Source organism: Clostridium sp. CM039, from assembly GCF_055081075.1.
Genome location: NZ_CM143649.1, coordinates 1730141 through 1787811, shown reverse-complemented (window position 1 = coordinate 1787811; position 57671 = coordinate 1730141). Strand labels below are relative to the sequence as shown.

69 protein-coding genes and 1 riboswitch (2 of these 70 running past the window's edge) are annotated in these 57671 nt (G+C 31.6%); of the genes, 60 read left to right on the top strand and 9 right to left on the bottom strand.

Annotated elements, in window-relative coordinates; translation table 11 throughout:
* From gndA to ACWJJ2_RS08515, 4 genes are all read left to right on the top strand, one after another.
* Positions 1 to 918: the 3' portion of an NADP-dependent phosphogluconate dehydrogenase gene (gene gndA / locus ACWJJ2_RS08530; protein ID WP_216302891.1), read on the top strand. The gene continues 498 nt to the left of window position 1, outside the view; 918 of the gene's 1416 nt are visible here — the last part of the coding sequence; its start codon lies beyond the left edge, outside the window; the stop codon is at positions 916 to 918.
* Between the two features lie 361 nt (positions 919 to 1279).
* A complete protein-coding gene (locus tag ACWJJ2_RS08525; protein ID WP_462953126.1) occupies positions 1280 to 3703 on the top strand; it encodes a glycosyl hydrolase family 18 protein in 2424 nt (807 codons plus the stop codon).
* A gap of 203 nt (positions 3704 to 3906) precedes the next feature.
* The gene (locus ACWJJ2_RS08520) at positions 3907 to 5898 is read left to right on the top strand and encodes a glycosyl hydrolase family 18 protein (protein WP_462954246.1); all 1992 of its coding nucleotides are present in this window, start codon (positions 3907 to 3909) and stop codon (positions 5896 to 5898) included.
* A gap of 168 nt (positions 5899 to 6066) precedes the next feature.
* Positions 6067 to 7977: a family 20 glycosylhydrolase gene (locus ACWJJ2_RS08515; RefSeq protein ID WP_216302889.1), complete on the top strand. Its 1911-nt coding sequence runs from the start codon at positions 6067 to 6069 to the stop codon at positions 7975 to 7977.
* Between the two features lie 103 nt (positions 7978 to 8080).
* Here ACWJJ2_RS08515 and ACWJJ2_RS08510 read toward each other — a convergent pair whose 3' ends face one another.
* From ACWJJ2_RS08510 to ACWJJ2_RS08480, 7 genes are all read right to left on the bottom strand, one after another.
* Complete coding sequence (locus tag ACWJJ2_RS08510) at positions 8081 to 8851, bottom strand: ABC transporter permease (protein WP_216302888.1); 771 nt, start codon at positions 8849 to 8851, stop codon at positions 8081 to 8083.
* 2 nt (positions 8852 to 8853) lie between these two features.
* Entirely contained in the window at positions 8854 to 9483 is a 630-nt protein-coding gene (locus ACWJJ2_RS08505) for an ABC transporter ATP-binding protein (RefSeq protein WP_216302887.1), read from the bottom strand.
* A gap of 87 nt (positions 9484 to 9570) precedes the next feature.
* Positions 9571 to 10473 (bottom strand): ATP-binding cassette domain-containing protein, encoded by a 903-nt coding sequence (locus ACWJJ2_RS08500; RefSeq protein WP_216302886.1) that lies wholly within the window; start codon positions 10471 to 10473, stop codon positions 9571 to 9573.
* 6 nt (positions 10474 to 10479) lie between these two features.
* Positions 10480 to 11490: an ABC transporter ATP-binding protein gene (locus tag ACWJJ2_RS08495; protein WP_216302885.1), complete on the bottom strand. Its 1011-nt coding sequence runs from the start codon at positions 11488 to 11490 to the stop codon at positions 10480 to 10482.
* Positions 11491 to 11565: 75 nt separating this feature from the next.
* Complete coding sequence (locus ACWJJ2_RS08490) at positions 11566 to 13125, bottom strand: ABC transporter substrate-binding protein (RefSeq protein WP_216302884.1); 1560 nt, start codon at positions 13123 to 13125, stop codon at positions 11566 to 11568.
* Positions 13126 to 13200: 75 nt separating this feature from the next.
* Positions 13201 to 14106, bottom strand: coding sequence for an ABC transporter permease (locus ACWJJ2_RS08485; protein WP_216302883.1), 906 nt, complete (start codon positions 14104 to 14106; stop codon positions 13201 to 13203).
* Positions 14076 to 15083 carry an ABC transporter permease gene (locus ACWJJ2_RS08480; RefSeq protein WP_462954245.1) on the bottom strand — a complete coding sequence of 336 codons (1008 nt, stop codon included), beginning with the start codon at positions 15081 to 15083 and terminating at the stop codon, positions 14076 to 14078. Before ACWJJ2_RS08480 ends, ACWJJ2_RS08485 begins: the two co-directional genes overlap by 31 nt.
* A 375-nt stretch (positions 15084 to 15458) precedes the next feature.
* Here ACWJJ2_RS08480 and ACWJJ2_RS08475 point away from each other — a divergent pair, with 375 nt between their 5' ends.
* The 9 genes from ACWJJ2_RS08475 (at position 15459) to ACWJJ2_RS08435 (ending at position 26256) form a co-directional block, all read left to right on the top strand.
* Entirely contained in the window at positions 15459 to 16478 is a 1020-nt protein-coding gene (locus ACWJJ2_RS08475; protein WP_216302881.1) for an ABC transporter substrate-binding protein, read from the top strand.
* Positions 16479 to 16573: 95 nt separating this feature from the next.
* Positions 16574 to 17683: an ABC transporter ATP-binding protein gene (locus ACWJJ2_RS08470; RefSeq protein WP_216302880.1), complete on the top strand. Its 1110-nt coding sequence runs from the start codon at positions 16574 to 16576 to the stop codon at positions 17681 to 17683.
* On the top strand, positions 17673 to 19337 hold the full coding sequence (locus ACWJJ2_RS08465) for an ABC transporter permease (RefSeq protein WP_216302879.1): 1665 nt from the start codon (positions 17673 to 17675) through the stop codon (positions 19335 to 19337). The genes ACWJJ2_RS08470 and ACWJJ2_RS08465 overlap by 11 nt, the downstream gene beginning before the upstream one ends.
* Before the next feature lie 23 nt (positions 19338 to 19360).
* Positions 19361 to 21031 (top strand): sensor histidine kinase, encoded by a 1671-nt coding sequence (locus ACWJJ2_RS08460; protein WP_462954244.1) that lies wholly within the window; start codon positions 19361 to 19363, stop codon positions 21029 to 21031.
* A 3-nt stretch (positions 21032 to 21034) separates the two neighbouring features.
* Positions 21035 to 21853: a response regulator transcription factor gene (locus ACWJJ2_RS08455; protein ID WP_216302877.1), complete on the top strand. Its 819-nt coding sequence runs from the start codon at positions 21035 to 21037 to the stop codon at positions 21851 to 21853.
* Positions 21840 to 22658, top strand: a complete 819-nt coding sequence (locus ACWJJ2_RS08450) for a Cof-type HAD-IIB family hydrolase (RefSeq protein WP_462954243.1) — start codon at positions 21840 to 21842, stop codon at positions 22656 to 22658. Before ACWJJ2_RS08455 ends, ACWJJ2_RS08450 begins: the two co-directional genes overlap by 14 nt.
* A gap of 168 nt (positions 22659 to 22826) precedes the next feature.
* Entirely contained in the window at positions 22827 to 23933 is a 1107-nt protein-coding gene (locus ACWJJ2_RS08445; protein WP_216302875.1) for an alanine racemase, read from the top strand.
* A gap of 84 nt (positions 23934 to 24017) precedes the next feature.
* Positions 24018 to 24113: riboswitch (NiCo riboswitch) on the top strand.
* 80 nt (positions 24114 to 24193) lie between these two features.
* Positions 24194 to 25357: an AI-2E family transporter gene (locus ACWJJ2_RS08440; RefSeq protein ID WP_165414484.1), complete on the top strand. Its 1164-nt coding sequence runs from the start codon at positions 24194 to 24196 to the stop codon at positions 25355 to 25357.
* Positions 25358 to 25503: 146 nt separating this feature from the next.
* A complete protein-coding gene (locus ACWJJ2_RS08435) occupies positions 25504 to 26256 on the top strand; it encodes an NYN domain-containing protein (RefSeq protein WP_462954242.1) in 753 nt (250 codons plus the stop codon).
* 63 nt (positions 26257 to 26319) lie between these two features.
* On the opposite strand, the gene ACWJJ2_RS08430 is transcribed toward ACWJJ2_RS08435, so the two are convergent.
* Together ACWJJ2_RS08430 and ACWJJ2_RS08425 are read right to left on the bottom strand one after the other, a co-directional pair.
* Positions 26320 to 27438: a tyrosine-type recombinase/integrase gene (locus ACWJJ2_RS08430; protein WP_462954241.1), complete on the bottom strand. Its 1119-nt coding sequence runs from the start codon at positions 27436 to 27438 to the stop codon at positions 26320 to 26322.
* A gap of 42 nt (positions 27439 to 27480) precedes the next feature.
* Positions 27481 to 27879, bottom strand: coding sequence for a helix-turn-helix domain-containing protein (locus ACWJJ2_RS08425; RefSeq protein ID WP_462954240.1), 399 nt, complete (start codon positions 27877 to 27879; stop codon positions 27481 to 27483).
* Positions 27880 to 28096: 217 nt separating this feature from the next.
* On the opposite strand from ACWJJ2_RS08425, the gene ACWJJ2_RS08420 reads away from it, so the two are divergent.
* The 47 genes from ACWJJ2_RS08420 to ACWJJ2_RS08190 form a co-directional block, all read left to right on the top strand.
* Complete coding sequence (locus ACWJJ2_RS08420) at positions 28097 to 28321, top strand: helix-turn-helix domain-containing protein (protein ID WP_462954239.1); 225 nt, start codon at positions 28097 to 28099, stop codon at positions 28319 to 28321.
* A gap of 18 nt (positions 28322 to 28339) precedes the next feature.
* Positions 28340 to 28648: a histidine kinase gene (locus tag ACWJJ2_RS08415; protein ID WP_462954238.1), complete on the top strand. Its 309-nt coding sequence runs from the start codon at positions 28340 to 28342 to the stop codon at positions 28646 to 28648.
* Between the two features lie 163 nt (positions 28649 to 28811).
* Positions 28812 to 29399, top strand: a complete 588-nt coding sequence (locus tag ACWJJ2_RS08410) for a sigma-70 family RNA polymerase sigma factor (RefSeq protein ID WP_462954237.1) — start codon at positions 28812 to 28814, stop codon at positions 29397 to 29399.
* A complete protein-coding gene (locus ACWJJ2_RS08405) occupies positions 29400 to 29555 on the top strand; it encodes a hypothetical protein (RefSeq protein ID WP_462954236.1) in 156 nt (51 codons plus the stop codon).
* Between the two features lie 4 nt (positions 29556 to 29559).
* Positions 29560 to 29703, top strand: coding sequence for a hypothetical protein (locus ACWJJ2_RS08400; protein ID WP_462954235.1), 144 nt, complete (start codon positions 29560 to 29562; stop codon positions 29701 to 29703).
* Positions 29704 to 29766: 63 nt separating this feature from the next.
* Positions 29767 to 31002, top strand: coding sequence for an SNF2-related protein (locus tag ACWJJ2_RS08395; protein WP_462954234.1), 1236 nt, complete (start codon positions 29767 to 29769; stop codon positions 31000 to 31002).
* Positions 31003 to 31064: 62 nt separating this feature from the next.
* Positions 31065 to 31238, top strand: coding sequence for a hypothetical protein (locus ACWJJ2_RS08390; RefSeq protein WP_462954233.1), 174 nt, complete (start codon positions 31065 to 31067; stop codon positions 31236 to 31238).
* Between the two features lie 123 nt (positions 31239 to 31361).
* Positions 31362 to 32387 carry a DUF1351 domain-containing protein gene (locus ACWJJ2_RS08385; protein WP_462954232.1) on the top strand — a complete coding sequence of 342 codons (1026 nt, stop codon included), beginning with the start codon at positions 31362 to 31364 and terminating at the stop codon, positions 32385 to 32387.
* Positions 32387 to 32533 carry a hypothetical protein gene (locus tag ACWJJ2_RS08380; RefSeq protein WP_462954231.1) on the top strand — a complete coding sequence of 49 codons (147 nt, stop codon included), beginning with the start codon at positions 32387 to 32389 and terminating at the stop codon, positions 32531 to 32533. Before ACWJJ2_RS08385 ends, ACWJJ2_RS08380 begins: the two co-directional genes overlap by 1 nt.
* Entirely contained in the window at positions 32526 to 32699 is a 174-nt protein-coding gene (locus tag ACWJJ2_RS08375; protein WP_462954230.1) for a hypothetical protein, read from the top strand. Before ACWJJ2_RS08380 ends, ACWJJ2_RS08375 begins: the two co-directional genes overlap by 8 nt.
* Before the next feature lie 18 nt (positions 32700 to 32717).
* Positions 32718 to 33128, top strand: a complete 411-nt coding sequence (locus tag ACWJJ2_RS08370) for a hypothetical protein (protein WP_462954229.1) — start codon at positions 32718 to 32720, stop codon at positions 33126 to 33128.
* Positions 33125 to 33343, top strand: a complete 219-nt coding sequence (locus ACWJJ2_RS08365) for a hypothetical protein (RefSeq protein WP_462954228.1) — start codon at positions 33125 to 33127, stop codon at positions 33341 to 33343. Before ACWJJ2_RS08370 ends, ACWJJ2_RS08365 begins: the two co-directional genes overlap by 4 nt.
* Positions 33321 to 33686, top strand: coding sequence for a VRR-NUC domain-containing protein (locus ACWJJ2_RS08360; protein WP_462954227.1), 366 nt, complete (start codon positions 33321 to 33323; stop codon positions 33684 to 33686). The genes ACWJJ2_RS08365 and ACWJJ2_RS08360 overlap by 23 nt, the downstream gene beginning before the upstream one ends.
* 14 nt (positions 33687 to 33700) lie before the next feature.
* A complete protein-coding gene (locus ACWJJ2_RS08355; RefSeq protein WP_462954226.1) occupies positions 33701 to 35503 on the top strand; it encodes an AAA family ATPase in 1803 nt (600 codons plus the stop codon).
* A 10-nt stretch (positions 35504 to 35513) separates the two neighbouring features.
* On the top strand, positions 35514 to 35663 hold the full coding sequence (locus tag ACWJJ2_RS08350; protein WP_462954225.1) for a hypothetical protein: 150 nt from the start codon (positions 35514 to 35516) through the stop codon (positions 35661 to 35663).
* Positions 35664 to 35715: 52 nt separating this feature from the next.
* Positions 35716 to 36162 (top strand): DUF669 domain-containing protein, encoded by a 447-nt coding sequence (locus ACWJJ2_RS08345; protein ID WP_462954224.1) that lies wholly within the window; start codon positions 35716 to 35718, stop codon positions 36160 to 36162.
* A 51-nt stretch (positions 36163 to 36213) separates the two neighbouring features.
* On the top strand, positions 36214 to 36543 hold the full coding sequence (locus ACWJJ2_RS08340) for a hypothetical protein (protein ID WP_462954223.1): 330 nt from the start codon (positions 36214 to 36216) through the stop codon (positions 36541 to 36543).
* 62 nt (positions 36544 to 36605) lie between these two features.
* Positions 36606 to 38264, top strand: coding sequence for a hypothetical protein (locus ACWJJ2_RS08335; RefSeq protein ID WP_462954222.1), 1659 nt, complete (start codon positions 36606 to 36608; stop codon positions 38262 to 38264).
* Between the two features lie 62 nt (positions 38265 to 38326).
* On the top strand, positions 38327 to 38557 hold the full coding sequence (locus tag ACWJJ2_RS08330; RefSeq protein ID WP_462954221.1) for a hypothetical protein: 231 nt from the start codon (positions 38327 to 38329) through the stop codon (positions 38555 to 38557).
* 2 nt (positions 38558 to 38559) lie between these two features.
* Entirely contained in the window at positions 38560 to 39153 is a 594-nt protein-coding gene (locus ACWJJ2_RS08325) for an HNH endonuclease signature motif containing protein (RefSeq protein WP_462954220.1), read from the top strand.
* Between the two features lie 95 nt (positions 39154 to 39248).
* A complete protein-coding gene (locus ACWJJ2_RS08320) occupies positions 39249 to 40211 on the top strand; it encodes a phosphoadenosine phosphosulfate reductase family protein (RefSeq protein ID WP_462954219.1) in 963 nt (320 codons plus the stop codon).
* A gap of 167 nt (positions 40212 to 40378) precedes the next feature.
* Entirely contained in the window at positions 40379 to 40912 is a 534-nt protein-coding gene (locus tag ACWJJ2_RS08315) for a hypothetical protein (protein WP_462954218.1), read from the top strand.
* Positions 40913 to 41290: 378 nt separating this feature from the next.
* Positions 41291 to 41563, top strand: coding sequence for a hypothetical protein (locus ACWJJ2_RS08310; RefSeq protein ID WP_462954217.1), 273 nt, complete (start codon positions 41291 to 41293; stop codon positions 41561 to 41563).
* 241 nt (positions 41564 to 41804) lie between these two features.
* Positions 41805 to 42794, top strand: a complete 990-nt coding sequence (locus ACWJJ2_RS08305) for a site-specific integrase (protein WP_462954216.1) — start codon at positions 41805 to 41807, stop codon at positions 42792 to 42794.
* 21 nt (positions 42795 to 42815) lie between these two features.
* Positions 42816 to 43139 (top strand): hypothetical protein, encoded by a 324-nt coding sequence (locus tag ACWJJ2_RS08300; protein ID WP_462954215.1) that lies wholly within the window; start codon positions 42816 to 42818, stop codon positions 43137 to 43139.
* Complete coding sequence (locus ACWJJ2_RS08295; RefSeq protein ID WP_462954214.1) at positions 43132 to 43383, top strand: hypothetical protein; 252 nt, start codon at positions 43132 to 43134, stop codon at positions 43381 to 43383. Before ACWJJ2_RS08300 ends, ACWJJ2_RS08295 begins: the two co-directional genes overlap by 8 nt.
* Positions 43383 to 43559 carry a hypothetical protein gene (locus ACWJJ2_RS08290; RefSeq protein WP_462954213.1) on the top strand — a complete coding sequence of 59 codons (177 nt, stop codon included), beginning with the start codon at positions 43383 to 43385 and terminating at the stop codon, positions 43557 to 43559. The genes ACWJJ2_RS08295 and ACWJJ2_RS08290 overlap by 1 nt, the downstream gene beginning before the upstream one ends.
* Before the next feature lie 21 nt (positions 43560 to 43580).
* Positions 43581 to 45458 carry a DNA primase family protein gene (locus tag ACWJJ2_RS08285; RefSeq protein WP_462954212.1) on the top strand — a complete coding sequence of 626 codons (1878 nt, stop codon included), beginning with the start codon at positions 43581 to 43583 and terminating at the stop codon, positions 45456 to 45458.
* A 575-nt stretch (positions 45459 to 46033) separates the two neighbouring features.
* Complete coding sequence (locus ACWJJ2_RS08280) at positions 46034 to 46453, top strand: sigma factor-like helix-turn-helix DNA-binding protein (RefSeq protein WP_462954211.1); 420 nt, start codon at positions 46034 to 46036, stop codon at positions 46451 to 46453.
* A gap of 123 nt (positions 46454 to 46576) precedes the next feature.
* Positions 46577 to 46969, top strand: a complete 393-nt coding sequence (locus ACWJJ2_RS08275) for a phBC6A51 family helix-turn-helix protein (protein WP_462954210.1) — start codon at positions 46577 to 46579, stop codon at positions 46967 to 46969.
* A gap of 310 nt (positions 46970 to 47279) precedes the next feature.
* Positions 47280 to 47471, top strand: coding sequence for a hypothetical protein (locus tag ACWJJ2_RS08270; RefSeq protein WP_462954209.1), 192 nt, complete (start codon positions 47280 to 47282; stop codon positions 47469 to 47471).
* Positions 47472 to 47491: 20 nt separating this feature from the next.
* Positions 47492 to 49201: a hypothetical protein gene (locus ACWJJ2_RS08265; RefSeq protein ID WP_462954208.1), complete on the top strand. Its 1710-nt coding sequence runs from the start codon at positions 47492 to 47494 to the stop codon at positions 49199 to 49201.
* A 13-nt stretch (positions 49202 to 49214) separates the two neighbouring features.
* Positions 49215 to 50504 carry a phage portal protein gene (locus ACWJJ2_RS08260; RefSeq protein ID WP_462954207.1) on the top strand — a complete coding sequence of 430 codons (1290 nt, stop codon included), beginning with the start codon at positions 49215 to 49217 and terminating at the stop codon, positions 50502 to 50504.
* Positions 50504 to 51379 (top strand): minor capsid protein, encoded by an 876-nt coding sequence (locus ACWJJ2_RS08255; RefSeq protein WP_462954206.1) that lies wholly within the window; start codon positions 50504 to 50506, stop codon positions 51377 to 51379. The genes ACWJJ2_RS08260 and ACWJJ2_RS08255 overlap by 1 nt, the downstream gene beginning before the upstream one ends.
* Positions 51380 to 51573: 194 nt before the next feature.
* Complete coding sequence (locus ACWJJ2_RS08250) at positions 51574 to 52005, top strand: hypothetical protein (RefSeq protein WP_462954205.1); 432 nt, start codon at positions 51574 to 51576, stop codon at positions 52003 to 52005.
* 94 nt (positions 52006 to 52099) lie between these two features.
* Positions 52100 to 52717 (top strand): DUF4355 domain-containing protein, encoded by a 618-nt coding sequence (locus ACWJJ2_RS08245; RefSeq protein ID WP_462954204.1) that lies wholly within the window; start codon positions 52100 to 52102, stop codon positions 52715 to 52717.
* 17 nt (positions 52718 to 52734) lie between these two features.
* Positions 52735 to 53142, top strand: coding sequence for a hypothetical protein (locus ACWJJ2_RS08240; protein ID WP_462954203.1), 408 nt, complete (start codon positions 52735 to 52737; stop codon positions 53140 to 53142).
* 23 nt (positions 53143 to 53165) lie between these two features.
* Positions 53166 to 54209 carry a major capsid protein gene (locus tag ACWJJ2_RS08235; protein ID WP_462954202.1) on the top strand — a complete coding sequence of 348 codons (1044 nt, stop codon included), beginning with the start codon at positions 53166 to 53168 and terminating at the stop codon, positions 54207 to 54209.
* Between the two features lie 51 nt (positions 54210 to 54260).
* The gene (locus ACWJJ2_RS08230; RefSeq protein ID WP_462954201.1) at positions 54261 to 54488 is read left to right on the top strand and encodes a hypothetical protein; all 228 of its coding nucleotides are present in this window, start codon (positions 54261 to 54263) and stop codon (positions 54486 to 54488) included.
* A gap of 2 nt (positions 54489 to 54490) precedes the next feature.
* A complete protein-coding gene (locus tag ACWJJ2_RS08225; protein ID WP_462954200.1) occupies positions 54491 to 54787 on the top strand; it encodes a phage head-tail connector protein in 297 nt (98 codons plus the stop codon).
* Positions 54788 to 54791: 4 nt separating this feature from the next.
* Positions 54792 to 55109 carry a hypothetical protein gene (locus tag ACWJJ2_RS08220; RefSeq protein ID WP_462954199.1) on the top strand — a complete coding sequence of 106 codons (318 nt, stop codon included), beginning with the start codon at positions 54792 to 54794 and terminating at the stop codon, positions 55107 to 55109.
* Complete coding sequence (locus ACWJJ2_RS08215; protein ID WP_462954198.1) at positions 55099 to 55452, top strand: HK97-gp10 family putative phage morphogenesis protein; 354 nt, start codon at positions 55099 to 55101, stop codon at positions 55450 to 55452. Before ACWJJ2_RS08220 ends, ACWJJ2_RS08215 begins: the two co-directional genes overlap by 11 nt.
* Complete coding sequence (locus ACWJJ2_RS08210; RefSeq protein ID WP_462954197.1) at positions 55452 to 55832, top strand: hypothetical protein; 381 nt, start codon at positions 55452 to 55454, stop codon at positions 55830 to 55832. The genes ACWJJ2_RS08215 and ACWJJ2_RS08210 overlap by 1 nt, the downstream gene beginning before the upstream one ends.
* A 29-nt stretch (positions 55833 to 55861) precedes the next feature.
* Positions 55862 to 56449 (top strand): hypothetical protein, encoded by a 588-nt coding sequence (locus ACWJJ2_RS08205; RefSeq protein WP_462954196.1) that lies wholly within the window; start codon positions 55862 to 55864, stop codon positions 56447 to 56449.
* Positions 56450 to 56507: 58 nt separating this feature from the next.
* On the top strand, positions 56508 to 56843 hold the full coding sequence (locus ACWJJ2_RS08200) for a hypothetical protein (protein WP_462954195.1): 336 nt from the start codon (positions 56508 to 56510) through the stop codon (positions 56841 to 56843).
* Positions 56844 to 56899: 56 nt separating this feature from the next.
* Positions 56900 to 57139: a hypothetical protein gene (locus ACWJJ2_RS08195; RefSeq protein WP_462954194.1), complete on the top strand. Its 240-nt coding sequence runs from the start codon at positions 56900 to 56902 to the stop codon at positions 57137 to 57139.
* 46 nt (positions 57140 to 57185) lie between these two features.
* On the top strand, positions 57186 to 57671 hold the 5' end (the start) of the coding sequence (locus tag ACWJJ2_RS08190; protein ID WP_462954193.1) for a phage tail protein. 2295 nt of this gene lie beyond the right edge of the window; 486 of the gene's 2781 nt are visible here — the first part of the coding sequence; the start codon lies at positions 57186 to 57188; the stop codon falls past the right edge of the window.

Sequence of the window (57671 nt, the reverse complement as noted above, 5' to 3'; positions counted from 1 at the left end):
TCGTGTTGTACTTACATTGGAGCAAATGGGGCAGGACATTATGTAAAGATGGTTCATAATGGTATTGAGTATGCAGACATGCAGCTTATTTGTGAAGCTTATGCACTTTTAAAAGGAGTTCTTGGACTTTCTAATGATAAAATTCATGATGTGTTTGCGCAGTGGAATAAAGGTGAGCTGAATGGTTATTTAATGGAAATAACTAGTGAAATATTTGCACAAAAAGATAATGAGTCCGGAAAGCACATGGTTGATATTATTTTAGATAAAGCAGGCCAAAAGGGAACCGGGAAATGGACGAGTCAAAGCGCTCTAGATTTAGCGCTGCCAATACCTACAATAACAGAGGCTGTTTTTGCACGTTGCATTTCGAAAGTAAAAGATGAACGAGTGTTGGCAAGTGATATACTAAAAGGGCCAGATGAATTATTTGAAGGGGATATAAATGAGTTTATAGAATCAGTAAGAAGAACTCTTTATACAAGTAAAATATGTTCATATGCACAGGGATTCGCGCTTATGAAAGCTGCAGCAGTAGAATATAACTGGGACCTTAAATATGGCGAAATTGCTAAAATATTTAGAGGTGGGTGTATTATTCGCGCTCAGTTCCTTAACAAGATTAACGTTGCCTATGAAAATGATGCTAATATTAAAAATCTAATGTTAGATTCTTATTTCAAAAATATCCTTAGTAGTTATCAAAAGGATTGGCGATTTGTAGTATCCACAGCTGTAAATTTAGGTGTGCCAGTTCCAGGGTTTTCTAGTGCAATAATGTATTATGATAGTTATAGAAGCGCAAATCTCCCAGCAAATTTACTTCAGGCACAGAGAGATTATTTTGGTGCCCATACATTTGAAAGAGTTGATAAAGAAGGGACATTCCATCATGAATGGGTAAGTGAAACTAAATAATAAATATCAAAACCTGTAGTTTATATTTTAGACTGCAGGTTTGTTTTGTTAAAACGATATAATGCCTAGCACTTTATATGTACCGTAAAAATATTATATTAACGGTAATAGGAGGTTTAATTGAAGGACTGCCTTAAAAACAATAGAAAAGGCAGTCCATTTTTCTGTTGTTTTTATGAATATGTTCAAAAACATTCCGCATGCCAGTATATTACATTTTACAAGAAATTTCAACTAAATTCTCAAAGAACTACTTATAAATTGGTAGATATAAGACTTTGGGATAGGAATTTAAAGTAATTATATTGACAAAGCTATCCAAATATGTAAAAATGAATATGGAAGTTTACAAAATAAGCATATGGAGGATAAAAATGTCGAAAAAAGTTTTAAAAACTTTTTAGCAAAATTAGTTATTTTAACTTTTGAGATCATTTTATTTCCAACAATAATAACATTTGCTGCAAATTCTGAAATACCGGGAATTTCAACCTTATCCGCAAATCAAGGGGGCGCAGATGTTGATGGCAAGTATGATATTTTCATAAATTTGTGGTATGGCAATCTTATTATACGAGGGGGATTATTAATGAAAGGAACTAAAATTATTTCATGTATAACTATGGCAGCACTGATGGTCATAGCTGTAGGGATAACAACAAATGTGAAAGCTGAAACGATTAAAGAAATTAAGCCGGTAACAGAAATGGCTCACAAGAATGTAGTTACATATTTCCCTAATTGGGCAATGTACAACTCTGCTCATCAATCAATGGAACCGAAGGATATACCATGGACAAAAGTTAATGTAATTAATCATTCATTTTTCTCAATAAATAAAGATTTTAAAATCACTTCAATAGATACTTATGCGGACTATGAGAAGACAATGGAGCATTCAGGAGGGTGGGATTCTCCACTAAAAGGATGTTTAGGAGAGTATAAGTATTATAAAGGCATATATCCAGATAAGAAGATACTTATTTCTGTTGGTGGTTGGACACGAGGAGAAAATTTTCATGCAATGGCTATGACGGCAGAAACTAGAAAAGTATTTACAGATAGTGTTGTTGAATTTTTAAAGCAGTATCCATTTATAGATGGTATCGATATAGATTGGGAATATCCAGGTGTAGATAGAAAGGCAGAACCAAATGATCAATACGATAAAGGATGTCCAGGTGGGCCAGAGGATAAAGTCAACTATACATTACTATTGAAAGATATAAGGGATGCATACAATGCAAATGGATTATCAGGTAAAATGTTAACTGTAGCAGCTGGAGCAGGCTATGATAAGATGGCATTAGTAGAACCATCTAAATATGAACAATATCTTGATTACATGAATGTTATGACTTATGACATTCATGGTGCATGGGAACTAACTACGAATCATCAGGCAGCATTATATGTTAACCCTGAGGATCCATCAGGTACAACCCCAACAGATTTGAAGAATAAATATAATTCAGATTATGCAATGAAGGCTTATAGAGATATTTATAAAATTTCTCCATCAAAGCTTAATATGGGATCACCATTATATTCAAGAGGTTGGAAAGGTGTTAAACCAGGACCAAACGGAGATGGGTTATATCAAAGTGCAACTGGAGCTTCTGCGGGATCTTTAGATAATGCATCCTCACCAGGTGGACAAGAACCATGGTTTATATTAAAGCAACTAGAAACTACCCCAGGTTGGAATAAATACTATGATACTAAAGCAAATGCAGTATATTTATATAATGCATCAAAGGGTGAATTTTTAACTTATGAAGATGAAAAGACATTAAGTGATAGATGTGATTATGTAAATGCCAATGGCTATGGTGGAGTATTTATTTGGGATGCTTCTGATGATGATTTATCAAAAGGATCTCCAATGACAACCATAGCATGGAATAAAATGAGTACCCCCGTAGTAAATAAACTACAAGCAGCAACTTTAACAGCAGGAGCGGTAAGCAATGGAGCATATAAACTAACAGCAATAGTCCCAGCTAATAATACAGCAACTTCATATACTATAATGGAAGGTGCGAAGACTATAACAAATGGTACATTAGTAGCAGGACAAACTACAACACAAACAATAGTATATGATAGCACAGGTAAGGAACCAGGAACGTATGATTACATAGTAGAACTTTCTGATGGAACAAAAAGCATTACATCAAATCAAGTAACTGTAATAGTGCTACCACCAGTAGTAAATAAACTACAAGCAGCAACTTTAACAGCAGGAGCGGTAAGCAATGGAGCATATAAACTAACAGCAACAGTCCCAATTAATAATACAGCAACTTCATATGCTGTAATGGAAGGTACGAAGCAATTAACAACGGGTAAATTAGTAGTAGGACAAACTACAACACAAGCAATAGTATATGATAGTACAGATAAGGCACCAGGTACTTATGATTATACAGTAGTAGTAACCGATGGAACATCATCACTTATATCAAATAAAGTATCAGTAACCGTTCCAAAAGTAGTGGGCAAATTGCCAGCTAAACCAAGCTTAACTCAAGATAACTGGGATAGTAGTTCAGATTATAAAATAATTATGAACATGTGGTGGGGAGAAAATGGTACTTCTTGGAGGCTATATGAGAATGGAGTACTAATTTCAACTAAACCATTAGTAGCAAGTGTCTTAAATGCCCAAACAGATTCCGTATCATTTAAAGGGAAAGCAAGAGGAACTTATGTGTATAAGGCAGAACTTGTTAATGATGCAGGTATTACAGTATCTGATGAATTCAACTATACTGTAAGATAGTAAATAGTCAATCTAGGTTATTCCTTAAAATTAGCAGTTATATCATAAAGTACAGTAGCGGATTTATGACAACAAAAACAGCATAATTATTAAAGGGACTGCCTTAAAAACAATAGAAAAGGCAGTCCCTTTTCTATTAACAAGTGGGTCGAATTGAATCCAACTAAGACAACTAGTTACAAAATATGTTAGGAGGATTATTAATGAAAGGAACTAAAATTATTTCATGTATAACTATGGCAGCTCTAATGGTGATCATAGCTGTAGGGATAACATCAAATGTAGAGGCTAAAACGATTAAAGAAATTAAGTCAGTAATAGTGCCTGTAGTAAAACCAATCTCTGGTTCAAAACTACTTGTAGGGTATTGGCATAACTTTGATAATGGAACAGGGATAGTTAAACTTAGAGATGTTTCAACTAAATGGGATGTTTTAAATATATCTTTTGGTGAAACAAATGTAGATCGGGCTGTAGTTGAGTTTTCGCCTTGCTATGGCACAGAGGCAGAATTTAAGTCTGACATCGCATATTTGCAAAGCAAGGGAAAGAAGGTTGTGCTTTCAATAGGTGGACAAAATGGTGTAGTGCTAGTACCAGATGCTACTGCAAAACAAAAATTTATTAATTCTGTGGAGGCCGTAATAGATAAATATGGTTTTGATGGAGTTGATGTTGATCTAGAGTCAGGCATTTCGATGAATGCTGGAGATACTGACTTTAAAAATCCAAGCACACCACAAATTGTAAATCTTATTACGGGATTAAGAACTATTTTAGATTATTATGGTCCTAATTTTATATTAAGTATGGCGCCTGAAACTGCATACGTTCAAGGTGGTTATAGTTCTTATGGAAACATATGGGGTGCTTACTTGCCAATTATTTATGGTGTAAAAGATAAATTAACTTATATTCATGTGCAACATTACAATGCTGGTAGTGGAGCTGGAATGGATGGTTTAAATTATAATCAAGGTACAGCTGACTATGAAGTAGCTATGGCAGATATGTTACTTCACGGATTTCCAATAGGCGGGAATTCTAGTAATGTATTTCCAGCATTAAGAGAAGAACAAGTGATGATAGGATTGCCAGCATGCTCATTAGCAGCTCCGAGCGGTGGATACATAAATCCTACAGAAATGAAAAAGGCATTAGATTATATAATGAAAGGAATTCCTTTTGGGGGTAAATATAAAATTTCAAACGCAAAGGGCTATCCAGGATTTCGAGGTTTAATGTCTTGGTCAGTCAATTGGGATGCTAAAAGTAATTATGAGTTTTCAACTAATTATCGTGCATATTTTGACGAAATAGTTAACCCAGTTTATTCATTAAAGGAAGCAATTATTTCATCAAGTGCAGTAGCTAATGGTAGCTTTACATTGATGGCTGAAGTACCAGGATATAATACTGCTAGTTCTTATAAATTTATAGATAATATAGGAGTAATTACAAGTGGTAAAATAACGCCTCAAACTTCAGAAGTAACATTAACTCAGCAAGTTGCTAATAAAAAACCCGGAACGTATGATTACACAATAGAACTTTCTGATGGAACAAAAACAATTACATCAAATCAAGTAACTGTAATAGTGCTGCCGGAAGTAGTAAATAAACTACAAGCAGCAACTTTAACAGCTGGAGCGGTAAGCGATGGAGCATATAAACTAACAGCAATAGTTCCAACTAATAATACCGCAACTTCATATGCTGTAATGGAAGGTACGAAGCAGTTAACAACGGGTAAATTAGTAGCAGGACAAGCTACAATACAAACAATAGTATATGATAGTACAGATAAGGCACCAGGTACTTATGGTTATACAGTAGTAGTAACCGATGGAACATCATCACTTATATCAAATAAAGTATCAGTAACCGTTCCAAAAGTAGTAGGCAAATTGCCAGCTAAACCAAGCTTAACTCAAGATAACTGGGATAGTAGTTCAGATTATAAAATAATTATGAACATGTGGTGGGGAGAAAATGGTACTTCTTGGAGGCTATATGAGAATGGAGTACTAATTTCAACGAAACCATTAGTAGTAAATGGTTCAAATGCCCAAACGGATTCCGTATCATTTAAAGGAAAAGCAGGAGGAACCTATGTGTATAAGGCAGAACTTGTTAATGATGCAGGTGCTACAGTATCTGATGCATTAAACTATACTGTATCAAATGGTAAATAGTCACAAAATCCCTCTATAATCTTTGATTTAGGGGAGAGGTTCACAAATATAATACATGTTCGCAATTATCACATTAAAGTTATATATGTATATAATAGTATATATATATTTTTTTATATTTTAATAATTTGAATACAAAAGATTATAATATAAGAAGGGGGAATCGGCATGTATTTGATCCCATTGCCACGGAAAGTCATAGAACGCGAAGGATTATTTTTGATAGGCCACAATACTGCCATTGTGTTAGATGTGGCATTGGATGATAACGATTTGGAAACGGCGAAGATGTTACAGCAGGAAATTAAAAAGGTTATCGCAATTACGCTTCCTATTAAAAAAGTGTTACGGAGTGCAGGGGATCTTTATGAAAACTGCATTTGCTTTCAATATGACAATATAGATACAAGAAAAGAAGCTTATATGCTGAGTGTGAGATCAAATAAAATTACAATTACCGCCTGTTCAAGCCGCGGATTCCTGTATGGAGTAGCTACGCTAATTCAGCTATGTAAGATATCACGTGCGGAAATTGGATGCACAGATATTGAAGATGAACCATCTTATTCAAACAGAGGATATATGCTTGATGTTAGCCGCGGAAGGGTGCCTACTATGAACAGTCTGAAAGTGCTGGTTGATCGGTTGTCCTTGTATAAAATCAATCAACTTCAACTGTATATGGAAAACTGTTTACGACTAGATGGATTTGAGGAAATTTGGTCGCAGACTGATCCTTTTACTCCGGAAGAAATTTTGGAACTAGATTCTTACTGCAATAAAAGAGGCATTGAACTGGTACCTTGCATAGCATCATTTGGACATTTGTATGATTTACTCCGTTCAGAGAGCTTTGGTAAATACAGAGAAATGAATACCGGTCAGGGTGAGGCATTTACTTGGTATAACCGTATGAGATACCATATCATTAATGTGTCTGACCCCGATAGTTTTGCTCTTATCACAGGAATTCTTGACCAATACATGCCATTGTTTCGCAGTGATAAAATAAACATTTGTTGCGATGAAACATTTGATTTGGGTAAGGGGAAGAGTGCTCCTATGGCAAAGGGAATGGTTTACGGAGAGATGTATCTTTCTTATGTGAATAGGTTAGTGGAATATCTTCAAAGTAAGGGAAAAAAGGTAATGATTTGGGGTGATATTCTGCAGAATCATCACGAACAGATGGGTAAACTTAATTCGCAAGTTACTTGCCTTAACTGGTATTACAATTATGGTGCTAAGGAAGAAGTTGTTAAAATTTTTGCAGATATCGGTTTGAAGCAATATGTATGTCCTAGTGTATCAGGTTACAGTAGGTTGGTGAATGCATATGACATGAGTTTTACTAATATAAGAGAGATGGCAAAGTTAGGTAATCAGTATCATGCGGTGGGATTTTTGAATACAGACTGGGGAGATTGTGGACATATTAATATGCCGGCGCTTGCCATTCCCTGCATGATTTATGGCGCAGCACAGGGTTGGAACGTTGAGGACGACAGGGATTTTAGCACCATAGACAAGGCTATTTCACTGGTTGAATATGAAGATCGCGGGAAAAATCTGGTAGGGCTGTTACGTGAACTTTCTCGTCAAGATATAATTACTTTTAACGATATGGCATTTTTCAGGGATTATAAGGTGTACAACCAGACCTACAATGATCGTGGAACCTCGCTATATGAAAAAGCTAAAAATGAAATGATGTTGGTTTCAGAGAATCAGCTTAAGGGTGCAGTTACCAAATGCAGCGAAATCATAAATTTCCTTAAACAAAATGATAGTGGTTCATATGCAGAACGCCAAGAAGAAATGCTAGAGTATTACCTTGCTGCTCGTGGTGTAGCACTTATGCAGGAGTTGACGCTGATAATTAAAAAGCGTGAGTATGCTCAGGATGTACAGCCACTGGATACTCCTTATGAATTGGCTAGTAAGCTAGAATATTGGCTGATGGATTACTGTACGGAGTGGAGGACTGTCAGCCGCGAGAGTGAATTGTATCGAATAAAAGAATTTGTTTGGCAAATCTGCTCCATCCTGCGAAAATACGATACAAAGTTACACAGTTGATGATAGATTCAAACAGAGCGATGATTCTTCAAAAATCATATAATAAAAGCTGTGAAATTAATTTCACAGCTTTTATTATATAATCATCTTCTGAAATGTCATTCTATAAGAACTGTTTCCTATTATTGTATAAAGACTTATAACCTAAGTTTAGGGATAAAAAAACTGTTATACAAACAGAAGTACAAACTGCAATCATAATGGCTATTTGGTACATAATCGCTGTGGTAGGTAGTGTACCTGACAACATCTGTCCTGTCATCATTCCCGGTAAAAAAATTATTCCCATTCCTAGCATGGAATTCATTGTAGGAATTAAGGCGGTTTCTAAAGCATTATTAGCAAAAGGCTTTAAAATATCTCTAGGCTCCACTCCTAAATTGAGTAAAGTATTAATTTTATTTTTTTCTTTGCTTATATCATCCATAAAGGTTTTTATTGCAATGTTTACTCCCGTCATAGAGTTACCAATAATCATACCAGCTAAAGGTATAGTGTATTGAGGGTTGAATATGGATTTACCAACAACTATAGTTACAAAAAAGACTAGAATAAAAAGTCCCGAAAATGTTAAAGAAGCTCCTATTGCAATTTTGAAATTTTGATTTAAGTCTTTTTTACTTTTAATTACTCTATCAATAGAAAATACTATCATAATTACTAAAAAAATTATAGTAAATATAGGCTTTGGATTACTAAAGACATATTGAAGTATATAACCCACAATTACAAGTTGAACTGTCATTCTTAAACTTGCAACTATAAGAAGTTTTGTTTGATTAACCTTTGATTTTTTCATAATTATGAGCACTATAATTAGAAGTAAATAAATAAGTGAAAATTGGAAAATACTTAGCTGTACTGCTCCTTTCATATTTATGCCTCCTTAACTATTTCAACTTTATTTTCACAAAACTCATCAACAATAGTTTTATTGTGGCTTACAATTACAATTTCAATGTTTTTTGCTTTGCAGAAATTTATTATATTTATCATCATTTCATGACTGTTTTTTTCATCTAATGCTGAAGTTGGCTCGTCGAGTAATATAATCTCAGGACATAATGATAAAAAAATTGATATATAAACTCTTTGACGTTCTCCACCAGAAAGGGTAGATGTATTTTGGTCAAGTGGAACATTTACGCAGCAAAGATCGGTAATGTAGATAATATATTCTAAGCTAGGCATAGTTTTTTGTCTTAGTGAATAAAAGGTTTTAAAATTGTCTATTATGCTTTCATCAAATAGGAAAACATCCTGAGAAACTAGGCTTACTTCACGTCTTAGAGCAATAGGGTCATATGCACCAATTGGTGTACCTTTATATAATAATTCACCAGATATTGGAGTTATAGATTGGTTTAACAGTTTTAAAAAAGTGCTTTTGCCACATCCACTTTCCCCAACGATAAAATTAATCATTCCCTTTTGAACTTTTACGTCATTATAAGTTAAATTGGATTTGTAAATAAGATTGCTTGCTTGAAATAATAATTCATTCATTTAAAATGACCTCCAAAAAAATAATATCTAAAATAGATATACAAATTCGATAACAAGTTTATCAATTAAGAATATCACTGGATAAAATTAAATGCAACAATATACAAAGTGACCTTCTGATACTTCTACCAACTGACCTTTTTCTTCTAAATGAACATCTACAATCGGATTATACTTGATACGGGCTCTATTTTCTGCACAAGCTGGATCAGGGACAAGCATTGATGAAAACAGTGCCTTAGTATAAGGATGAATTGGATTGCGATATAATTCGCAAGTTTCAGCGAGTTCAACAATTTTTCCATGATACATAACCCCTACTCGGTTGCAGACATACCTTACCATTGATAAATCATGTGAAATAAATAAACACGTCATACCATTTTCTCTTTGAAGCTTTTTAAATAAATTGATAATTTGAGCTTGAATTGAAACATCTAAAGATGCAATTGGTTCATCAGCAATGATGAATTCCGGATCAAGACTAAGCGCTCGTGCAATTCCTACACGTTGTCTCTGTCCACCTGAGCATTCAAATGGATAATAGTCTTTATAGATTTTATCAAGGCCTACCAAGTTCATAAGCTTATAAACTTTATCCATGCGTTCTTCTTTCTCCTTATACACTTTTTGGATTATAAGAGGTTCCTCAATAATTTCTTTTATAGTCATCCGTGAATTTAGAGATGATGTTGAATCTTGAAATATAATTTGCATATTTCTATTTATAAGTCTCTTTTGAGCTCTGTAAATTTTAGGATCTGATATAAGATTTCCCCTATAATAGATTTCTCCCTCTGTTGGATTATGGATATTAATAATGCTTCTGCCAGTAGTTGATTTACCGGAACCGGATTCACCCACCAAGCCAAATATTTCTCCTTTATAAATTCCAAAAGATATATCATCAACTGCTTTAATTAAAGTATTTCTATCTAATTTGAAATATTGCTTTAAATTTCTCACTTCCAATATTTTTTCGGTTTTCATTTCATATCACTCCACATTTCTCAAATTTAATGGCGGATTTATTTTTGGCGCATCTTTGTGTAAAAGCCAAGTTGCAGCACTATGTGTATCACTGATTTTAAACATTGGTGATTCAGCTAGATAATCCATCTTCAAAGCATATTTGTTTCTCACCGCAAAAGCATCACCCTTTGGCAGGTTCAGTAAATTAGGTGGCATTCCTGGTATGAAATTCAAAAATTCCTCATCAGAATTAATTTTAGGTAAAGAGGACATTAATCCCCAAGTATAGGGATGCCTTGGATCATAAAAAATATCTTTAGCTGTGCCAATCTCAACAAATTTACCTGCATACATAATTGCAATTCTTTGGGCAATATTTGCAACAACACCTAAATCATGCGTGATAAATATGATTGATATACCAGTTTTTACTTGTAACTCTTGAATAAGATCTAATATTTGTGCTTGGATAGTTACATCTAAAGCAGTGGTTGGTTCATCAGCAATTAATACTTCAGGGCTACAGGCCAGTGCTATTGCAATAACACTTCGTTGTATCATTCCCCCAGAGAAATGATACGGATACTGATTAAATCTTTTTTCTGCATGATCTATCCCAACAAGTTCCATCAATTCTATGCTTTTCCTTTTCGCTTCCCTTTTGCTAATTTTTTGATGAATGAGTACCGCTTCCATGATCTGTTTGCCAATAGACATAGTGGGATTTAAAGAAGTCGTAGAATCTTGAAATACCATAGATATGTCCTTGCCTCTCACCTTATTCATAGATTTTTCGGATAAATTTGTTATGTTCTCTCCATTAAGAATAACTTCTCCACTTTTTATACAGCCATTTTCGGGAAGTATGCGTAAAATGCTTTTACATAATACTGATTTTCCAGATCCTGATTCTCCAAGTATCGCTAAAACTTCTCCTTTTTTTAGAGAAAAAGAAACATCTCTAACCACCTTCACTTCACCCGCTTTAGTTGAAAAGCTTACGACTAAATTATTTACTTCTAACAAATTGTCCATATTCGCTCCTATTCATTAAAAACCACAAAACAACATTATGGCGCCTTTGTAGTTTCTCTTTATTTTTTAAATTTTCTACTGAATTGTCCAGTCTGTAATATTCCGGAATATTCCGACGCCATGGTGGCCTAATACTGTTTCTGGGGTAATCCCTTTTATATTAGGTTTTGCAACATATAAGGCATCGATGTATGTGATAAATGTATATGGCATATCTTTAGCTAATTCAATTTGGAATTCTTTGTAATATTTTAATCTTTCAGCTTCGACATCAGTTTCTCTTGCTTCCTGTAATAACTCATCAACTTTGGCATTTGAATAGCTGTTGAAATTACTACCTTTACCTGTTACAAACACTTTATAAGTGTGATCGTCCGGATCAAATGGACTTCCCCAGCCAATCAGGAATGCGTCTTGATTCTCCCAATCGATTTTTGGCTGCAGCGCAACCTTCATATCAACCCCAATTGCTTTAAACTGTTGAGCACAAACGTTCGCCATATCAACTCTAACCTGGTCTCCTTCATTGCAGTTGACAGTAAATGATATTTTCTTATTGTTCTTTTCATATATTTTGTCCTCGCCAAGCTTCCAGCCCGCTTTTTCAAGCTCTTGCTTCGCTTTCTTAGGATTATAATTAAATTTTTCCATATCAGGGTTGTTATATTCTCCGGCCTGAAGTGGTGAATATGCTACTTTACCCTGTCCTAATAGAACACTGTCCAAAATAGCTAATCGATCAATAGCGTAACTTAAGGCATTGGGCAGTTCTGGATTTAACTTAAATAAGGGACTATTAAAATTATACATAATTCCTCTGTAGTCTGATGTTTTCATATCATAAACAACAAGTTCCTTATTATTTTGAAATTGACCCGCATCATGTGGTGTAACCTGCGCTAAATCCAATTCTCCGGATTTTAATTGCAGGGCTCTTGCCTTTGTATCCTCTATAATTTTAAAGACTACTTTATCAATTTGTGGTTCTTTTACATAGAAATCTTTATTTTTTACAAGAGTAATACTTTGTCCTTTATCCCAGCTCTCCATTTTAAATGGACCAGTTCCGATTGGAAATTGATTGAATTTATCTGTTGCAATGTCTTTTCCTTCTAAGAGGTGCTTAGGTAAAATACCAATTGTCAAATAACCCAGCATCGCAATATTTGGTGCCTTTAAAGTTATTTTTACCGTAGTCTTGTCTACCACTTTAATATTGGTAATATCTTCATAGTTGGAGGCTATTTCTGAAGCGTTTTTAGGATCCATAATTGTATCTAAAGTAAACTTCACATCCTCTGCCGAAAAAGGATCATTGTCATGCCATTTAACATCATTTCTTAATGTAAAAGTGTATGTTTTTGTAGCTTTATCATATTCCCAACTTTTTGCAAGTCCTGGAACAATCTTATTGTTTTTGTCATGAGTCGTAAGTCCACTAAAAATCAGGGAATTAATTTCTCCATGTTCATATAATGCGGGATTAATACTTGAATAATCACCACTTCCATAAACTAAAACCTTTTCATTCGATGCTGTTTTCTTATCAGCACCACTATCACCGCCACAGCCTACCAATAAAACCATGCTCATAATCAGCGCCACTCCTAAAATCATCTGTTTTTTTAATTGCATAATTTTTCTCCTTAATATTTATTGTTTTATATAAAGCATCAATATTTATATTAGAAATATTGATGCTTTATATCTTTATAAATTACTAAATTCTTTATTGTTTTCCTTCCTTACATAGTTGCCTATATTCGTTATGCAAACCAATGTAACCACTAAAAATATACCCGGAATCAAGATAATCCACCAATAATTTGATAACAATGCCTTTTCCGAAAGGGAGAGCATACTACCCCATGAAATAATTTCAAGTGGAAGTCCAATCCCTAAAAAACTCAAAGTTGATTCTATTGCAATGGCACTTCCAATATTAATAACCACCATAAACATTATTGATGAAATGAAATTTGGTAGCAGATGCTTTTTTAAAATATAAAAAAATTTACCTCCAGCACATTTCGCTGCTAAAATATAACCACTATTTCTAATTTGCCTTACTTCACTTCGTACAATCTTAGAAATGTTCATCCAACTAGTAAGCCCAATTACAATGGAGAGGGATACTGGATTTGCTTGTCCTATCATTGCTTGAATGAAAATCATGGCCAAAATCGATGGTATACTAAGTGCGATTTCAGTAAAACGCATCATAATATCATCTACTAATTCAGATGCAACACCACTGAGGCTTCCAACTACAATTGCGATTGTAGTTGATATGATCGTAGCTAATACCCCGATAAACAAAGAGATTCTACCACCATACCAAATCATAGTAAAAATATTTCTTCCTAAAGAATCTGTGCCGAAATAAAAGTTGCTGTTAGGAGCTACATTAATATTACCTAGGTCCATATAAGAAGGATCAACTTTCGTTATTATCCCGTAAAAAATACATCCAAGGATGATTGTAAGTAACATTCCTATTGAGATATAAGGTCTTTCGTTTATGTGTTTTTTAAAGCTTTTTCTTTTAGCTACTTTTATCGTTTCTGGAACATAATTTTCTCCAACTATTTTAAAGTCCCTATATTGTCTTTCCAACAATTCTCACCCCGATCATGTTTCATTCTTGGATCTATTTTATCATTAATTACTTGTGCTAACATATTTACGAAAACCACCAATATCCCTGTTATTAAGCAAAGTACCATCAGCATATTATAATCATGATATTTAGCGCTCTCAAAGGATAAAGAGCCAAGTCCAGGATAAGAAAAAACTTTTTCTACCACATAAGTTCCTCCTAAAATATGAGAAACGGATATTGACATAATACTAATATAAGATGGCATAATATTTTTTAAACAATGTTTATATACAATTTTCTTTTTACTTAAACCCTTAACTTTGCATAATAACACATAATCTTGTCTGGTTTCTTCTACTAATTTATTTCTAATCATGTATGTGTAATACCAAAGGTGACTCAATATCAGAACAATTAAAGGAAGTAGAAGATGCTCTACTCGACTTCCAATGTTGCTGGATTGCCCCAGCCCATAGGCACCACTTGAAGGTAATATCTCTAAATTAATACTAAAAATTAAAATCAGTATAAGAGATACCCAAAACGATGGAATACAAGTGGTTATAACACCTATTTTGCAAATAACTTTATCTATGAGCTTGTCCTCATGTAAGGTGCAAAAAATTCCTAAAAGTAGAGCAAATAAAAAGGTTAATATATAAGCAAGCCCCCCTAGTATAATTGTATTTATATAAACATCTTTAATTACTGTCGTAACGCTTTGTTTATATTTGTAAGATATACCATATTCACCATGAGCCGCATTTGCTAACCAGCTAATATATTGCCTATATATAGGGTCGTTTAATCCGAGCTTTTTCATTGCATCCAGTTTTTGTGTAGTATTCATCCTCTCAACGCCTTCGCCATAATAAGACATTAAAGGATCTCCAGGTGATAACCTTGCCATATAAAAGACAATGATAGACAGCAGAAATATAACAAAGATGAACTGTACTATTTTTTTTTCTATGTAAATCACATTATTCATAACATTCGATCCTTTCCTAAATAACATAAATAACATAAGAACCACGAAAATTCAGCTCCTTCTTCAAAAAAGAAAAGAGTCGAAACCTTCGTGGTTTAACTTTAATAGTTATTAAATTTTAAAAATAAATTTTTACTATAAAAAATTATTCTTCTAAATAAAGACGCAAGATTCGTCTTGCATATTTAGTCTATATTATATTTCTAATTTAGTCAAATAAAATCATTTTATATATTATATTGAAATGAATATATAAAATTACGTGTTCATTTTTAAGTATATTATTCCTGTTTTTAGGTATTGTTGACAAGTAGATGTTATGATAACATTTAATCAATAACAAAACGTTTACATGAAGAAATGGGGGATTAATTAATGAAAAAAGCAGTATCAATTTTATTGGCATCTTTTATGATGTTATCTTTAAGCGCATGTGGATCAAAAAATGAGACAACAGCCCCAAAAGCATCGGATAAATTAACTGTTTATTCACCACATCCAATAGAATTTATCGACCCAGTAGTTAATGAATTTGAAAACCGGACAGGAATTAAGGTTGAGGTTGTAGCAGCAGGAACAGGAGAACTCTTAAAGAGAGTGGAAGCAGAAGGAGAAAACCCATTAGGCGATATTCTATGGGGAGGCTCATTGTCTACTCTAGAACCAAAGAAGGATTTATTTGAAAAATATCAATCTATAAATGAAAAAGATGTTTATGATGATTATAAAAATAAAGATGGTCAAATAACAAGATTTACTGCTATACCAAGTGTAATTATGATCAATAAAAACCTTATAGGAAAGATAAAGGTAGAAGGTTTCCAAGATCTATTAAATCCTGAGTTAAAAGGAAAAATAGCTAATGCAGATCCATCGAAATCTTCTTCAGCTTTTGAACAGGTAATAAATCATTTATATGCTATGGGAAATGGAGATCCAGAAAAGGGTTGGGATTATGAAAAAGCATTAACAAAAAATTTAGATGGTAAACTATTAAGTGGTTCTTCAGCCGTTTATAAAGGTGTAGGTGATGGAGAATATACTGTAGGATTAACATTTGAAGAAGCTGCTGCAAAGTATGTAAAAGATGGAGCGCCAGTTGAAATAGTTTACCCTAAAGAGGGTACTATTGCTAAAGCAGATGGTGTCGTTATTATAAAAGGTGCTAAAAACATGGGAAATGCTAAGAAATTCATTGATTATGTAACTAGTAAGGAAGGACAGACTTTAGTAGCTAATAAATTAAATAGACGTTCAGTTAGAAAAGATGCTCCAGCGGCTGAAGGGCTTAAACCATTAGATAAAATTAAGGTAATAAAGGATGATGAAGCATGGCTTAAAGAAAATAAACAGATGATTTTAGATAAATATAAAGATATATTTACAAGCAACTAAAAAAGATGGGCCCCTAGGACTTTTAAATATTATATTATTAAAAAGCCCTAGGGTTTTTTTTATAAAAAAATTTGTATTAGAAAGGAAATTAAAATATGAGTACATCCATTGAATTCACAAATATAGTAAAAAGATATGATGATAATACAGTAATTCCAAAGCTTTCACTTAAAATTAAGGAGGGTGAATTTTTCACATTGCTAGGACCTTCAGGTTGTGGTAAAACAACTCTTTTAAGAATGGTAGCAGGATTTAATACAATTGAAGAAGGAGAGATTAAGTTTAACTCAAAGGTAATTAATGATATTCCCGCACATAAAAGAAATATAGGTATGGTGTTTCAGAATTATGCTATATTCCCTCATATGACAGTATCAGAAAATGTTGAATATGGGTTAAAGCTAAGAAAATTTAGCAAAGAAGAATCAAATAAAAAACTTGAGGAAATTTTAAAAGTTGTAAAGATATATGAGTATAAGGATAGATCACCAGACAAACTTTCAGGAGGACAGCAGCAACGCGTTGCACTAGCGAGGGCTATTGTAATTCATCCAACAGTATTGCTTATGGATGAGCCTCTTTCAAATTTAGATGCAAAACTTAGAATAGAAATGAGAAGTGCTATAAGAGAAATACAAAAGAAAGTAGGAATAACCACAGTATATGTAACTCATGATCAAGAAGAAGCACTTGCTATATCAGATAGAATTGCAATTATGAACAAAGGTGTTATTCAGCAAATAGATACACCACAAAGAATTTATTTAAGACCTTCAAATGTCTTTGTTGCTACATTTATTGGTCACTCTAATATATTTAATGGAAAAATATTAGTAGAAGAGGAAAAGCAATACGTTGTATTTGAGAATGGATATAAAGTGTCTATGAATAATTTGAATAGCGGAGCGGAAAACGGAAAAGAAATTAAAATATCCGTAAGGCCAGAGGAATTTATAATAAGCAATAACAATTATGGGATTAGAGGTGTAGTTCACTTTAATACATTCCTCGGGAAATATATAAATTATGAAGTAAAACTTGATAATGGGGAAATAATTGAACTAACACAAGATACTAGTACTAATGATACTTTCCATGAAATTGGACAAGAGCTATATCTACAAGTATACAATAAAAAAATTAATGTTTTTAACAAGGATGGGGATATAAGTCTTATTACTGGAGTGGGAAAATATGAAGAATAAAAAAGTTAAAAAGATAAAATTTGATTTTTGGACAATAATAATTCTTATTTCATTTTTAATATTCTCAGTATTTCTAATTTATCCACTAGGTTCATTGTTTTTAACTAGTTTTCAAGATGTGGAGACCGGAAAATACACTTTAGACAATTTCGCTAAGTTTTTCACTAAAAAGTATTATTATGGAACACTTATAAATAGTTTTACTGTAAGTATTATAGTAACCTTACTAGCTATTTTAATTGGTGCTCCCTTAGCTTATATCATGACTACAGTAAAAATTAAATTTAAATCAATCGTAGAGGTACTTATTATAATATCTGTATTATCTCCACCTTTTATAGGAGCATATTCATGGATATTACTACTTGGAAGAAACGGAGTTATTACAAATTTCTTCTTGAAGACCTTAGGAATACATCTTCCTAGTATTTATGGGTTTAAAGGGATTTTACTAGTGTTTACCTTGAAATTATTTCCGTTTATATATTTGTATGTTTCAGGAGCACTAAAGAAAATAGACGTTTCACTAAGTGAAGCGGCAGAAAGTTTAGGCTGTAGTGGAGTTAAAAAAGTATTTACTATTATATTACCACTGATGCTTCCTACAATAATGGCAGCGTCATTATTGGTATTCATGAATTGTCTTGCTGATTTTGGAACTCCAATGCTTATAGGTGAAGGGTTTAGAGTTATGCCAGTTTTAATTTACTCAGAGTTTGTATCTGAGGTAGGCGGTCAAGCAAATTTTGCCGCTGCACTAAGTACAATAATGGTAATTATAACAGCGGTTATTTTTTTAGGACAAAAATATGTAGTTAATAGAAAGTCATATGTTATGAACTCATTAAAGCCTATATCTGCTAAAAAGGTTAAGGGATGCAAGAACCTTTTAGCACATTTATATGTTTATATTGTTGTAGCACTAGCTGCAATTCCTCAGGTAACAGTAATATATACCTCGTTCTTAAAAACAAGTGGCTCAATGTTTGTTAAAGGGTTTTCACTAAATAGCTATAAAACAGTGCTTTCAAAACTGGGTAATTCAATTCTGAATACCTATGTATATGGTATAATAGCTATAATAATAATAATATTATTGGGAATGCTTATATCTTACGTATCTGTACGAAGAAAAAGTGCCTTAACCTCCTTCCTAGATACATTAACTATGTTCCCATATATTATTCCAGGATCTGTTTTAGGTATTACATTATTATTAGCATTCAACAAGAAACCAATGGTGCTAAGTGGTACTTTCATTATAATGATAATTGCATTTGTTATAAGAAAACTACCTTATACCATTAGATCCAGTGCAGCAATACTATTGCAACTTAGTCCAAGTCTTGAAGAAGCATCAATTAGTTTAGGTTATTCTGAAATGAAAACATTCTTTAAGGTTACTGCAATTATGATGATACCAGGGGTATTTGCAGGAGCAATATTAAGCTGGATAACAGTAATAAATGAATTAAGTTCTTCAATTATTCTATATACAGGAACTACAAGAACATTATCAGTTGCAATATACACAGACGTTATAAGGGCAAGTTATGGTACAGCAGCTGCTTTATCATCTATATTAACGGCTACAACTATCATATCACTAATAGTTTTCTTTAAATTCACAGGTAAGAAAGAAATAAGTTTATAAAAACCTAATAGGAGGATTTGCGTATGAAAAATATAAAAAGAAAATTTTTCAAGGAAGAAATAAGAAAAACTTTTATATTATATGCACTGACTCCTATTATAATTTTGTCCTTTATTTTTTATAATTTATTATTTTTGTATAGCAGTAAAGCCGTCGAGAGAAGTAATAAAAAATATAACAATAGTATATCAAATATTATAAGTAATGAGTTTGTAAGTTACAAAGTGGAAGTAGAGCATTTAGTAAAATGGGATGAAATAAAAAAGGCTTTTTATAATCAACATGACGAAGCAATGGTATATGAAAGGCTTTATAATACCGTTAATAATCATAATATAAGAAGTGTTTTTTATGTTTTCAATGAAAAAGGAGAGTCTATAATAACAAATGCTAAAGGGGACCCTCAATACGCTAAAAGTGATGATTTATTTATGGGTGGAGTTTTTAAGAAAATGAAAGACAATCCTAATAAATCTGTTATGATGCTTAATAGGGCTCAACTCGATGTGAATACAAGAACTGTATACTCTATAGGAGAAGCTATTACTGACGACAATAACCACGTTGCAGGGTTTATTGTTTTCGATATTTTAGAAAATGAGATGAACAAAATAGTTTACAGTAGTAGCAATCATCATGCTGTAATAACTGATAGATATAACAATAATATAGTTTCAACTAATAATGCACTTTTAGATGGTATAGGTAAATTGAAGCCATTTTTGGATAAAGAGAATAACTATGTATTTAATAATTCTATAATAGAAGGTAATGTTTATATTCATACAATTACATATGTGGGCTTTATAAAAAACATCTATTTAATAGGTGAAATATTTTTAATCTTAGTGTTTTCTATGTTATTCATTGCTAAGAAAATATCTATAAGTAAGACAAAGTCAATTGATAAATTATTGTCTGCTATTAACAGTGTTCAAGAGGGCAATTTGAACACTGTTGTCAGTATAAACTCTAATGATGAGTTTGAAGTTATAGGGCAGTATTGCAATAAAATGATAATAAGAATAAACGAGCTTGTAGAAAGAAACAAAGAAGAGGCAAGAAGAAATGCATTATCAGAGCTTAAGCAGCTAGAAGCACAATTTAACCCTCACTTCTTATTTAATACACTTGAAATGCTTAAATACATGATAAAAACAGATGAGAAGAGTGCCTCAAAGATCATTGTTTCAATGGCTAACTTGTTAAGATACAGCATAAATAAAAATTTTAATAAGGTAAAGCTTAATGATGACGTTAAATACATAGAGGATTATCTAATAATACAAAAATTTAGATTTGATGATAATTTTGATTACATTTTTAATTTAAATAAAGAAGTAGGAGAATGCTTGATACCAAAACTTATAATACAACCTATTATTGAAAATAGTATAAAATATGGATTTGAAACAAAACAATATTTAAAAATAAATATAGACTGTAGGGTTGAAAATGATAATTTAGTAATATCAATTGTGGATAACGGAGAAGGAATGAGTTATGAAAAATTATCTGGGATACTAAAACTCATTAACAAAAGTAAAAACGATACAAACCATATAGGACTTTATAATGTTCAAAAGAGAATCAATCTTATGTATGGTATGGAATACGGTATAAATATATATAGTAAACTATATGAAGGTACTAAAATAGTTATTAACCTTCCAGTACATAAAAGTGAGGAGTAGATTATGATTAAAGTGCTTATTGTAGAAGATGAAAATTTTATAAGAAAAGGATTAATCAACACTATCGACTGGCTGAGTATGGATTGTATTATTTCAGGGGAAGCTGCAAACGGCGAAGAAGGACTAAAAACGATTATAGAAATCAAGCCCGATTTAGTCATTACAGATATTAAAATGCCAATAATGAACGGCGTGGATATGTTGGAGAAAGCTAGTGAAATTTATGATTTTGAAAAGATTATCTTAACTAGCTACGGAGAATTTCCATATGCAAAAAGAGCTATAGATCTGAAAGTCTTTGATTATGTACTAAAACCAATTGATGAAGATAAATTTAAAGAGATAATCGGAAAGGTTAAGAATAAAATTGATGAGAAAAAAATATATAATGAATTTAAAAATAGTATTAAGGGTTACAAAAATATTGATGTTCTAAATTTGGAGTACTATTTAAAATCTGATAAAAAAAAATCTCAATATACTGAATCAGTAATTAACTATGTAAAAGACAATTACGCAAAAAAGATTAGTATTGAGGATATTGCAGAAAAGTTAGCAGTAAGCTCAAGCTACCTCAGTAGAAATTTAAAGGAACAGACAAATCAAACATTTCATGACTTTTTAAATAGATATAGAGTACAAAAGTCAATTGAATTACTTATGAGGGGGGAGTATAGGGTTTATGAGATATCTTCTATGGTAGGTTTTACTGATTATAAACACTATTCTACTGTATTTAAAAAATATATAAAAGCTTCACCATTAGAGTTTGCTAAAGCTAATTTATACATCAAGGGGGATAATGAAAATGATGAAGAGTAAAAATATTTCATTAGTAATTACAGATATGGATAAAACATTATTAGATAATGATAGCAAAATATCAGGAAAGAACCTGTCCTTTATTAAAAAACTTAAAAGAAATAATATTAAGTTTGCTGTTGCTACTGGAAGGTCAAGAAGCTCTCTGTGTAAATTTCTAGGGAAATATCAATTGATAGATGAAGTGGATTATATTATAAGCATGAATGGAGTAAGTATTTTCGATACTAAATCTAGGGAAACCTACGATTTCGGGTATGTAGATGAGGAAATTATTAATGAAGTTTATAATGCTTATAAAGATTATGATGTCTCATTTGCAGTCCATGAGGGTAATTGTTTGATTTGTAATAAAAAAACTACTTATACAGATATCGAATGTGAAGTAAATGGATATGGTGTAAGTGAGATAAGCGATTTTAGTAGAGCAATAAATAAAAAATATGCAAAGCTAATGATAATTGGAGAAAAATGCATAGTAGATGATATACATAGTAAGTTAGCAGAAATCGATTCTAAAAAATTTAATTTTTTTAAAAGCCATGATTATTTTTTGGAAATTGTTAAAACAGGCGTTTCGAAGGGCAATGCTCTAGTAAAACTTTGTAAATTAAAGGACATAGATATATCCAATGTAATGGCAATAGGGGATAACCTTAATGATTTAGATATGATAAAAAACTCTGGATTTGGTGTAGCAGTAGAAAATGCTCATGAGGAGTTGAAAAAGTATGCTAGTTTTATAACAAAATCAAACGATGAGAATGGATTTGCATATGCTTGTGATGAGTTAATCTATCTTTAAAATAATTGCCCAGTTGAGATGATGTATATTCATTTTGACTGGCTTATTTAAATTATTCCTATTATGGTTTATACTAGTTGCAAGTTAAGATAATTAAGTTCATATAAAAAACTTATTTAAAACCTAGTAAATATATTCTAAACATAAAATATTTTAGGGGGAATTGGCATGAAACAAAAAACTTATCCAAGTATTAAATATCCAATATTAGAAATTAACTTAAAAAATGTACGCGAAAATATTGAATACATGGTAGATTTATGTAGATCTCAGGGGATAAGCATTGCTGGAGTAGTTAAGGGGTTTAATGCAATACCAGAGGTCGTAGAACAGTTTGCACATGCAGGGTGTACATATATAGCAAGTTCAAGAATGGACCAAATAATTAAACTAAAGGAATATGGAATAGAGAAACCTTTTATGATGATTAGAATTCCAATGTTTAGTGAAATAAAAGACTTGGTACAATATGCTGATATTAGTCTAAATTCTGAAATGGAAACATTGAATATGATTGAAAATGAATGTGAATTACAAGGTAAAAAACATAAGGTGATTTTAATGCTTGACCTTGGAGATTTAAGGGAAGGCGTCTTCTATGAAAACGAATTCATAAATTTAGCGGAATATGTGGAAAATCATCTTGAAAATATAGAGTTATATGGAGTAGGAACAAATTTAGGTTGTTATGGAGCAATAATGCCTACAGAAGAGAATTTAGGAAGACTTTGTAATATTGCTGAAATAATTGAGGGTAAAATAAACAGGAGACTAGAAATGATTTCAGGGGGAGCTACAAGTTCACTGCCTTTAGTAATAGATGGGAAAATGCCTAAAAGAGTAAATAATTTAAGAATAGGCGAGGGAGTACTATTAGCACAAGATTTAGATGAGTACTGGGGATATGATATGAGACATATGCATAAGGATACTTTTGTGCTAAAAGCGCAGGTTGTGGAAATAAAAGATAAGCCTACACATCCTGTTGGGAAAGTGTTTATTGATGCTTTTGGCAATAAACCAACCTATGAGGATAAAGGAATAAGAAAAAAGGCGTTACTTGCAGTGGGAAAACAGGATTTTGGGTTACACGACAAGCTAATACCGCAAAAACAAGGTGTTAAAATTATAGGAAGTAGTTCAGATCACTTAATTGTAGATATTGAAGAGTGTGATAGTGAAATTAAATTAGGGGACATACTTGATTTTCAAATGTACTACCCGCCAATGATGTGTTTAAGTGGATATTCAGGTATATCAAAGGTTTTAATATAAGCCATGTACAAAAAATAAAAATATTGACATATAATAGCCTTGTATGATAAGTTTAAGGGAATCTCTTTGTATTGTATATAAATAACAGTACAAACTGATCAGGTGATGAACTTGTAAAAAAGTTCGTGAAGTTGGGCCTAAATGGCAATAGGATTAAAATTATACACCTGTGGGACAGTTTATAGTTCTACGGGCTTTTTTATTTGTATAAATAAATATGACAAATGCAAAGATAATTAATTACTAAGGAGGATATAATCATGAAAAACAGATTAGACAGAAAGTATCTTAAGTATGTACTATATGTTGCCCTCACGGCAACCTTGATTTTTATAAGCTATAATGTAGTATTTAATTTCAAAGAGGTTTTTAGTAATATTACTAGTACAATCAATTCTTTATTTTCAATGATTTCTCCACTCATTATTGGTTGTATAATTGCTTATCTATTATATCCATTATCAAAGATTATAAATGCTTTTCTTGTTAAGCACTTAAAACTTAAATATAAGCCCCATTTAATCAGCATTATACTAACATACTTAGTAGTGATTTTATTATTTATTATACTTATTTATAGCATCTATGCGATGATTGGTGGACAAATTAGTCACAATGAAACCTTATCAGTTATGTTCGAAACTATTAGTGATTATATAAAACGCTATAATGAGCTCTATGATTATATTAACAGAAAAATCACGCAAAGTGGTCTCTCTCTCGATATAAAGGGGTATTTATCACAAGCTATACAGCAGATATACTCATATTTATCACTTTCTATAAATAGTACAATCAAAATATTTGCAGGTATAAGCAACAGTATTATAAATAGTTTTATTGGTTTGTTTATTTCCTTCTATTTATTAAAGGATTATGAATTTTTTAAAAAGATATATTTAAATTATGTGAGTCTTATAATGAAGGAAAGTAAATTTAAGAGCCTTAATAAAACCCTTCTTGAAATTAATTATATTGTATCTAGGTTCATAAGAGGACAGCTCCTTGATGGTTTAATAGTTGGATTAATTAGCAGTATTGGCCTGTCTTTTGTAGGCATTGATTTTGCTATTCTTATTGGATTTACTGCAGGTATTGCAAATATTATACCCTATGTTGGTCCACTAATTGGTTGTATTCCAGCAATTATTGTGGGTATTCTTAGCCCGAACCCTATGCAGGCTTTATGGGCAGTACTTCTACTTCTTGCGGTTCAACAACTTGACGGTGCCGTTATATCACCAAAAATTGTAGGAGATAGCATGGGTCTACATCCGATTTTCATAATAATGGCAATAACTATAGGGGGAAGTTTAGCAGGTATAATTGGAATGCTTTTATCGGTACCTATTGCCGGCATAATTAAACTATTTTTAATAAAAATTATAAGAAAGCGAACAGATGAAACGAGTAGCGAAGTTTAAAACCAGGATAATAGTTAATTATTGAAATATAGAAGGAATATTTGGAATTTTGTAGAATGTTATAATTAGTATGTTATTTTAAAGTAATGAGTTAATAGATTTATTATAAAATAATTTAAAGACATTAAGGTGTAAAGGAGATAAAGATGGAAAAGGATATGAAAATTGCAGTTTTGATTGATGCTGACAATGTGTCTGATAAATATATAAGGTATATAATTGACGAAATTTCAAATCATGGAACACCTACATATAAAAGAATTTATGGGGATTGGACCAAGCCTCAACTAGCTTCATGGAAGAATGTATTGCTTAATTATTCTATTAGTCCAATACAACAATATAGTTATACTACAGGCAAAAATTCTACGGATGCAGCCCTAATAATAGATGCTATGGATATACTCTATTCAAGCAATGTTGATGGATTTTGCATTGTATCGAGTGATAGTGATTTTACTAAACTAGCAGCTCGACTTCGCGAAGCCGGTATGTATGTAATTGGTATGGGAGAAAAGAAAACTCCAAAACCTTTCATTTCAGCTTGTGAGAAATTTAAATATCTTGAAGTATTAGCTTCAATGGCGCCAAGACATACTGAAATAGCGACCGTTAAAGGAGCACAAATACAAGAAGAATCAAAAGGTGGTATGATAAGTCCCGGTAAATTAGTAGAGGCTATAAAAACTATTATAACTGAGATTTCAGATGAAGATGGTTGGGCATTTTTAGGAGAACTAGGTAGCACCCTTAATAAGAGGTATCCTGATTTTGACACTAGAAACTATGGCTATGCAAAGCTTACACCTTTTGTAGCCTCTTTAAAATATTTTGAGATTAGATCAACAAAAACTAGCAATCCAAGTATAAGTCTTAAATATATTAGAAATAAAGAGTAATATAAGCCTATGACCCTTGATATATCAAGGGTTTTCACTTATTCGTCAAAAATTTCGTCAAAATTATAAAATATTATTGATAATGTTAGTGGCTTTCTTAAGCATGTCACTATTCACATGCGAATAAGTCTTCATTGTTTGCTCAACTGTATGGCCCAATAGCATAGCAGCAGTTTTGAAATCTACTCCATTTGCAATTAAATTTGTTGCGTAAGTATGTCTTAATTCATGGATAGTTATATTGTGCCCATGTCTTTTTAGTAATCTATTTAGGCCAATACTCACAGAAGAATTGTTTTTAAATGTGAATACTCTATTATTTTCATCTATGATCTTATTATTAGTTATTATAGAAACTACTTTATTAGAAATATCCTTTTGAGCTTTTAATATAGGTGAAACTTTAATAGGTATCGGAACTTCACGATTAGAATTTTTGTTTTTTAGTGTGCCAAATCCATACTCTTTTTCAGAAATTAATTTCCACTGACGAGTTACTTTTATAACATTATTTTTAATATCAATGTCATCCCAAGTTAATCCAAGCATTTCCCCAAGTCTTAATCCACACTTTAAAGCTATTAACACAATCAAATAATATTTGCTTTCAGCAATATCTTCTAAGAGCTTATCAGATTCCAATTTGGTTAAAGCTCTTTTTTCTATGCGGGTTTTAACTTTAGGTATTTTTATATTTTTAGTTGGTAACGAAGAAATTAAGTTATGTTCATCCATAGCACTTTTAAAAAATGTATTTAATTTTCCTAAGTATTCATGGATACTGGTAGGACTTAATCCACTACGTGACATGTTGTCCATAACCTCTTGAATATCTGAGAGTGATACTTTTGATAGCGCAATGTTATTCAGCTTTGTAAAATGGTTTAAAACTGTTTTGAAAGATGCTACGGTTTTTGCTTCCCTATATAGGCACATATGATCTAAATATTTATCTCTAAATTGACCAAATGTAATTCCTATCATATCCAGACTAACTTCATTCTTAGAAGCAATTTTTAACTCTGAAACAACCATGTCCATTTCAATTCGTGCTAATTCTTTACCAGCTTTATTTGGAGTATATCCTTGTTTACTTTTAGTTTTCCATTTGTTATCGACTTTATAAGTTATAACATATTGATACCCTTTGTCTTTTTTTCTAATTAAAGTAGAGTATTGCATACTTTTCCTCCTTCGTTAGTAGTTAAAATTGAGAAGCCCTAGCTAATCATTTTCAAGCTGGTTAACTAAAACTTCAACAATTTTTCTGTTTTTTTCAGAAAGTTTTTTTATTTTATTCATCAATAAATTAATTTCTGCATTAGCTTGTAATTGTTGATCAGAAATTTTATCAGTATTTGATGCATAATATTGTGAGACAGTTTCATTTATTTCATTGAGTGATCCTGTAACTATTTCAAGTTGTTCTTTAGTTGAAAGCAATTGAGTGAGCTGTATTCCAAGGGCATTCGATATTTTTTGAAGAGTTTCTACGCTTGCATTATACCTATTCTTTTCAACATCGCCCAAATAACTTCTTGATATGTCAGCTTTAATTGCCAACTCCTTTTGAGTTAACCCTTCTTTATTCCTATATTCTTTGATTTTAGAGCCTATATTCATTTAATTATTCTCCTTTGCGTAGTCGGTATGTACGACTAAATTAATTATATTCTATAGTATACGGATATACAAGTATTTTTATACATGCAATATGACGGAATTACAAGTAAATAGACGGAATTACAAGTAATTAAATTATAATTTAGCATAATAGCCCAATTGTGAATTTTACAAAATGACGGATATACAATATACTAAATTTATCGGAGGTGAGGAAATGAGCACAGACCAAAAAGCAAGAATCGGAGAAATAATAAGTGGACATAGGAATGATATGAAATTAACACAATTGCAACTGGCTGATAGATCAATGCTATCAAGAAGCTATATATCCGATATTGAAGCTGGTAGATATGCACCAAGTGTAAAGAGTTTAGTTTCAATAGCCAACATTTTAAATATTGACCTTAATTTTTTATTAGAAATGACGGAAATACAATAACTATAATGAGGTGAAAATATGGACATGCTTTTAACTAAAAAAAACTTAGCCGAAAGATGGCAAGTGAGCGAACAGGCAATTGATGATTATAGGAATAAAGGAATAATTACAGCGGTAAGAGGATTACCAAGTGTAAGATTCACCCAGCAACATATTGCAGAAATTGAAGGTGTCAAATTAGAAAGATTCTCTCCACTAGAACGTAGGAGATTAGAGAGAGAAAATGAAGAACTTAAATTACAACTTAAAAGAGCCGAGGCAGCAATTGCAAAAATCCAGATGTTAAGTACGGGTCATATTTATAATTTACAAGAAAATATAGGCTAAGAAGCCTAATTAAAAATTTACTTTCAATCGAAAAAAGAAAACACTTCCTAATATATGTATACTACAGTCGCTTCAAAATATACCAACATTTCTGAAGAATAAATAATGAGAGGCGCAAAGCTTCTGAAGACAAAAACTAAATTAAAAAGGGAGAGCGATTAAAATGCAAGAGGAACTTATCCAACAATTTAAAAACGGAAATAGACAAGCCGGAGATGATTTCTACAATGCAAATATAGGTTTAGTTTATACAATAGCTAAAAAATATAAAAAACTGAATGTAGATGGAGAAGAGGTTTTAGCTATAGTTAACCAAGCATTTGCGTATTCATTAAAAAATGTAGATTTAAAGAAAGCTAAGTTCTCCACATATTTCGGAGCTACCGCAAATGGAATGATTTTAAGGCATTGTAGGGATTTTCAGAGAACTATAAAAACCCGGAGGGATGATCTTAAATTTAAAAAAATAGTATATTGCGATAGTTTAGACAAAGTAATTTACGAAAGCGAATCTACAGATATTACGCTTAAAGACACATTTGGCATAGAAGATGATTGTTCGCAAATTATTGTTTATGAAGCATTGAGCAAACTAAACAAAAGAGATAGACAAGCCTTTAAGCTTCAACTAACACATGGCCTTTCACAACTTAAAATTGCTAAGATATGTGGTTGTGGCCAAGTTGAAATAAGTAGGCGTATAGCAAGGGCTAAAGCAACACTAAGCATAATATTGAAAGAAGTGAGCTAAATGAAAGTATCAGAAACTAGATGCAGACAATGTGTTAATGCAGATAAAAAAGCAAATGAAAAATCGTGTAGTAAATGTTCAGAAATTCAGTTTATACAATCAAAATTTGAAAATCAATTCCTAGATGCTAGTAAAAATTTAATGAAGGGAGAATAACAATATGACAGATATAGGTAAGTTAGTCCTAACAATTTATAGCATCATAATTATAACAGCTATTGTTATAAGAGGTTTAAAAAGGGGTGACGAAGGATGGAAAGCGGCATTATTAATACCAACCCTAATACTATTAATGAACATTTAGATAAAGTAATAAATTTATATCGTAACGGTTACAGCGCAAAGAAAGCTATACAAGAGGTGAGAAATGAAACTATACAAACATCAAGAGGATGCACTAGGACAAACTAAGGATTTTAACAGAGTAGCTTACTACTTAGATATGGGATTAGGAAAGACTTTTGTAGGAAGCGAGAAATTAAAAAAACTCAATACCAATATAAACTTAATTGTTTGTCAGAAAAGCAAATTAAGCGATTGGTATGAGCATATGAAAATGTATTACCCCGATTATACCACGATTATTTACTCAAAGACAATGGAAATACCAACTAAAAGTGTAGTTATCATAAATTATGACCTTGTTTGGAGAAGACCGGAACTTACAGCACTACGAGATTTTACTTTAATGCTGGATGAAAGCTCATGTATTAAAAATGCAAGTTCAAATCGTACTAAATTTATTATGAAATTAAGACCTGAAAATGTAATTCTACTATCAGGTACCCCAGTGGGAGGGAAATACGAAGAATTACTAACACAGTGTAAATTGCTAGGATGGAAAATAACAAAGAAAGCCTTTTGGGCAAGATATGTAAATTTCGTTGAAATAGACATGGGTAATTTCAAAATACCTAAAGTGGTTGGTTATAAAAATGTGGACGAGCTAAAAGACAAGTTACGAGAGTATGGAGCCATATTTCAAAAGACTGAAGATGTATTTGACCTACCTGAACAATTAGAGAATACGGTCCATGTTGATAACACTACTAATTATAAGAAGTTTAATAAGGATAGGGTTATTACCATAGATGATAAAGAGTTACTAGGAGATACTTCATTAACTAAGATGCTTTATTTAAGGCAATTATCTAGTCAATATAACAGTAATAAAGTAAGTGCTTTAAAAGACATATTAGAGAGTACTGAGGACCGAGTAATAATATTTTATAACTTTACTGCTGAATTGGAGCAAATGAAAAAAGTATGTAAAGAGTTGAAAAAACCAATAAGCATCATTAATGGTAAAACTAAAGATTTAAAAAATTATGAGAGTAAAGATAACTCAGTAACGTTGGTTCAGTACCAGGCGGGAGCTATGGGCCTAAACTTACAGCTTAGTAACAAGATTATTTACTACAGTTTACCTTTAGCAAGTGAGTTATTTGAGCAAAGTAAGAAGCGTACACACCGTATAGGGCAGACTAGGACATGCTTTTATTACTACTTAATAACTAAAGGAAGTTTAGAAGAGGAAATTTTAAATACTTTGAAATTTAGAAAAGATTATACAGACCAATTATTTAAGGAGAGTGAGAAGTAAATGGAAACAACTTGGATATACGATAAAACTACAAATTCATATGTAAAGGAGGATTAACCTTAATGGATGATTATAGCATTATGGTAATGAACCGCCATGAACGTGATATTTTAGCACTAATCTTGGAAAACAGAGGTTTAGATAAGAGAATCAAGAGAAATGAAATAGAAATAGAAAGATTAAGCGAATTTAACAGACAAATATTAAGGAGGAATGGAAGATTATTAAGAAAATAAAAACACACATAAGGACTAGTGATACAGATTATACATTCCACAACAGTACAAAGGAAACCAAACTAATAATGAAATAAATGAGTTAACAGATGAGTTAAATGAAGTGAAAGGTAGTGAAAAAATATGAAAGAATTAGAATTAATATCACAAACCACACCTGCAGTAGTTAGTTTTAACTACACTGAAATAGATGCACAACTGGAAGTAACACTTAAGAAATATAATGGTTTAGTATTTACCGAGGACACAGTAAAAGAGTGTAAGAAGACCATAACGGAGCTTAAAAAAGGTCAAAAGTCTCTTAATGATTTCAAAATAAAAACTAAGAAATTACTAACTGCAGATATAACAAAATTTGAGGACCAATGCAAGTTACTTAGTAATAAATTTAACACAGTTATTAGTCCATTAAGTGAGCAAGCTGATGAATTTGAGGTTACTAGGATAGCAAATAAAAGAACTGAAATTCAAATGATAATTGATACGTTAATAGATGAAAGAAGTTTATCGGATAAATATTATGAAGAGTTAGTAATTACAGATGCAATGCTAAATAAAGGTCCCAAGATAAAATCTATAAAAGAAGACCTAACCAAATTAGCTGATTCTTTATTATCAAAGCAAAATGTGGAAATTGCTAATATTGAGTTAATAAAATCAAAGGTTGAGTTAGCGATAGCAAGATATGGTGTTCCGTTATTGGACACTCAATATATAGATATGATTGCAATTGAATATGTAGATGTAATAGTTAACCAAATAACTAAGGATGCTGAGGCACTTAAAAAAAGAAATGATGAAATAGAATTACAAAAAGTAATTAGAAATGAGAAATTAGAAGCTGAAAAAGTTGCTGCTGAAGTAAGAAAGGCTGAGAGAGCAGAGGAAGTTAAACGAGCTAAAGCTGATAGAGAAATCGCTGAAAGAATTAATCAAGAAAGAGCAAAAGTTGTAGCCGCTCCAGTATCAAAAGCAGTACCTATTAAAATGATTATTCCTGAAGTAATAGCTCCAACGGTTATAAAAAATATTAAAGCTGAAATATTTGTTGAAACTTATAAAGTTGAAGGAACTGAAATTCAATTAACTGATCTTGAAAGTTTCTTAGAAGCTAATAATTATGGTTGGACCATTAAGGAGGAAAAGTAATGAAAAAAGATGGTGAATTCATGTTTGATATGGTAGCTAATTGGAAAGCGACTATGGCTTTAAAAAATAGTTTAATGGTTCCCGCTAAAGAAGCAAATGAAATTTTAAATAAAATGAAATTAGAAGTACACATACAGCATGAATAAATTACCTGACTGTCAATATGAGTTTGGTTATGAGGAACCAAAAGCAATAGTAATAGCTATTTGTAGTGATTGTGACTCTGATATTAATGAAGGTGATGAATATTACCAAATAGATAACCGATCTACATGTGTAGATTGTATGGATGAATATAAAGTAATTGATTAAAAAGGGAGACTAAAAACAATGATAAAAATTAATGAAAACTTAGATTTATCTAAGCAAGTTTTAACAATAGATATAGATAGTCCTGTATTTGCAAGTATGTTGGGTGATTTAAATGGTGAAATTCAAAGAGTTATTGAAAAAGTATTTAATGAGGAATTTGAAAGTGGAGAAATTAGTTTGAATCTCAAAATTGAAATACCTGAAACTTTCAAATCTTACGCTAGAACGAATGAAGATGATGAATTAGTTAATGACACTTACAAATATAAAAGACCTGATTTTCAGCACAAAGTTACTAGCACATTAAAGAAAAAGTATGAGCAAAAGGGATCATTCACCGGAGAAAGAGAAGTTATTTTCATAGATGGTGAGTATATGGCTAGACCACTTAAGCAAGACCAAATGACTTTAGAAGATTACGGAATATGATAGTTAAAGTTAAGTGTAACGGGTGTGGGAAAAAACACATAATAAAAGTTTACACAATAAAAGAGGCTAGAAAAACCAAAAAATGTATGAGGAATAATTATGTTTGTAACATTTGTGGTTTTAGAAAATTAGCTAAGAATGTTATTAAAGGGATAATACATGGTTTTAAATCAAAGAGTAAGGAGATATTTAATGGCAGGAGAAAAGCTATTTGAGAATAAAGTAAAGAAATATTTACACTCAGTTGGTATTTATGCAGCTGGAACACCTAAAGATAAAATGATAGTTGCGCCTAAAGGTTGGTTTTTCAAACACTGGGCAGGGCCTTATTCTCCAAGTGGAATACCAGACATAATATGTTGCGTAAATGGTAAGTTCATAGGAATAGAAGTTAAAGCAGATGATGGACACCCAAGTGCTTTACAAATAAGAAATATAAACTCAATAGAGAAAGCTAATGGAATTGGTTTGATAATATACCCTAAAGATTTTGAAATGCTTAAAAGCCTTCTAATAGCAGTAATTGAGGGGAAAGAGAAAGAATTTTATAGCATTTAAGGAGGTGATCAAAATTGAGACAAAGTGCAATAACAGATTATGCACACTGCCCACACCATTATAAATTAAGATATTTGGACAAGCTGGGAACTGTTAAAAACCAAGATAGTAATAATGCTTTATACCTTGGAACTGCAATACATTATGGTGCTGAAACTGGAAGTATTCAAAAGATGTTAGATAAATATCACAGTAATTACTACATTATAAATGATAACCACATTAATGAAGCTATTAAAATTGAATACCTACTTCCAAAGGTTCTTAATTTCATGAACCAATATGAGAAGTTAGAGCATGAAGTATGTTTTAAGTGGGGGAGCTTCACTGGTACCGCTGATTTATTAGCACATAATGCCGATGGAACTGTGGACCTATATGATTATAAATACAGTAATAATATAGATGATTATATGAACTCACCACAGCTACACTTGTATAAATACTTCCTGGAACTTCAGGGATATAAAGTTAATAAAATAGCATTTATATTCATACCAAAAACATTCATAAGGCAAAAGCAAACTGAGGATTTATACGCATTTAGAAAACGACTTGATGAAGCATTAGCCACAATGGATATAACAGTCAAGTATTTAGACTATGACAGTAACAAAGTGTCACAGGCTCTAAATATAGCAATCACAATGCTAGAAACAAAAGAGTTCGATAAAAATATTACTACAGATTGTAAGTTTTGCGAATACCAAATATTTTGTGAAAGAGGGATTGATTATATGAATTTACCAGTTAATAAAAGAAGAGAACAAAAGATTGATGAAAACCCTGATTTATGGATTTACGCTGACAGTTATGTTGGGAAATCTACTTTCATAGACCAATATGATGATTTATTATTTCTCAATACTGACGGAAATACAGACAACACTACAAGTCCAGTTGTAAGAATAGTTGATGAACTAACCACCGTAGGTAGAGTAACAAATCGTAAATTTGCTTGGGAAGTATTCCTGGACACAATTACGGAGCTTGAGAAAAATGGTAACGGATTTAAAAGAGTTTGTATTGACTTGGTGGAGGATTTGAAAGAACATTGTAGGCTTTATGTATTCGATAAAAATGGAATACAGCATGAGTCAGATAGTGGATTTGGTAAAGGATGGGACCTAGTAAGAACAGAATATTTTACAGCAATAAAAAGATTGAAAAATTTAGGGTATCAATTAATTTATATCAGTAAAGAAGTCGTATCAGAGATAAACCTTAAAAATGGTACCAAATTAACAAGTATTAGTCCAAATATTCAAGATAAATTTGCAAATGTACTAGCCGGAACCGTAGATCTTACAGTTAGAGCTTATATGGATGGTGAAGCAAGATACTTGCAGCTTGAAAAGAAAGAAAATGTATTTGGTGGAGGTAGATTTAATTTTAAAGAAAAGAAAATTCCATTAGATATGAAAGAGTTTATAAGGGCTTTAAATGAAGCTCAAGAGGGCATTAAGACCTATAGTAAACTAGATGATGCAATTATAAGTGATGAAAAGAAAGTGACTGAGAAGCCCGCTGAAAAGACTGGTAGAAAAGCTAGAACAACAAAGATTGAACCCGCTGAAACTAAAGAAACTGGAATTGAACAACCTAAAAAGTCAGAGGGTATGCCACTTAAAGAAGCCATTGAGTTAGGCAATATAGCACAACCTGAAACTATTGAGGACAAGCCAGTTGAAGAAGTAAAACATACCAGGACTAGGAAGGCTAGAACTCCAAAAGCAGAAGTTACTGAGGATAAAGCACCAACAGAGGAAGCACTTAATGATATAACACCATTAACTGATGGAGATATTCCATTTTAGGAGGTAACTTATGAAAGTTGAAGATTTAAAAAAAATATTAAGTAATATTCCAGGTAGTTTTGATATTTGGGTAAATGATGATTTTGAACCTGATGAAATATCGGTTAACTTCAGTCAAGGTAACGTAACTTTTATAGTTGAAAATTTAGAAAATAAGTAAAATCAATCGGTGTAGCATGTGCTACACTAGATATTTCGAGGAGTGATTATTAATGAATATATGGGAAAAATTTGATAAATCAATAGATACTGAGGGCTTAAAGAAAGATGTGGCTGCAGCTGCTGATGGTAAAAGTGATTTTGCTGAAGTTAAAGAGGGTAAATATGAGGTAAAAGTAATATTAATGGAACTTACAGAAAGCAAAAAAGGATCTCCAATGTTAACTATGAGATTTCAAATTTTAGAAGGCGAGTTTAAAGGATCATTAATATTTTATAACCAGGTGCTAAGTAGTGGTTTTGGTATCCATAACGCAAATGAAATGCTTGGGTCACTAGGAAGTGCTACACCAGCTAAATTTGAAACTTTCAAACAATATAATGACTTGATTTTAGATATATTTGGAGAAATAGAAAATCTATTAGAGTATGTTTTGGACTATAGCAAAAATGCAAAAGGTTATAACGTATATAAAATTACAGATATATTTGATAAATAAAATTAAGGAGGGGGCGGTTAAGCCCCTTAACTTTTAAGGATGTGCTGGTATATGTCAAAAGTAACAATTCCAATAACACAAGAAATTAATAGACTATATGACAATGGCGAAAGTATGGCCCAAATAGCAACTAAATTAAATTTATCAGAAGTTACTATTCACAATTATGTTTGGAAACCGCGTATTCATATTTCGAAAAGGTTCGAGAATAGTGAAGTTAAAAATAAAACAGTGCAAGAAATTAATGAATTATATAATAAAGGCTTTGAAATGATACCTATTGCTAAAAAATTAAAAGTATCGTATAGCACAGTACAAAAGTATGTGTTAAAGCCAAGAGAAGCATACCGTAATTATGGGCCTAATAAAAAAATAATTTGAGGTGAGATGAAATTTTATTTTATGATTTTGAAACTTTTAAATATAACTGGCTTGTAGTAATTATGGACACTGAAACAAAGAAATATAATATCTGTATAGATAATCCAAAAGCATTACAAAAGTATTACGAGCTCCATAAAAATGATATTTGGGTAGGGTATAACAGCAGGTCATTTGACCAATATATCTTAAAAACTATATTACTTGATTTAAATCCATTTGAACTAACGCAACACATAATACAGTTTCAAAAGCCAGCCTGGATGTTTAGCAACAAATTTAATAAGTATCCACTCCTAAATTTTGATGTTATGACGGATATAAGTAAAGGGCTGAAACAGTTAGAGGGCTTCATGGGTAATAACATCAAAGAAACCTCGGTACCCTTTTGGATTGATAGACCATTAACAAGAGATGAAATAGTTGAAACCGTTAAATATTGCAAGTCAGATGTAGAGAATACTATGTTGGTGTTTATGGAAAGAATACAAGAATTTAATAGTCAAATGGCCCTTATTAAGGCTTTTAACTTAAATATAAAATATATTAGCATGACTAAACCTCAATTAAGTGCAATTATCCTTGGCGCACGTAAGAAACAATACATGGATGAGTTTGATATAACCATAGTAGATACTATAAATATAAATAAATATGATAATATCGTAGATTGGTATAAAAATCATAGTAATAGAGACTATAAAAAATATTTAAAAATTGAAGTTGCCGGAGTTAAACATGTATTTGGATGGGGTGGACTTCATGGCGCAAAAGAAAAGTATATTAATGAAGGAATATTTATAAACTCAGATGTTGGTTCATTTTATCCATCATTAATGATTGAATATGATTTCTTAAGTAGGAATTTAAGTGATAAGAGTAAATATAAAAATATATATGATACTAGAATGGATCTTAAACGTAAAAAAATGAAAAAAGAACAGGCACCATATAAATTAGTTTTGAATGCTAGTTATGGAGCCAGCAAAGATAAAAACAATAATTTATACGATCCGCTGCAGGCAAACAATGTATGTATAAATGGTCAGTTGATGCTATTGGACCTAATCGAAAAGTTAGAAACTAAATATGAACTAATCCAGTCAAATACAGATGGCGTGATGTTTAAGCTAAACTCTAAAGCTGATATAGAACCGTATAAGGCAATATGCAAAGATTGGGAAAAGCGAACTAGAATGACACTAGAGCATGACATTATTACTAAAGTAGTACAAAAGGACGTTAACAATTACCTAGTTATTATGGAGGATGGAAGCTATAAAAGCAAAGGTGCTTACCTTAAGAAACTAGATAATTTAGATTACGATTTACCTATTCTTAATACCGCTTTAATAGAATATTTCATTCATGGTACTGAGGTAGAAGATACCATAAATAATTGTAAAAAATTAATTGAATTTCAGAAAATAGTTAAGGTTACAGGAAAGTATAAAAGTATTAATTACAATGGCTCAAATTTGCAAGAAAAATGTATAAGGGTATTTGCTAGTAGAAGCATAAGTGATGGATCTGTTAAAAAGGTAAATAGTAATGATGAACTCGAAAAAATAGGAAATGTACCTGAAAGATGCTTTATAGATAATAGTGATATAAAAGATAAAAGAGTTAGCAGAACTTTAGATAAGAGTTGGTATAAAATTATGGCCCGAAAACGTCTTGAAGGATTCGGCATAAGTGACCAGATGAAATTGGAAATGTGAAAATGGTACGGAATTATTGGCAGATATGGCGAAGTAAATACTTGAAATTTAGGAGGTAAATAATGAAAAATACACTTGGAGATTTAAACAACCATTTATTTGCACAGTTAGAGCGACTAGGTGATGAAGATTTAAAAGGTGAAGCATTAATAGAAGAAATGAATAGAACAAAAGCTATAAATGATGTTGCATCAAGGATCATTGCTAATGGGTCATTAGTATTAGCAGCTAAAAAATTAATGGATGACAGAGAAGATGCTAATACTAGCTTGCCTAAAATGTTGGAGGGGTAAAAGTGAAACATAAATATACGGAAGAACAAGCCAACTTTATCAAAGAAAATATAAAAGGAATAGGGACTAAAGAATTAACCGAAATATTTAATAACCATTTTGGATTAAATATTAAGACCACTTCAATTAGAGCTTTTGTAAAAAATCACAGTTTAAAAAGTGGTTTAGATTGCCGATTCAAAATTGGGACGATTCCTTTCAATAAAGGGATAAAAGGTGTTTGTGCTAAAGGGTCTGAAAAAACATGGTTCAAGAAAGGGACCATACCACCAAACCATAGATTAGTAGGAAGTGAAAGAGTAACCGTAGATGACTATACAGAAGTTAAAGTAGCAGAGCCAAATAAATGGAGATTAAAACAGCGAGTAATGTGGGAAAAATGCAATGGAAATATCCCAAAAGGATATGTCGTAATCTTTGGTGATGGAAACAGACATAATTTAGACATTAATAATTTAATACTAGTATCTAGGCAACAATTATCAATATTGAACAAGAATAAATTAATACAAAAAGATGCTGAATTAACGAGGACTGGTGTTATTATAGCCGACCTATATCAAAAGATAAGCAAAAGAAAGAATAAAACTAAGTAACATAATAGCTAAATATCACGTAACAAATATTAAAATAAAATTGAAGTATCTATAGATAAGAAAAAGTGTGCACACCTTCAGGCATGGAGGAAATTTTGGAAATAAACGAGTTAAGAATGTTACAAGCTTTACCTTTAGATGTTAAAATTATGAAAAGTTTACAAAGAATAAGAGAATGGCATGAGTTTTGGAATGGAAAAGTTTATATAAGTTTTAGTGGTGGCAAAGATAGTACGGTACTGCTCCATTTAGTTAGAAGCATATATCCAGATGTTAAAGCAGTATTTATTGATACTGGGTTAGAATTTCCCGAAATAAGGGATTTTGTTAAAACTATAGATAACGTAACGACTGTAAGACCTAAAATGCAGTTCAATAAGGTCATTGAGAAGTATGGATACCCTGCAATCAGTAAAGAACAAAGCCACTATATAACATTGGTTAGAAACACTAAGAGCGAGGTTCTAAAGCATAAGCACATAGATGGTATTAATAGGGATGGAAGCAAAACTCAATTTACAATATCTAAAAAGTGGAAATATTTAATAAATGCACCTTTTAAAATATCAGACCAATGTTGCCAAGTAATGAAAAAAAGACCAGTAAAGAAGTATGAAAAGGAATCGGGCAATATGGCTATTATAGGCACAATGACTGAGGAAAGCGTAATGAGAGAGAAGGTATATCTTAAAAATGGTTGCAATGCCTTTGAAAATAAAAGACCTATATCAGCACCTATAAGCTTCTGGAGTGAAGAGGATATATGGAATTACATGAAACTTTATAATTTACCTTATAGCAAAATATATGATATGGGATATAAAAGAACTGGGTGCATGTTTTGTATGTATGGGGCACACCTTGAAAAAGGTGTAAATAGATTTCAATTGATGCAGACTACACACCCAAAACAATGGGAGTATTGTATGAAAGATACCGAAAATGGTGGGTTAGGACTAGCAAAGGTACTAGACTATATAAATGTATCCTATAAGAATAACCTTGATGATAAGAAGACTGCCGAGGGTGTAAAATACCAGCAATACAGGATATTGTAACAAATTAAAAGAGTTCTTTGAAAACTGAATAATACGGTATTAGTTTGATATTTGTAATTGAAATTTAAGTGGGAGCTTATAAATGTATTAGTTCTTTTCAATACAAAATGTGGTAATATAGTAAATGAAATATGAATGAAATATTTCATGTTAAAGGAGAAATGTTTATGTATGAAGTTGTAAAAGCCTATGGACCTATAATCGTTGGAGTTGTATCTATTTTTGTTGCTTATTATATGAATACAAAACTTTTAAAATCCAAATCTAAAGAAGAAGCGAGAAAAGAAATTTATAAAAAACTTAATGAATTCTATGGACCATTTACGCAATTAAGAAAGAAAAGCAAATTGTTATATGAGATATTTACAAATAACAAAGAAGCTCATTATAAAACTTTGCCAGCCTTATTAGAAGGTATAGTTTATAGTAATAATGATAAAAGCTTATTAAAACAAATTATAACAATAAATGAACAACTTGAAGATTTAATAGTTAAAAAAAGTGGTCATGTAAAAGATAAAGAACTAAGGGAATTATTAGGAAAGGCTGCAGCACATTTCAACGTTATGTCTCAAGCTTTTGATGGATCAATAGCAGGTGAAACAAAAAGATTTAAAAATTCTCTGTTTCCAAGAGATCTAGATGCTAAAATAGAAGTAGAAATAGATAAATTAAACACAAGGATTATAGAGTTAGAATAACCTAGAGTATAAATATAGAATTATAAACTCAAAAGAGGTTAAAGAAAATAAATTAGCTGTTTTTATCATAATACCGTATTATTCAGAAATGAATTGTATGGTATTTTTTTATTAAGTTACAACGAAATATGAGAAAGAGGCGACGTAACTATTGAAATTGAAAGTGCGAACAATGGTCTTTGATAATTGAATAATACGGTATTAAAGAATAAGAATAATTGCTATGTTTTACAAAAATAGTGATTATTCATATAAAAACATGCTATAATTACCATTAGTTAAGACAACATAGTAAAATGTTGCTCATCAATCAAAAATACATGATACTTAAACATTTGCAGAAAATTGAGAAGATTATTTTTATTGGGAGGTAATAACTTGAAAACAGTAAAAGTTATAAAAAAAGTAAAAGTTATAAAAAATGTAATTTCAGTAATAGTTATTATATCAGTGTTTTTAGGTTTATTTGATATCATTAATGGAGAAATTACAGATTTAATTATATTACTATTTTTCGGTATCATGGGTATATTAGATGGGTATTGCTCATATATTAATAACAAAAAACGAGAAGCAACTTTTTTATTTCTAGGTGGAATATTCATAATAGTTAGTGGGATTATAGTTTCATGGATTCATAGTGTAACTTAAATATATTCTAATTATGTGTCACAACTAGTAAAACCGAATAATCCCTTAAAAATACCGTATTATTCAATTGAATAATACGGTATTTTTATGTCGTCTTTCAAATACATGCCGACACAAAAAAAGTAAAACAAAAGAGAACCGCTAGTCTCGTAAACAGTCAGCTCTCTAATTCTCACTAGGAGATATATTCATTATATCACAGTGTATCTCCTAAGAAATAAAATTTTAGGAGGTACCGGATATGTCTAACACAAAAGATGAAGTGATTATAAAGTTAGTAGGAAAACTAACACTAGAGTTCCCAGATATAGATCAATTAAAAGTTCGTATGATTGCTGAAGAGGTCCTATATAAATATGATGTAATACCTCAGGAAACTGGATTAATGGTTAGTGATGTAGAGGATAAATTAATAATCTATTTAGCAGTTAAAAAATTAGATGGATTAGCAAAAGGTACTTTGAGAAACTACAACAATAATTTATTAATATTCTCTAATATGCTCAGGAAGCCATTAGCAGCTATTAATACTATGGATCTCAGGATGTACTTAGCACAAAGATGTAAGAAAATGAAACCCAGTTCAATAAATGAGCAAATTTTTATCTTAAAATCATTTTTCGGTTGGTTATTTACTGAAGAATATATACCTAAAAATCCTACGTCAAAGTTAAAAGCAACTAAAGAGCCATCACGATTAAGGCATGCACTTACAGTAGATGAAGTAGAAATATTAAGACAGAAATGTACAAATATCAGGGAAAGCGCATTACTAGAGTTTACTTATAGTTCAGGTTGCAGACTCGCAGAAATTGTTTCTATAAACAAAGAAGATATAGACTGGAATAACAAAACACTCAAAGTAATTGGAAAAGGAAATAAAGAAAGAATTGTATGCTTTAACACCAAAACTAAATATCTCTTAAAAGAATATATATTGTCAAGAAGTGATGATAACCCAGCATTATTCGTAACTAGCAAGTATCCACACAATAGACTAGGTGGCAGAAGCATAGAAAGAGAAATTGGAAACATTGCTAAGAGAGCAAATTTAGGCAAAGCAATATACCCACATTTGTTACGTCACTCGATAGCTACACACTTGTTGGCGGCTGGAATGGCGTTACACAATGTACAAGCTTTACTCGGTCACAGTGACCCTAAAACAACGGAAATTTATGCTGAGTCAAGTATTGAAAGTGTCATATATGAGTACAAGAGAATTTCTTGATTATGAAAGGAGTACAAAATAATGAAAGAATTAATAGAGTCTGTAAAGGTATTGGTATCTGAAGAACTTAAAAGAGCAAATATTGAATTTCCAATGTTTAATAGTTCCCATGAGGGGTATGCAATTATTAAAGAAGAACTAGAGGAAGCCTCAGAGGAATTAAAATATGCGAATGCTGAATTGGAACAAGTATGGTATTGTACAAAAAGAAATATAAAAGAACCTTCATTTTCACATTTGAAAAGTTTAAAAGTTGATGCAATAAATTTAGCATCTGAAGCTATTCAAGTTGCTGCAATGGCCCAAAAGTTTATAGATAGCCGCAAGGAGGTTGACCATGAATAGAAATCAGAGAAGGCAAGCTGAGAGAAACAATAAAACTGCAATCGTAGCAACACCCACCCAAAATATTCAAGTGGAGAGATTAGCAATTGAAAAAGCAAATAATTATATTGATAATATCGCAAAGATAATTAATGAATGCTATTTTAAAGCTATGAGAAATAACAGGGTCAGTGAAGTAAGAGCTAAAAGGATATTAGAACAGACCGAAATACTAATTAATATAGAATCTAGGAGGAACATATAATGGAGCAAATATTTATAAGAGTTAGAAAAGAAAATGGTGATTTTATCAATAAGGATATAATGGATGCTAATTATGGGGAAAGAGTCACCTGGTACAAAACGTTGAGTAAAGGTCAAATAATGAGTTTGTTAGAACGGTTTATAAGTAACAAAACGATGGAGGAAAATAGACTATGAATAAAATTAATTTAAAGTGAGGTGATTAAAATAGATATTTTTAAAGGTTATATACCGCTGGGGGGTAGCCAAGGCAAAACACCTAGTGAGCCATACAAGGATAGAAAAGAGTTTTATTCATTGGATCAAGTTAATGAATTAAATGGTTATGGTGGAGTATTATCCGATAATTTAGTACAAATTGATATAGATGAAGAAGCTGAATTTGAAAAAGTATTAAAAATAGTTGATGATTTACACGTTAACACTTCAATTCTTAGGACAAGCCGAGGAGGGCATCTATATTTCATTGATAATGGTATAGAAAACAGAAAACAAGGATATTCAACACCTATAGGTGTAAAAATTGATACTGGATTAGGACTACAAAATGCGGTTGTACCTTTGAAAGTAAAAAATGTTAACCGAGCATGGATTAAAGAATCCGAAATGTTAGATGTTGTACCAGCGTGGTTAATGCCTATATCTAAAAAAACTATAGATTTTAAAACCATGAGTGAGGGCGACGGTAGAAACCCAGCATTATTTGGTTACATACTCACATTACAACAAAGCGGATTATCTAAAGAAGAAATAAGAGAAACCATAAAGATAATTAACACTTATATTCTTCAAGAGAAACTAGATGCCAGGGAAATAGATACTATATTACGAGATGAAAGTTTTACTAAGCAAAGTTTTTATATAAAAGGTAAGCTGCAGTATGAAATGTTAGCTAAATACTTAAAAGATAATGAGAATGTTATTAAAATAAATAATCAGCTACATATATATGAAGATGGAGTATATACAAGTGATGCAAATAAAATAGAGAAAAAGCTTTTAAAATACATTAATAATTCCACAAAAACACCTAGATCCGAAATAATTAGATATTTAGAATTGATATGCCCTAATGTTAAAGTAACATCACCTAAATATATATTATTAGCTAATGGAATTATGGACCTGGAAACAAAATCACTAGAAGAATTTTCACCAAAATTCATTATAAAAAACAAAATACCAGTATCTTATAATCCAACATCATATAGCAAAGTGGCAGACCAAACCATAAATAATATATGCTGCAATGATAAGCACCTCAGATTGTTAATAGAGGAAATGATGGGTTACTGCTTACTGAGAAGAAATGAAATGGGCAAAGCGTTTATTCTAACAGGAGGTGGAAGTAATGGTAAGAGCACCCTATTAGATGTACTAGAAGCTATGCTGGGGGAAGAGAATATTGCAGCCGTAGAACTTAAAGAATTGAATGATAGATTTAAGACATATCAACTTGAAGGAAAACTTGCCAATATAGGTGATGATATTTCGAAACAATTCATAGAGGATAATAGTACATTTAAAAAATTAGTTACTGGAGAACGTGTCAATGTAGAGCGTAAAGGTAAGGATCCATATGATATTAGTAATTACAGCAAACTCATTTTTAGTGCAAATGACCTACCTAGAATTGATGATACTTCAGATGGATTAAAACGTAGAATTGTATTTATACCTTTCAATGCTAAATTTACTAAAAAAGATGTTGGTTATGATCCGTGGATAAAAGATAAATTGTTAACTAATGAGTCATTAGAGTACATGCTAAAAATATCATTAGAAGGCTTAGACAGAATATTAATGAATAAAGAATTTACATTATCCAAGGCATGTGATGATATATGGACCGAGTATGAACAGGTTAATAATCCAGTGGTTGGCTTTTTAGAAGAAAGTGTAATTGATGAATGTAAAATATCAGATGCATATAAGCAATATCAAGTGTGGTGTGTAGAGGGTGGACTAAAAAGTTTATCTAAAACGGTATTTGGTAGAGAAATTAAAAAACGTGGTTATGAAAGTATCATCACCAAAATAGAGGGTAAGTCAGTTAGAATCTATAAAAAAGTGTAATGCAATATTAGAAAAGCGCGATACCTGTATGTTTTATTCGCCGAGTTGGACAACCATATCCATGCCCGGACCTATAAAGATTTACAAAAATATATCCATAATCTTGATACATAATTTTGGTTACAGATGGAACACAGCAGTAGCAACGGTTTGATGGTAAAAGCTACGCGAAGTTACAGCAAATTAATTTCATCTGTAACCGCTACATAGATTGGTATGACTAGATTAGGAGGTTGTCGGTTACGCGGTTACGCAAATTTAAATTTTCTTTAGTAGAAAAAAACAAAAAAATAAATTACTATAATATATATATAAAGAACTATATATATAGTACCCATATTTCCTAACACTCGAAGCTATACATATCAACGTTTATAGAGGGTACAACTAGTCTTTTCATCTGTAACTTTGTGAAACTTATGAGTGATACCAACAGTTTAAAAGCAATAAAAAGGTGGGAAATAATTACTCTAAGTCCTGTTAAGTGTTGATATGACTCAGGTACAGATAAATGAGTAAAAAGCTTGATTTTTCCTAATTTATATATAGAATTTACTAACAATAGGAGATGAATTATGAATCTATATAAAAAAACAGAGTATTATCTTTATAATTATAAAACAATGAAAGCAGAAATTAAAAATATAGACCTTGAAATAGACCAAATTGAGTATGTAGGATGCGCTGGAATAAGTTATGAAGAAAAGTCAGCTCCAACAAATCAGTTTAATAGCTCCGTAGAAAATGAAGTTATTAGACGAGAAAAGAGAATTGAAAGTTTAAATCATTCAAGAAGAGATATATCAATTAAAATAAATAAAATAGATAATGCTCTAGAAACATTAGTGCCAAGAGATCTTGAAATAATAAAACTCAGATACTTTAATAAACTTAGTTATAGAGAAATAAGTACTAAGATAGATTTATCAGAAGATTATATAGGAGATTTAAAGCGGGATATTATAGGTAAAATTAACGGATTAATATACTTTTAATCCTATATATATCCTGTAATATAGTAGTAAACTATAAATAGTAAGAGAGTTAGCCAGGAGGTTAGCTCTTATTTTTATGTGTAAGATTACATGTGTGGTGTCAAATGAATTGGAGGTGTTAATGTGTTGGATAAAAGGCATTTAGAAGTGTGTCACTTGTTATCTATTGGTACATCAATTACAGAGATAGCAAAGGTTGTAGGTATTACTAGACAAACCATATACGACTGGAAGAAAAAGGAAGATATGAAGGCCGAGCTAGACGAACTCGAACAAGACTTTATTTCTAGCATGCAAGCGAGTGGTAGGGCCTATGCACCTAAGGCTATGGCTAAGCTTATAGAGCTATGTGAGAATGGAACAAGCGATAAGACACAGCTTGATGCAGCCTCTAAGATCGTAGATAAGTACATGAGTAATGCCACTAAGATAGAGATAGCTAATGGTAGAGATAGTAAGGATGATGTAACTGTGGATGTGTTGGATGATGAGATCAAAGAGTTTGATAATGAATGAGAATGTTAACAAATTATGAACATATAAGAGTATAATGTCACTGTTTATGTAGTTAGTGCCTACAAACCCATTGCATTGGTTAATATAATGTCGCGAAATAAATCTTTCACGACATTGCACTATATTGGTAAGTAATAGTTATTATCTTCTTTGTGATGGGGGTGCCCTTCTGTTTTGGGAAGTTTCCAGATGTCCGGGGTTGGGTTACACAATTTCTGCAATATTTTTTTAGGTTAAGGACAGAACCAGTCAAGCAACTTAACAATGCTCAAATAGACTGGACATTAAATATAAAAATGAGGTGAGAATAGTGAAAGTGAAACTATTAACTTACTGGAAAGATGAAAACCTAGAGTGCTGTTGCCCTATCCGAAATAGATGCAACAAGAATCATGGGTGTGAGGAACTTGATTTTACATTAGATACTTATGCTGATATGCATGAGTGTATGAAGCATGACAGTTATATGAGAGTTAAAAGTAGAATGCAACAAAGAAGATAAAATTAAGAGGGTGAGTTAATTTGGATGAAGCAAAACAAAATAGAAAATCATTATATACTCACCTGAAGAGATTATATAATCCAAATAAAGCCGCGTACCTAATGTTAAATCATAAGGACCATTTATTTGATTTTCATGGACTGGCCTGGTCTGTTGGGAAAAGAGACTTTGAATTTTTCTGTATGTATTTTTTACAGGATGTGTTTCTACCTAAAGAAAATAATGCGGCTGCTCCTATTGCTGATGTGCACAGGGAAATATGGCATGATATACAAGAGTCTATTATTGGAAATGGTAATGAGCAAATTGGAAGGATAGAACCAAGAGGAACTGGGAAATCAGCCTTTGGAACTTTTGCTACTACTATATGGTGTCATTGTTACAAATTTAAAAAATATACTCTTTTATGTAGTGATATAGGAAGTACCGCTGAGAAATTTATTAAAGATATTAAAAATACATTCCTGGAAAACACATATTTGGAGAAAGCTTTTGGTAAGCTCTTGGATGATAAAGATAAAAGGTACATATGTAATAGCACACAGCTTGAGTTTACTAATAAAAGCTTTATAGAGTCTATATCTTCAGCATCTCCAATGCGTGGGAGAAAATATGATAATTGTCGTCCTGATTTAATTATTCTTGACGATTATCAGTCGGAGGATGACTGCCGGACTGACGAAGCGAGAACTAAAAAGTGGGTGCGCTTCAGTAATGATGTTAAATTTGCGGCGCAGAAAGCAGTTTATAGAGCAGGTAAGATAATTAAAAAAGGCACTACTTTTATTGCATTGGGAACATTGCAGCATAAGGAGTGCTTTTATTCTAGGCTGATTAAACTACCTACTTGGAAATTTAAAAATGATAAAGGTATTCCAATGGATGATATAGATACTTTTTTTAATACTGGCCTATGGTTAGAGTTTAAAAATTCATTATTTGATTTTAAAAATGAAACACACTTAGAAGATGCTAAAGAATTTTATTGGCAACACATAGATGCTATGAAATTCCCTTTACTGTGGGCTGAATTTTGGGACTGCTTAGATATTGCAATGCAGTATTATGAAAATCCTTCATCATTTAAACAGGAAATACAGGGTGATGTAAATAGTATTGGTGAGAAATGGTTTAAGACTGTTAGAACTGAAGCTCGTAGTGTAATTGAAACACATAAGTTTATAAAAACAATGTTATGTGTGGATCCAGCGAGTACAGCAAATGGTAAATCCGATTACTCAGCCTTTTTAGTTGGTTCAGAATGTGACAATGGGTTAAAGTATGCTCGTAAAGCAGAATTAGCAAAAATAAATTCACGTACTGATTTTGATAAATATATAAAGCGTATGATTGATTTGTTGAAAGAGTATCCGGATACCACTCATGTATATATTGAAAAAAACACTTTTAATGGTGCTGATGCTAACGGACTTGAAAAGTTAATTGATGATGATCCAGTGTTAAGATCCAAAGGAGTAAAAATAATTAATGAAGCTCAGAGAAAAAACAAAGATGATAAAATTAGTACAATCATTCCTTATATGAATAAAGGTCAAATTATTTTTGCTGAAGAAGATGATGAATTTATAAATCAGATACAGGAATTTGCAGGTCAAAAATACTCAATCCATGATGATGCGCCCGACATAACCGCTGAATTTGCAAATAGAATTAATGATATTGAAGTAATTCAGAAGGCAAAACCTTTTGACAGAAATAAATTGTTATAGGAGGTGAGAACCAATGACAACGTTAGAAGAATTATTAAATTCTTGTTATAGTGACTTTACTAATAATATATCTAAAAATCAAGTAATGTATGATTATTATAAAGGTGAAACCGACGCTTTAAAAGACTATAAAATGGTAACTAATAGGTCAAACCTAAAAACAAGGGTAAATTATATAAAAAAGTTTATAAAAGAAGAAGTATCTTATACCTTGGGAAATAAAATTTCTTATGTAAGCAAGACCAGTAATACAAAAATAACAGATGCAATAGAATGTAATTTGGCGCATTGGTCAGAAAAACATGACCCGAATTTATTAAGGTATAGTTTAATATTTGGTGAGGCCTATGAGCTTTATTATATTAATAAACTCGGAGAATTTTGTTCGAGAATACTAACTCCATTAAATTGTTATGTATTTACGAATGCTGATGGAGATGTTGAGTTAGCGCTTCATGTTTTTAAAAAGAAATTTGATACTAATGATTATATTGATGTGTATTTAGCCGATAGAATAGTACATTATAAAGGTGGCATTAGTAATTCTTGTTTGCTTGGGGAAGATGTGCATTACTTTGGAGAGGTACCAGTAAGTGTTTGCTCTATAAGTGAGGAATTAGAATTGGATACTATATTCCAAGATGTAAAAGGACTCCAGGATGCCTATGAAACTAATTTAAGTGATATAACAAATGAAATATCAGATTTTAGAAGTGCTTATTTAGTAGTTACTGGTGTAACAATAGAAGATTCTGACTTGCCAAAAATGAAAGAGCTCGGAGCAATACAGGTACCTAATAAAGATGGTAGCGTAACCTGGCTTATAAAAAATATAAATGATAGTTTTATTCAAAATACACTAAATACGTTAGAAGATAAAATATACCAAATAAGTGGTCATATAAATGCTAATGAAAAATTATCTAGTAATACAAGTAGTTTAGCTTTAAGAACTAGACTTATTTCTTTAGAAAATGTCTGTAGTCTAGATGCAAAAGCAGTTATAAACTGTATTAAAAATAGACTTAGGATATTATTTAAACATCTATACATAAAAAGCTCTGTAACGTATGACTATAAAGATGTTAAGCAGGTATTTACTTATAATATACCCTCGGATGATTTAGTAACAGCGCAAATAATCGCACAGTTAGGTGATAAATTAAGTACTGAAACTGGTATAGCTCAATTAAGCTTTGTTGATAATGTTAGTGATGAAATGGCTAAAATTGCAAAGCAAAACAAATCAAACAGTATCGGACAAAATCTGTTAAATCCTCCAAAAGAGGTTGTGACTAAGTAATGGATAAGAAATATCGTAAAATGATAGAACAAATTAAACTTGATGCTGAAGCATATATTGATGAACAGATGAAACCCGTATATAAAGCACAGAAAGTGGAATTAGATGCCATTCACGCTTTGTTAGGTGAACTGTTTATTAAATATGGTGTAGATGGACTTTTGAAAATGAATAGTCAAGAGAAAGCTGATATAGATGTTAAAAAGATATTGAAAACTATGGGTAAAAAGTTAGGTGATTCCGAAGTAGAGAAAATTACTACAATTATAAGTAGTAGTTATAAGAATACATATTATAAGAACGCTTTTGTTATGGATTCAGGGCTTAAAATAGAATTAAAATTTGATATTTTAAAGAAAGAATTTGTTGATGCTGCAGTAAATGCAAAATATAAAGGCGAGTTTTTCTCAGATAGGATATGGACCCAAAAAGCTAATATGATTGACCAACTTCAAAGCTCTTTAGTTGAAGCCATGAAAGGTAAAGCTCATATTGATAAAATAGGTAGGGATGTTAAAGAAACTTTTAACACAACCGCTTATGAGAGTCAAAGACTTGTCAGAACAGAGAATGCAAGGGTACAAAGTCAAGCTATAGACGATATAGGGCATTCTTCAGGAGTTAGCCAACAAATGTACAGTGCTACTTTAGATATGCTTACAAATCCAATAGATGCTAGTTATGATGGTGAAATATATGACATTGATGATGATAGTAAACCTGAAATTCCAGCTCATCCGAACTGCCGATGCTGCTATATTAATGTCCCTTATGAAGGCTGGACTGCCACTCAGCGGAAAGACAATGAAACTAAGGAATTAATAGATAATACCGATTATGTGGATTGGAAAGCTAATAGAGGAGTTGATGAATAATTGAAAGAAGGTTTATTCTTTTCTATATGGTTAAACATTTTATTTTTATATTACCTGATACATGACACTATTTATTATAAGAAAGTCATTTGTGATTTACAATTTAAGTATAGAAAATCACTTTAAAAATAAATAATAGCATCATACTTTACATATGATATACTATTAGTAATATATGGGAAGCTGGTGTTATTATGAAGTATTGTAAAAATTGTGGGCAGAATGTTGAACCTGTTAAAATTTTCTCTATTAAATGGTTTATAATCAGTGTTTTAACCATTGTGGGTGGTGGAATTTATATCATAAATTACTTGTTTTTTAAGAAAAAGGTTTGCCCTATTTGTCATGGTATAGAATTAGAACATGAGCATAGCGTGGAAGGACTAGATGGTGATATTATACAAATTGGTACGATACCAGAAAAATTATCACGACTAGACCGAATGTCTAAAAATGCAGAGGATGGAAAGCTAAGAGCAATGGATAAAAAAGTTAAATCTAGTCAAAGAGTGGCTGATGCTGATGCTAAACTTGAAAAAGCTAGGCAATATAGGAAAGATTCATTATTAAAAATGAAATTAGAAAGAGAACAAAAGAAACAAGCAAAATTGAATAAAACAAATTAGCATCCTATTTAAGGGGTGCTTTTTTAATGTAAAAAATTAATTGCGTTCTGGGGTCAGTAAAATAGAGTCCAAGAGGGCTAAAAGGAGAAAAATAATGCTAAAAAAAGATTTGTTAAACTTAATAAATAGTTTAAAAGACGAGGACCACGTTGACGATATATTAAATAATTCTGAATTGGTAAAGAAATTTAGTAGTTTGGATGCTTTTAAAAGTAAAATGAACGATGGTGAATTTAAAAGTTTTATGGATAGTGAAAAGGACAAACACTTAACTAAAGGGTTGGAAACATTTAAAACGAATAATTTGACTGCTTTGGTTGATGCTGAGGTTAAGAAAAAATATCCAACTAAGGATCCAAATGAAATAGAAATGGAAAACATGAAGTCTGAAATGGAAAAAATGAAAAAAGAATCTGCAAGAAAAGACTTGAAAACAAATGCTTTAAAGATGCTAAGTGATAAAAAATTACCTACAGATTTAGTAGACTACTTTATAGGCGAAGATGAAAATACAACAAATGATAATCTTACTAAGTTTGAAACCATACTTAATTCAAGCGTAACTTCATTGGTAGCTGAAAAACTAAAAGGTGGATATACTCCTCCAAATGAAAAAGGTGGAGTGGATTCTAATAGTATGGGGATGAAACTTGCACTACAAGCTCAAGAATCACAAAAACAAGCTTCAACAACTAAATCATATTTTGATTAAAAAGGGAGGAAATAATAATGAAATATAATTCAACAAGTTATACAAACAAGAATGAGATCTTGAAATTTGCAGACCACTATGTGTCTATACCGGTGATGGTTGACAATGCAGGTATAGTTGCTAATGCCGATGGTAAAAAACTAGTACTAGCTGGAACTATAGTTGGTGGAACTGGTGGGACTAATGTTATTTTGGTAAATGATACTGTAAAAGCATCTAAACATAATACTCAAGCTGGTGCGACGACTACAGCTGGAGCTGCAGTAGATGCAGAAGGTGTGCTTATGGATGATGTTGATGTAACATTTGGTCCAGCACCAGGTGCAATGTTAGTTCACGGATTTGTTAATTTGGCTAAACTACCTGAAGCTCCATCTGTTGATGCAATATCAACTTTGAAAACAAGAATAACATTTTTAAAATAATAAAAAAAGGAACGGTGATATAAATGTCTAATATTTATGATTTATTTAAAGCTAAGGAACTTGGAGTATATTACACAAACAATCCATCATTACAAATTCCATACATGGGAGCAACTTTATTCCCAGCTAAAAAACAATTAGGACTAGACTTAAGTTGGATAAAAGGATCTAAGGGACTACCTGCAATATTAAAACCATCTGCATATGATTCAAAAGCAACATTGAGAGATAGAGTTGGTTTTGATAAAATTGAAACTGAAATGCCTTTTTTCAAAGAGGCTATGAAAATAGGAGAAAAAGAAAGACAAGAATTAAATAAAGTATATGCTTCAGCAAATGCAGATTTAGTAATGCCATTAATCAATAGTATATATGATGATGTTGCAAATTTAGTAGCAGGTGCCGAAGTTGCTGCTGAAAGAATGAGAATGCAACTATTAGCTAGTGGTAAAATATCTATAATTGCTAATCGCTTAAATTTTGATTATGATTATAAATTCCCAGCTACTCATAAAGAAGCTTTACTTACCACTGCCAAATGGTCCGCTCTTACTACTGCTACACCTATTCAGGATATTCAGAGATGGCAGGATAAAGTGGAGGGGGATAGTGGAAGTAGACCAACTAGAGCCATTTGCACTAGAAAGACTTGGAACTACTTACTTATGAATAACTCCATTAAGCTTGATTTAAATCCTACAGGTGGCTTAAACGTTATAATGACTGATGCTATGATGAAACAATACTTACAGGCTAAGCTTGGTTTATCGGTAGCAATTTATAATAAAATGTTTAAAAATTATGACGGTGCAGCAACATTATTCTTCCCGGATGATGTATTTACAATTCTTCCAGAAGGAAACTTGGGAAATACTTATTTTGGTACAACTCCAGAAGAATCCGACTTAATGGCTGGGGCAAATGCTGATGTAACTATTGTTAATTTAGGAGTTGCAATAACTACTTCAAAGGAAGTGGATCCAGTTAACGTAAATACAAAAGTTTCTGCTATCACGCTACCATCATTTGAAAGCATTGATACTGTATTTATAGCAACAGTTAATTAGCAAAGAGGGGAAAATTCCCCTCTTATTTTTATATTGAAAGGAATGATTTAAATGGCAGATAAAAAAGAAGTACTAGAACCTGTAAAGGAAGTTGTAGAAGCACCCAAAAAAATAAAAGTAGAAATAACAGCAAATATTAAATATGGGGAATTAATCCATAGTATTGGAGAGAAAATTTATATACTAGCATCTGAGGTTGAAGAACTTGAAGCTTTAAATTTGGTTAAAAAGTTAGTTTTTGAAAAGGAAGAAAATGACTCAGCAAAAGTAGGTGAATAGTTATGATACTTGAAGATTTAAAAATATTATTAAAAAAAGATTCTTCAGAGGAGCCTATATTAACTTTGTATATGAAAGAAGCTATTTCGGTGATAACTAATTATCTTAAAAACGGTTTAGATGTAGAAGTAACTTACCCAGAAGCAGTAGTAAAGTATGTGATTTTAGCTTATAGGAAGAAAGGTAATGAGGGTTTGAAACAATTTGCACAGGGTAGCCGTAGTGGAACATATGAAAATACTATTCTTAGTAGTATAAAAGATTTGCTACCATTGCCTTCTATAAGGATGATGGGGTGATTATATGTTGGAAGATTATAAAGTAGGTGTGTGGAATAAGGCAACAGGGACTAAAGTGAATGGAATATTTATTTCTGGTATATTAACATGGGTTAAAGACGTTAATGCTGATATACAGCCTTATAGTAAGGCTTTACTGTTAAAGAACTATGGCTATGATATTGAGGTTAATAAAAGAATTTATATAGATTATTTTGATAAAAACATTAATATAGGAACTTTGTTAAAATACACTAATGAATATGATAAATTGATAAGTTTAGAAGTTAAAGCTATTCCTTGGGATGATGGATATATGGAGGTGATGTGTTTTGGGTTATAAATCTTATAAAAATGCTGTATTAGTTGCCCTGAAATTATGTAGGCATGAGTTCTGCGTTGGTGTAGAAACTCTAACTGTTGCTGAGATTCAATCAATAACTCCAGTTGGTGTGGGTACAACAAACCCAGGCAATCTAAAAAAATGTATAGCCTCAGATATAATTCCTGGTGATAAAGGGGTTTATGTAGGAGTGACACCTGCGGCGCCTTATGGTAAATGGGTAGACCAAGGCTCGAGTAAACAAAGAGCTCAACATTTTTTACAAGATGGCGCAAATAATTCAATACCAAAATTAGCATTGGTTGCTAACCGAGTTTATAAAAGTAAAATGGGTGGTAAATGATGTTAGAGTTATATGAAATATTGAGTAATATTATTGAACCTATTTGTACATGTTGTGTGGACCATTACCCAACCACATTAGATAAGGTTTATCCCTATGTAGAAATCAATTTTCCTAATGCAACATCTAATAATAGCTTTAGTGATAATAATTTGTTAGAAGTGAGTGTATGGCATAATTTAGACACTGATATAAGAGAGATTGAAACTATAACAGATGCTATTCACAAAGCATTAAATAAAACTCATTATTTAACGCCTACGCTATTTGCAACTATAGGCAGAGAAACACCTAACAGAATAAAATTGGATGATGAAATGATAGGAATACAGAGAAGAAAATTAAGATATACAGTTAAAAGTTATAAAATAAAACAATAAAATAAAACAATAAAATAAAACAATAAAATATGAAAGAAGGAATAAAGATGGACGAAATAGGGAGCACCAATACAGTAGGGTTCAGTGAAGAAACAGCTAAAAATCTATTAATAGATAGTGGAGCAATATATAAAAATTATGGTTTGATAGGCGAAAAATTAATATCTGCTACTAGTGGCGGTAATGAATTTAATGCTATCGTAAAAACAAGGGATGTAAAAGCAGATGGTGTCAAGGGAGTTCAAAAGGGTTTAAGATTCATAACAGATGCAGAAATTACGTTAAAGGCTAACTTACTAGAGTTCACGGCAGAAACGCTTAAAATGGCACTAATGGGAGAAATAGATAGCACTGGTGTAGATTACGATGTAATTACAGGCAAAACTTATATAGCAGATTCTGATTATTTAGAAAATATAGCTTTAGTGGGAAAAATTAGTGGTAGTTTAAAACCGGTAGTAATTATTCTTAAAAATGTACTTAATACTGATGGTTTAAAATTTAAAACTGAGGATGATAAGGATTTAGTTTTACCAGTCACATTTACAGCTTTCGGGGATCCTAAAACACCAAATAATCTACCTTATGAAATTAGGTATCCAAAAGTAGCTGTCTAAAAAATAAGCACTCCTATGGGTGCTTTTCTTATTTGAAAAATATTGGAGGTATTAATATATGAGAACATTAAAAACTGCAGATTTATTTAGTTTATCAAGAATTTTAAAAAAGATGAATGTTAAAAATGATATTAAAAAGGTAGCCACAGATGTTACTGGGTTAGCTGAAGACGATAAGAAAAAAGCAGAGCAGACTATGCAAATAGATTTAATGATGATATTTGTTGAAAATATTGGTAGTGCTGAAAAAGAAATAAATAAATTACTAGGTGATTTAACTGGTAAAACTTCTAAAGCAATTGAAGAATTAGGGTTAACTGAGTTAATAGAATTATTTAAAGAGTTGATGGCCCAAGAAGGGGTCGGAAGTTTTTTATCTACAGCACTCAAATAGATGATGTTGGGTGCTTAGATTTACTTTTAAATAGATACAATAGTTTAGATTATATTATGGAAATGGATATTGATGATGGGCTAGATCAGATTAGAGGAGCCTACGAGAAAGATGCCGAGGCTAAGTTATATAAACAATATTTAGTGGACTATGGAAACATGGATCAAGAACATTTTATAAGCTTTGAAAATTATAAAATAAAAGCCTTTGCAACTCCAATAAAATTAGATAAAGAAAAAATATTGAGTGAAGCATTGAAGATAAAAGAAGCCGATCAAAATAGTACCAATAATTAAGCATCCAATAATGGGTGTTTTTTATTTTGTAGAAAGGAGGTAGACAATGCAAATTTTTGAGCTCTTTGGAAGTATACTGCTAAAAGATTCCGGGGCAACAAAACAACTTGATGCCTTCGATAAAAAAGGTAGAGCAACAGATAAAAGTATGGGATTAAGTTTTGGTTCTATTGCTAAAGCTGCATTAAAGGTCGGAGCTGTTCTTGGAGCCAGCGTGGGAATAAAATCTATGATAACAAGTGCAGCAAAAGGACAGGAAAGACTTACACAAATGGAAAATGTTTTAAAGTCTACACATGGAGCAGCCGGCATGACAAAAGAGTCTTTGCTTAAACTTGCGGAGTCCCAAGGCAAACTTACAACATTTAGTAAAGGCACTAATATGGAGACCGAGAATTTAATGCTGACCTTTACAAAAATAGGAAAAGAAGTTTTTCCAGACACTCTAGCAGTCGTGAATGATATGAGCCAAGCACTAGGACAAGATACAAAAGCCAGTGCAACCCAATTAGGTAAAGCCTTACAAGATCCA

Excerpts from the sequence above, each read along its gene's own strand:
- ACWJJ2_RS08395 (WP_462954234.1), top strand. The coding sequence starts at position 29,767 with ATGAAACTATACAAACATCAAGAGGATGCACTAGGACAAACTAAGGAT.
- ACWJJ2_RS08460 (WP_462954244.1), top strand. The coding sequence starts at position 19,361 with ATGAAAAATATAAAAAGAAAATTTTTCAAGGAAGAAATAAGAAAAACT.
- ACWJJ2_RS08480 (WP_462954245.1), bottom strand. The coding sequence starts at position 15,083 with ATGAATAATGTGATTTACATAGAAAAAAAAATAGTACAGTTCATCTTT.
- ACWJJ2_RS08500 (WP_216302886.1), bottom strand. The coding sequence starts at position 10,473 with ATGAAAACCGAAAAAATATTGGAAGTGAGAAATTTAAAGCAATATTTC.
- ACWJJ2_RS08295 (WP_462954214.1), top strand. The coding sequence starts at position 43,132 with ATGAATAGAAATCAGAGAAGGCAAGCTGAGAGAAACAATAAAACTGCA.
- ACWJJ2_RS08365 (WP_462954228.1), top strand. The coding sequence starts at position 33,125 with ATGATAGTTAAAGTTAAGTGTAACGGGTGTGGGAAAAAACACATAATA.
- ACWJJ2_RS08420 (WP_462954239.1), top strand. The coding sequence starts at position 28,097 with ATGAGCACAGACCAAAAAGCAAGAATCGGAGAAATAATAAGTGGACAT.
- ACWJJ2_RS08520 (WP_462954246.1), top strand. The coding sequence starts at position 3,907 with ATGAAAGGAACTAAAATTATTTCATGTATAACTATGGCAGCTCTAATG.
- ACWJJ2_RS08220 (WP_462954199.1), top strand. The coding sequence starts at position 54,792 with ATGTTGGAAGATTATAAAGTAGGTGTGTGGAATAAGGCAACAGGGACT.
- ACWJJ2_RS08495 (WP_216302885.1), bottom strand. The coding sequence starts at position 11,490 with ATGGACAATTTGTTAGAAGTAAATAATTTAGTCGTAAGCTTTTCAACT.
- ACWJJ2_RS08440 (WP_165414484.1), top strand. The coding sequence starts at position 24,194 with ATGAAAAACAGATTAGACAGAAAGTATCTTAAGTATGTACTATATGTT.
- ACWJJ2_RS08450 (WP_462954243.1), top strand. The coding sequence starts at position 21,840 with ATGATGAAGAGTAAAAATATTTCATTAGTAATTACAGATATGGATAAA.
- ACWJJ2_RS08300 (WP_462954215.1), top strand. The coding sequence starts at position 42,816 with ATGAAAGAATTAATAGAGTCTGTAAAGGTATTGGTATCTGAAGAACTT.
- ACWJJ2_RS08515 (WP_216302889.1), top strand. The coding sequence starts at position 6,067 with ATGTATTTGATCCCATTGCCACGGAAAGTCATAGAACGCGAAGGATTA.
- ACWJJ2_RS08465 (WP_216302879.1), top strand. The coding sequence starts at position 17,673 with ATGAAGAATAAAAAAGTTAAAAAGATAAAATTTGATTTTTGGACAATA.
- ACWJJ2_RS08525 (WP_462953126.1), top strand. The coding sequence starts at position 1,280 with ATGGAGGATAAAAATGTCGAAAAAAGTTTTAAAAACTTTTTAGCAAAA.
- ACWJJ2_RS08510 (WP_216302888.1), bottom strand. The coding sequence starts at position 8,851 with ATGAAAGGAGCAGTACAGCTAAGTATTTTCCAATTTTCACTTATTTAT.
- ACWJJ2_RS08505 (WP_216302887.1), bottom strand. The coding sequence starts at position 9,483 with ATGAATGAATTATTATTTCAAGCAAGCAATCTTATTTACAAATCCAAT.
- ACWJJ2_RS08255 (WP_462954206.1), top strand. The coding sequence starts at position 50,504 with ATGGATAAGAAATATCGTAAAATGATAGAACAAATTAAACTTGATGCT.
- ACWJJ2_RS08340 (WP_462954223.1), top strand. The coding sequence starts at position 36,214 with ATGTCAAAAGTAACAATTCCAATAACACAAGAAATTAATAGACTATAT.
- ACWJJ2_RS08415 (WP_462954238.1), top strand. The coding sequence starts at position 28,340 with ATGGACATGCTTTTAACTAAAAAAAACTTAGCCGAAAGATGGCAAGTG.
- ACWJJ2_RS08385 (WP_462954232.1), top strand. The coding sequence starts at position 31,362 with ATGAAAGAATTAGAATTAATATCACAAACCACACCTGCAGTAGTTAGT.
- ACWJJ2_RS08425 (WP_462954240.1), bottom strand. The coding sequence starts at position 27,879 with ATGAATATAGGCTCTAAAATCAAAGAATATAGGAATAAAGAAGGGTTA.
- ACWJJ2_RS08335 (WP_462954222.1), top strand. The coding sequence starts at position 36,606 with ATGGACACTGAAACAAAGAAATATAATATCTGTATAGATAATCCAAAA.
- ACWJJ2_RS08245 (WP_462954204.1), top strand. The coding sequence starts at position 52,100 with ATGCTAAAAAAAGATTTGTTAAACTTAATAAATAGTTTAAAAGACGAG.
- ACWJJ2_RS08260 (WP_462954207.1), top strand. The coding sequence starts at position 49,215 with ATGACAACGTTAGAAGAATTATTAAATTCTTGTTATAGTGACTTTACT.
- ACWJJ2_RS08490 (WP_216302884.1), bottom strand. The coding sequence starts at position 13,125 with ATGCAATTAAAAAAACAGATGATTTTAGGAGTGGCGCTGATTATGAGC.
- ACWJJ2_RS08375 (WP_462954230.1), top strand. The coding sequence starts at position 32,526 with ATGAATAAATTACCTGACTGTCAATATGAGTTTGGTTATGAGGAACCA.
- ACWJJ2_RS08455 (WP_216302877.1), top strand. The coding sequence starts at position 21,035 with ATGATTAAAGTGCTTATTGTAGAAGATGAAAATTTTATAAGAAAAGGA.
- ACWJJ2_RS08210 (WP_462954197.1), top strand. The coding sequence starts at position 55,452 with ATGTTAGAGTTATATGAAATATTGAGTAATATTATTGAACCTATTTGT.
- ACWJJ2_RS08315 (WP_462954218.1), top strand. The coding sequence starts at position 40,379 with ATGTATGAAGTTGTAAAAGCCTATGGACCTATAATCGTTGGAGTTGTA.
- ACWJJ2_RS08225 (WP_462954200.1), top strand. The coding sequence starts at position 54,491 with ATGATACTTGAAGATTTAAAAATATTATTAAAAAAAGATTCTTCAGAG.
- ACWJJ2_RS08195 (WP_462954194.1), top strand. The coding sequence starts at position 56,900 with ATGGAAATGGATATTGATGATGGGCTAGATCAGATTAGAGGAGCCTAC.
- ACWJJ2_RS08345 (WP_462954224.1), top strand. The coding sequence starts at position 35,716 with ATGAATATATGGGAAAAATTTGATAAATCAATAGATACTGAGGGCTTA.
- ACWJJ2_RS08435 (WP_462954242.1), top strand. The coding sequence starts at position 25,504 with ATGGAAAAGGATATGAAAATTGCAGTTTTGATTGATGCTGACAATGTG.
- ACWJJ2_RS08290 (WP_462954213.1), top strand. The coding sequence starts at position 43,383 with ATGGAGCAAATATTTATAAGAGTTAGAAAAGAAAATGGTGATTTTATC.
- ACWJJ2_RS08330 (WP_462954221.1), top strand. The coding sequence starts at position 38,327 with ATGAAAAATACACTTGGAGATTTAAACAACCATTTATTTGCACAGTTA.
- ACWJJ2_RS08400 (WP_462954235.1), top strand. The coding sequence starts at position 29,560 with ATGACAGATATAGGTAAGTTAGTCCTAACAATTTATAGCATCATAATT.
- ACWJJ2_RS08475 (WP_216302881.1), top strand. The coding sequence starts at position 15,459 with ATGAAAAAAGCAGTATCAATTTTATTGGCATCTTTTATGATGTTATCT.
- ACWJJ2_RS08305 (WP_462954216.1), top strand. The coding sequence starts at position 41,805 with ATGTCTAACACAAAAGATGAAGTGATTATAAAGTTAGTAGGAAAACTA.
- ACWJJ2_RS08235 (WP_462954202.1), top strand. The coding sequence starts at position 53,166 with ATGTCTAATATTTATGATTTATTTAAAGCTAAGGAACTTGGAGTATAT.
- ACWJJ2_RS08470 (WP_216302880.1), top strand. The coding sequence starts at position 16,574 with ATGAGTACATCCATTGAATTCACAAATATAGTAAAAAGATATGATGAT.
- ACWJJ2_RS08230 (WP_462954201.1), top strand. The coding sequence starts at position 54,261 with ATGGCAGATAAAAAAGAAGTACTAGAACCTGTAAAGGAAGTTGTAGAA.
- ACWJJ2_RS08445 (WP_216302875.1), top strand. The coding sequence starts at position 22,827 with ATGAAACAAAAAACTTATCCAAGTATTAAATATCCAATATTAGAAATT.
- ACWJJ2_RS08240 (WP_462954203.1), top strand. The coding sequence starts at position 52,735 with ATGAAATATAATTCAACAAGTTATACAAACAAGAATGAGATCTTGAAA.
- ACWJJ2_RS08370 (WP_462954229.1), top strand. The coding sequence starts at position 32,718 with ATGATAAAAATTAATGAAAACTTAGATTTATCTAAGCAAGTTTTAACA.
- ACWJJ2_RS08430 (WP_462954241.1), bottom strand. The coding sequence starts at position 27,438 with ATGCAATACTCTACTTTAATTAGAAAAAAAGACAAAGGGTATCAATAT.
- ACWJJ2_RS08200 (WP_462954195.1), top strand. The coding sequence starts at position 56,508 with ATGAGAACATTAAAAACTGCAGATTTATTTAGTTTATCAAGAATTTTA.
- ACWJJ2_RS08390 (WP_462954233.1), top strand. The coding sequence starts at position 31,065 with ATGGATGATTATAGCATTATGGTAATGAACCGCCATGAACGTGATATT.
- ACWJJ2_RS08350 (WP_462954225.1), top strand. The coding sequence starts at position 35,514 with ATGAAAGTTGAAGATTTAAAAAAAATATTAAGTAATATTCCAGGTAGT.
- ACWJJ2_RS08250 (WP_462954205.1), top strand. The coding sequence starts at position 51,574 with ATGAAGTATTGTAAAAATTGTGGGCAGAATGTTGAACCTGTTAAAATT.
- ACWJJ2_RS08205 (WP_462954196.1), top strand. The coding sequence starts at position 55,862 with ATGAAAGAAGGAATAAAGATGGACGAAATAGGGAGCACCAATACAGTA.
- ACWJJ2_RS08405 (WP_462954236.1), top strand. The coding sequence starts at position 29,400 with ATGAAAGTATCAGAAACTAGATGCAGACAATGTGTTAATGCAGATAAA.
- ACWJJ2_RS08280 (WP_462954211.1), top strand. The coding sequence starts at position 46,034 with ATGAATCTATATAAAAAAACAGAGTATTATCTTTATAATTATAAAACA.
- ACWJJ2_RS08360 (WP_462954227.1), top strand. The coding sequence starts at position 33,321 with ATGGCAGGAGAAAAGCTATTTGAGAATAAAGTAAAGAAATATTTACAC.
- ACWJJ2_RS08410 (WP_462954237.1), top strand. The coding sequence starts at position 28,812 with ATGCAAGAGGAACTTATCCAACAATTTAAAAACGGAAATAGACAAGCC.
- ACWJJ2_RS08380 (WP_462954231.1), top strand. The coding sequence starts at position 32,387 with ATGAAAAAAGATGGTGAATTCATGTTTGATATGGTAGCTAATTGGAAA.